Origin of the sequence: Flavonifractor sp. An10, from assembly GCF_002161215.1 — a bacterium.
In the GTDB taxonomy this organism is placed as follows: domain Bacteria; phylum Bacillota; class Clostridia; order Oscillospirales; family Oscillospiraceae; genus Flavonifractor; species Flavonifractor avistercoris.
The window spans coordinates 1-57517 of record NZ_NFMB01000009.1; the positions used below are offsets into that span (position 1 = coordinate 1).

At 65.8% G+C, this 57517-nt stretch carries 51 protein-coding genes (1 of these 51 cut by a window edge); 31 read left to right on the forward strand and 20 right to left on the reverse strand.

Features of this window, described 5'->3' with window-relative positions; translation table 11 throughout:
- Nucleotides 1-599: transglutaminase domain-containing protein (locus tag B5E42_RS15210; RefSeq protein WP_275536409.1), on the forward strand; the 599-nt coding region annotated here is incomplete at its 5' end.
- A 186-nt stretch (nt 600-785) separates the two neighbouring features.
- Here the strand turns inward: B5E42_RS15210 and B5E42_RS15215 are convergent.
- On the reverse strand, nt 786-1280 hold the full coding sequence (locus B5E42_RS15215; protein WP_087241173.1) for a zinc ribbon domain-containing protein: 495 nt from the start codon (nt 1278-1280) through the stop codon (nt 786-788).
- A 64-nt stretch (nt 1281-1344) separates the two neighbouring features.
- Nucleotides 1345-3339, reverse strand: coding sequence for a fructose-1,6-bisphosphatase (locus tag B5E42_RS15220; protein WP_087241175.1), 1995 nt, complete (start codon nt 3337-3339; stop codon nt 1345-1347).
- A gap of 157 nt (nt 3340-3496) precedes the next feature.
- Between B5E42_RS15220 and B5E42_RS15225 the strand changes: the two genes are divergently transcribed.
- Complete coding sequence (locus B5E42_RS15225) at nt 3497-5293, forward strand: DUF4261 domain-containing protein (protein ID WP_343214201.1); 1797 nt, start codon at nt 3497-3499, stop codon at nt 5291-5293.
- Nucleotides 5294-5614: 321 nt separating this feature from the next.
- Here the strand turns inward: B5E42_RS15225 and B5E42_RS15230 are convergent, their stop codons facing one another.
- A complete protein-coding gene (locus tag B5E42_RS15230; RefSeq protein ID WP_087241180.1) occupies nt 5615-6385 on the reverse strand; it encodes a sulfite exporter TauE/SafE family protein in 771 nt (256 codons plus the stop codon).
- Between the two features lie 177 nt (nt 6386-6562).
- Here B5E42_RS15230 and B5E42_RS15235 point away from each other — a divergent pair, with 177 nt between their 5' ends.
- Nucleotides 6563-7417 carry a patatin family protein gene (locus B5E42_RS15235; RefSeq protein ID WP_087241182.1) on the forward strand — a complete coding sequence of 285 codons (855 nt, stop codon included), beginning with the start codon at nt 6563-6565 and terminating at the stop codon, nt 7415-7417.
- Here the strand turns inward: B5E42_RS15235 and B5E42_RS15240 are convergent.
- The gene (locus B5E42_RS15240; protein WP_087241184.1) at nt 7414-7593 is read right to left on the reverse strand and encodes a DUF6774 domain-containing protein; all 180 of its coding nucleotides are present in this window, start codon (nt 7591-7593) and stop codon (nt 7414-7416) included. The two genes, B5E42_RS15235 and B5E42_RS15240, sit on opposite strands and share 4 nt — an antisense overlap.
- A 78-nt stretch (nt 7594-7671) precedes the next feature.
- Between B5E42_RS15240 and B5E42_RS15245 the strand changes: the two genes are divergently transcribed.
- Entirely contained in the window at nt 7672-8805 is a 1134-nt protein-coding gene (locus B5E42_RS15245) for an aldo/keto reductase (protein ID WP_087241186.1), read from the forward strand.
- A 103-nt stretch (nt 8806-8908) separates the two neighbouring features.
- Here the strand turns inward: B5E42_RS15245 and B5E42_RS15250 are convergent, their stop codons facing one another.
- The 6 genes from B5E42_RS15250 to B5E42_RS15275 form a co-directional block, all read right to left on the reverse strand.
- A complete protein-coding gene (locus B5E42_RS15250) occupies nt 8909-9643 on the reverse strand; it encodes a phosphatase (RefSeq protein ID WP_087241188.1) in 735 nt (244 codons plus the stop codon).
- A gap of 99 nt (nt 9644-9742) precedes the next feature.
- Nucleotides 9743-12121, reverse strand: a complete 2379-nt coding sequence (locus B5E42_RS15255; protein WP_204244423.1) for a phosphoketolase family protein — start codon at nt 12119-12121, stop codon at nt 9743-9745.
- A gap of 143 nt (nt 12122-12264) precedes the next feature.
- Nucleotides 12265-13605, reverse strand: coding sequence for an MATE family efflux transporter (locus B5E42_RS15260; RefSeq protein ID WP_087241192.1), 1341 nt, complete (start codon nt 13603-13605; stop codon nt 12265-12267).
- Between the two features lie 110 nt (nt 13606-13715).
- The gene (locus B5E42_RS15265) at nt 13716-15020 is read right to left on the reverse strand and encodes a 2-hydroxyacyl-CoA dehydratase (protein ID WP_087241194.1); all 1305 of its coding nucleotides are present in this window, start codon (nt 15018-15020) and stop codon (nt 13716-13718) included.
- Nucleotides 15021-15070: 50 nt separating this feature from the next.
- Entirely contained in the window at nt 15071-15820 is a 750-nt protein-coding gene (locus tag B5E42_RS15270) for a GNAT family N-acetyltransferase (protein ID WP_141242556.1), read from the reverse strand.
- Nucleotides 15821-15825: 5 nt separating this feature from the next.
- On the reverse strand, nt 15826-18774 hold the full coding sequence (locus B5E42_RS15275; RefSeq protein WP_087241198.1) for an acyl-CoA dehydratase activase: 2949 nt from the start codon (nt 18772-18774) through the stop codon (nt 15826-15828).
- Between the two features lie 311 nt (nt 18775-19085).
- On the opposite strand from B5E42_RS15275, the gene B5E42_RS15280 reads away from it, so the two are divergent.
- The 3 genes from B5E42_RS15280 (at nt 19086) to B5E42_RS15290 (ending at nt 22607) form a co-directional block, all read left to right on the forward strand.
- Nucleotides 19086-19685 (forward strand): DUF1700 domain-containing protein, encoded by a 600-nt coding sequence (locus B5E42_RS15280; RefSeq protein WP_087241200.1) that lies wholly within the window; start codon nt 19086-19088, stop codon nt 19683-19685.
- Nucleotides 19682-20554, forward strand: coding sequence for a DUF4097 family beta strand repeat-containing protein (locus B5E42_RS15285; protein ID WP_087241202.1), 873 nt, complete (start codon nt 19682-19684; stop codon nt 20552-20554). Before B5E42_RS15280 ends, B5E42_RS15285 begins: the two co-directional genes overlap by 4 nt.
- A gap of 163 nt (nt 20555-20717) precedes the next feature.
- Entirely contained in the window at nt 20718-22607 is a 1890-nt protein-coding gene (locus B5E42_RS15290) for an LTA synthase family protein (RefSeq protein WP_087241204.1), read from the forward strand.
- Here the strand turns inward: B5E42_RS15290 and B5E42_RS15295 are convergent.
- From B5E42_RS15295 to feoB, 9 genes are all read right to left on the reverse strand, one after another.
- Nucleotides 22604-22891 (reverse strand): hypothetical protein, encoded by a 288-nt coding sequence (locus B5E42_RS15295; protein WP_087241206.1) that lies wholly within the window; start codon nt 22889-22891, stop codon nt 22604-22606. The two genes, B5E42_RS15290 and B5E42_RS15295, sit on opposite strands and share 4 nt — an antisense overlap.
- A gap of 21 nt (nt 22892-22912) precedes the next feature.
- Nucleotides 22913-23386 (reverse strand): hypothetical protein, encoded by a 474-nt coding sequence (locus tag B5E42_RS15300; protein ID WP_087241209.1) that lies wholly within the window; start codon nt 23384-23386, stop codon nt 22913-22915.
- A gap of 109 nt (nt 23387-23495) precedes the next feature.
- Nucleotides 23496-25205: a M56 family metallopeptidase gene (locus tag B5E42_RS15305; RefSeq protein WP_087241211.1), complete on the reverse strand. Its 1710-nt coding sequence runs from the start codon at nt 25203-25205 to the stop codon at nt 23496-23498.
- Entirely contained in the window at nt 25202-25591 is a 390-nt protein-coding gene (locus B5E42_RS15310; protein ID WP_087241213.1) for a BlaI/MecI/CopY family transcriptional regulator, read from the reverse strand. Before B5E42_RS15310 ends, B5E42_RS15305 begins: the two co-directional genes overlap by 4 nt.
- A gap of 99 nt (nt 25592-25690) precedes the next feature.
- Nucleotides 25691-25915, reverse strand: a complete 225-nt coding sequence (locus B5E42_RS15315; RefSeq protein WP_087241214.1) for a helix-turn-helix transcriptional regulator — start codon at nt 25913-25915, stop codon at nt 25691-25693.
- Nucleotides 25916-25925: 10 nt separating this feature from the next.
- Nucleotides 25926-26483 carry a DUF2975 domain-containing protein gene (locus B5E42_RS15320; RefSeq protein ID WP_087241216.1) on the reverse strand — a complete coding sequence of 186 codons (558 nt, stop codon included), beginning with the start codon at nt 26481-26483 and terminating at the stop codon, nt 25926-25928.
- 125 nt (nt 26484-26608) lie between these two features.
- Nucleotides 26609-27334: an NAD-dependent protein deacylase gene (locus tag B5E42_RS15325; RefSeq protein WP_087241218.1), complete on the reverse strand. Its 726-nt coding sequence runs from the start codon at nt 27332-27334 to the stop codon at nt 26609-26611.
- Between the two features lie 125 nt (nt 27335-27459).
- Nucleotides 27460-27630 carry a FeoB-associated Cys-rich membrane protein gene (locus B5E42_RS18980; protein WP_141242557.1) on the reverse strand — a complete coding sequence of 57 codons (171 nt, stop codon included), beginning with the start codon at nt 27628-27630 and terminating at the stop codon, nt 27460-27462.
- Nucleotides 27630-30086, reverse strand: coding sequence for a ferrous iron transport protein B (gene feoB / locus B5E42_RS15330; RefSeq protein ID WP_087241220.1), 2457 nt, complete (start codon nt 30084-30086; stop codon nt 27630-27632). Before feoB ends, B5E42_RS18980 begins: the two co-directional genes overlap by 1 nt.
- Nucleotides 30087-30301: 215 nt before the next feature.
- Between feoB and B5E42_RS15335 the strand changes: the two genes are divergently transcribed.
- On the forward strand, nt 30302-30736 hold the full coding sequence (locus B5E42_RS15335) for a PD-(D/E)XK nuclease superfamily protein (protein ID WP_087241222.1): 435 nt from the start codon (nt 30302-30304) through the stop codon (nt 30734-30736).
- A gap of 34 nt (nt 30737-30770) precedes the next feature.
- Here the strand turns inward: B5E42_RS15335 and B5E42_RS15340 are convergent, their stop codons facing one another.
- On the reverse strand, nt 30771-31853 hold the full coding sequence (locus B5E42_RS15340; protein ID WP_087241224.1) for a hypothetical protein: 1083 nt from the start codon (nt 31851-31853) through the stop codon (nt 30771-30773).
- Between the two features lie 459 nt (nt 31854-32312).
- Between B5E42_RS15340 and B5E42_RS15345 the strand changes: the two genes are divergently transcribed.
- From B5E42_RS15345 to B5E42_RS15455, 23 genes are all read left to right on the forward strand, one after another.
- Complete coding sequence (locus B5E42_RS15345) at nt 32313-33236, forward strand: magnesium transporter CorA family protein (RefSeq protein ID WP_242967181.1); 924 nt, start codon at nt 32313-32315, stop codon at nt 33234-33236.
- A 132-nt stretch (nt 33237-33368) separates the two neighbouring features.
- A complete protein-coding gene (locus B5E42_RS15350; protein ID WP_087241226.1) occupies nt 33369-34733 on the forward strand; it encodes a citrate/2-methylcitrate synthase in 1365 nt (454 codons plus the stop codon).
- 128 nt (nt 34734-34861) lie between these two features.
- Nucleotides 34862-36802, forward strand: a complete 1941-nt coding sequence (locus tag B5E42_RS15355) for a bifunctional UDP-sugar hydrolase/5'-nucleotidase (protein ID WP_087241228.1) — start codon at nt 34862-34864, stop codon at nt 36800-36802.
- Between the two features lie 29 nt (nt 36803-36831).
- Nucleotides 36832-37578 carry a class I SAM-dependent methyltransferase gene (locus B5E42_RS15360; RefSeq protein ID WP_087241230.1) on the forward strand — a complete coding sequence of 249 codons (747 nt, stop codon included), beginning with the start codon at nt 36832-36834 and terminating at the stop codon, nt 37576-37578.
- A gap of 306 nt (nt 37579-37884) precedes the next feature.
- Nucleotides 37885-38250, forward strand: coding sequence for a response regulator (locus tag B5E42_RS15365; protein ID WP_087241232.1), 366 nt, complete (start codon nt 37885-37887; stop codon nt 38248-38250).
- Complete coding sequence (locus tag B5E42_RS15370) at nt 38247-39305, forward strand: hypothetical protein (RefSeq protein ID WP_087241234.1); 1059 nt, start codon at nt 38247-38249, stop codon at nt 39303-39305. Before B5E42_RS15365 ends, B5E42_RS15370 begins: the two co-directional genes overlap by 4 nt.
- The gene (locus tag B5E42_RS15375; RefSeq protein WP_087241236.1) at nt 39223-39639 is read left to right on the forward strand and encodes a hypothetical protein; all 417 of its coding nucleotides are present in this window, start codon (nt 39223-39225) and stop codon (nt 39637-39639) included. The genes B5E42_RS15370 and B5E42_RS15375 overlap by 83 nt, the downstream gene beginning before the upstream one ends.
- Nucleotides 39623-40048, forward strand: coding sequence for a hypothetical protein (locus B5E42_RS15380; protein WP_087241238.1), 426 nt, complete (start codon nt 39623-39625; stop codon nt 40046-40048). Before B5E42_RS15375 ends, B5E42_RS15380 begins: the two co-directional genes overlap by 17 nt.
- A gap of 121 nt (nt 40049-40169) precedes the next feature.
- On the forward strand, nt 40170-41936 hold the full coding sequence (locus tag B5E42_RS15385) for a phage tail sheath subtilisin-like domain-containing protein (protein WP_087241240.1): 1767 nt from the start codon (nt 40170-40172) through the stop codon (nt 41934-41936).
- A gap of 41 nt (nt 41937-41977) precedes the next feature.
- On the forward strand, nt 41978-42457 hold the full coding sequence (locus B5E42_RS15390) for a phage tail protein (RefSeq protein ID WP_087241242.1): 480 nt from the start codon (nt 41978-41980) through the stop codon (nt 42455-42457).
- A gap of 87 nt (nt 42458-42544) precedes the next feature.
- Nucleotides 42545-42904: a hypothetical protein gene (locus B5E42_RS15395; RefSeq protein WP_087241244.1), complete on the forward strand. Its 360-nt coding sequence runs from the start codon at nt 42545-42547 to the stop codon at nt 42902-42904.
- Between the two features lie 143 nt (nt 42905-43047).
- The gene (locus B5E42_RS15400) at nt 43048-43230 is read left to right on the forward strand and encodes a DUF6760 family protein (protein ID WP_087241246.1); all 183 of its coding nucleotides are present in this window, start codon (nt 43048-43050) and stop codon (nt 43228-43230) included.
- Nucleotides 43231-43249: 19 nt separating this feature from the next.
- Nucleotides 43250-43729 (forward strand): phage tail protein, encoded by a 480-nt coding sequence (locus B5E42_RS15405; RefSeq protein ID WP_087241248.1) that lies wholly within the window; start codon nt 43250-43252, stop codon nt 43727-43729.
- Between the two features lie 32 nt (nt 43730-43761).
- Nucleotides 43762-44178: a phage tail protein gene (locus tag B5E42_RS15410; protein ID WP_087241250.1), complete on the forward strand. Its 417-nt coding sequence runs from the start codon at nt 43762-43764 to the stop codon at nt 44176-44178.
- The gene (locus tag B5E42_RS15415; protein ID WP_141242558.1) at nt 44178-48113 is read left to right on the forward strand and encodes a hypothetical protein; all 3936 of its coding nucleotides are present in this window, start codon (nt 44178-44180) and stop codon (nt 48111-48113) included. The genes B5E42_RS15410 and B5E42_RS15415 overlap by 1 nt, the downstream gene beginning before the upstream one ends.
- A 27-nt stretch (nt 48114-48140) precedes the next feature.
- Nucleotides 48141-48875 (forward strand): LysM peptidoglycan-binding domain-containing protein, encoded by a 735-nt coding sequence (locus B5E42_RS15420; protein ID WP_087241254.1) that lies wholly within the window; start codon nt 48141-48143, stop codon nt 48873-48875.
- Between the two features lie 30 nt (nt 48876-48905).
- Entirely contained in the window at nt 48906-49997 is a 1092-nt protein-coding gene (locus B5E42_RS15425) for a hypothetical protein (protein ID WP_087241256.1), read from the forward strand.
- Nucleotides 49994-50779 carry a phage baseplate assembly protein V gene (locus tag B5E42_RS15430; protein ID WP_087241258.1) on the forward strand — a complete coding sequence of 262 codons (786 nt, stop codon included), beginning with the start codon at nt 49994-49996 and terminating at the stop codon, nt 50777-50779. The genes B5E42_RS15425 and B5E42_RS15430 overlap by 4 nt, the downstream gene beginning before the upstream one ends.
- Before the next feature lie 31 nt (nt 50780-50810).
- Nucleotides 50811-51230 carry a GPW/gp25 family protein gene (locus B5E42_RS15435; RefSeq protein WP_242967183.1) on the forward strand — a complete coding sequence of 140 codons (420 nt, stop codon included), beginning with the start codon at nt 50811-50813 and terminating at the stop codon, nt 51228-51230.
- On the forward strand, nt 51227-54145 hold the full coding sequence (locus B5E42_RS15440; protein ID WP_087241260.1) for a baseplate J/gp47 family protein: 2919 nt from the start codon (nt 51227-51229) through the stop codon (nt 54143-54145). Before B5E42_RS15435 ends, B5E42_RS15440 begins: the two co-directional genes overlap by 4 nt.
- Before the next feature lie 32 nt (nt 54146-54177).
- Entirely contained in the window at nt 54178-56250 is a 2073-nt protein-coding gene (locus tag B5E42_RS15445) for a baseplate J/gp47 family protein (RefSeq protein WP_087241262.1), read from the forward strand.
- Nucleotides 56251-56279: 29 nt separating this feature from the next.
- Complete coding sequence (locus tag B5E42_RS15450; protein WP_087241264.1) at nt 56280-57392, forward strand: phage tail protein; 1113 nt, start codon at nt 56280-56282, stop codon at nt 57390-57392.
- Nucleotides 57379-57517: the 5' end (the start) of a hypothetical protein gene (locus B5E42_RS15455; RefSeq protein WP_087241266.1), read on the forward strand. The gene runs 1640 nt beyond the window's last position; only the first 139 of its 1779 coding nucleotides appear in the window; its start codon is at nt 57379-57381; the stop codon falls past the right edge of the window. Before B5E42_RS15450 ends, B5E42_RS15455 begins: the two co-directional genes overlap by 14 nt.

Below are 57517 nucleotides of genomic sequence, written 5' to 3' on the forward strand. Positions count from 1 at the left end.
CTCCGCCGGCGGAGCCCTGGAGCTATGACGAGGCCCGGCTGCTGGCCGCCTGGGAGCGGGGGGACTGGAGCGGGCTGGCGGAGGAGGATCGGGCCATCCTGGATGTGTGCGCCCAGGTGATCGCCGACATGGTGCCGGCCGACGGCTCTGACTACGACAGGGAGCTGGCCGTCCACGACTGGATGGTGGCCCACGGCAGCTATGATTCCAACACCCTGAGCCAGCTGCCCGACTTCCGGGAGAACCCCAACAACGACAACCCCTACGGCTTCCTGGTGGACGGGAAGGGAATCTGCCTGGGGTACGCCTCCACCTTCCAGTTGTTCATGGATCTGCTGGGCATCCAGTGCATCACGGTGGAGGGCACCGCCCACGGCGGCACCGCCGACCACGCATGGAATCAGGTGTGCCTGGACGGGGACTGGTACTGTGTGGACGTGACCTGGGACGACCCCACCACCTACGGCACGGTGTCGGAGCGGACGGCCCACCGCTACTTCAATGTGACCAGCGGCTTCCTGCGGGACACCGACCACCAGTGGGAGGCGTCCGGCATCCCCGAGGCGGAGGGCACTGCCTATGCCTGGCGGCAGCGCTGACAGAGAGTTGCTGTAAAGGGAAAACGCCTACATAAAGCGAGTTGCTGAACAGGAATTACGCTTTACAGATTATCGCTTGTGTCACTCGAAAAAAGGCCCGGCCCGGAGCGGCGGGCTCCGGGCCGGGCAGGTGAGGGGCGGAAGGTATCGGCGGCCGGAAACGGCTCCACAAGGGCCGCCGACGGCTCAGAGCAGGGATAAGAAGCCGGAAATTACGAATGCGGCAAGCGCCAGAAACAGGTTGCCCAGGATTACGGCCCAGACCGCCTCGCCGAAGGTGAGGCCTTGGGGTGGCGGAGCGGTATGGGGCGCCAGGTCGCAGGGCTGGCTGCCGTCCACCACCTGTACATGGGCGCCTGCCCTTGCCAGAATGCCGGCGAAATCCCGGGCGGACTCCTCGGTCATTCCGCTCCGCAGCAGGACGGGGCCCAGCTCGGTGTTGTCCATGTAGGCCTCGGCCTCTGTCTTGGAGATACCCAGCTCATCAATCAGCACCCGTATGGTTCGCCGCCGGTTTTCCGGGTAATTGCATTTGGAGGTGAGCACCACGGAAAAGCGGTTGGGCTCGTCCGGGGAAAGCAGCTCGGGCCCCTTGGGCGGCAGGGGATAGCCGCAGTGGACGCAGCAGACGGAGCGGTCGGAAATCTCTTTCCCGCACTCGGGACAGGTGATCAGGGCCATAACCGGGCCTCCTTTCGGCGGAAACCGCCGTTTTTTCATTCTGCCAGAAAGGGGGGACAGGCGGTCAATACTCCCGGTGATCCTCGGCGATGGCGCCGCTGCGGTAGGCGTCCAGCAGGGACATGAGGTCGTCAATCTGCTCCTGGAGCTGCCGGCCCACGTCGGTGCCGGCGATTTTCAGCCGGGTCTCCAGCCGCTCGAACACCACGGAGGTGGAGGCGATGTCCTGGCTGCTGCGGATGGCCTCCTCCCGGCCCACGAAGGGCTGATGGGACACCAGGCGGTAGCAGGCGGAGTTGTAGATGAGGGTGTATCCGGCGATGCCGGTGGTCTCCTGATAGGCCTTACAGAAACCGCCGTCGATGACCAGAAGCCTGCCGCCGCCTTTTCTGGGGCTCTCCCCCTTCTTGGACTTGACGGGGACATGGCCGTTGATGATGTGGCAGTGGGGGCCCTCCAGACCGAACTCCCTCAGCAGGGCCTCGCACACCGCCGGGTCATTGTAGAGCTGATAGTAGACGTTCTTGGGCTCGGCCCAGGTGGACTCGTCGGCGATGAAGCGCCGCTCAAAGGTGGCCATCCGATCCCGGCCGAAGATGGGGCTGTTGCGCCCGGCCCACAGGAACCACAGAAAGTCCATGCCCGCTTCCCGCTCCGCCGAGCCGGGGGCGGAGTAGTAGGCCCGGCGGGCGGTGAGATCGGCGTAGTCCAGGAAGGCCTTGCCGGACAGGGTCTTTCCATCCGCCTGGAAGGTGAGGAGGCTGCCGTCCTCCGCCATGGGGATACACCCGTGGAAGAGCAGGTTGCCGTTGAAGATCTTGTACAGGCTGCCCTTGGAGTAGAGGAAGCGCACGTGCCGCTGGAGCTTCTCACTGTGGAGGAAGGAGAGGGTCAGCTGGTGGATCAGGATCTCCTCCTCGGGGGTGAGGGTATAGGGATCGGCGGGATCCACGGTGGGGAAGTCGGTGTCCAGCATGGGATAGACCTTGCCGTCCACCGTGACGGTCTTGTGCTCGTAGTCCACCTTGTCCAGCAGCAGGCGGTCGGCCATGCGGAAGGCGGGGTTGCGGAGGATCTTCTGCCCCTCCAGCTTGAAGAGGATCATGGTGATGGCCTTGTACATCCGGGCGGAGAGCAGCTTGTCCTTTTCCGTGTACTTCTCCGCCTCCTCCCCGGTGAGCTTGACGGCGAAGCGGCTCACATCGCAGTCCCTGTAGACCTCGTTGGCGAAGACCGACAGGGGGCGCAGGGAGATGCCGTAGCCGGTCTCGATGACCTCCAGGTTGTTGTAGCGCAGGGAGTTGGACAGCACCGTGGCCACCAGGGTGCGGGAGCCGGAGGCCGCCCCCATCCACAGCACGTCGTGGTTGCCCCACTGGATGTCCACGCTGTGGTAGTCCAGCAGGGAGTCCAGGATGATGTCCGCCCGGGGGCCCCGGTCGAAGATGTCCCCCACCACGTGGAGGTGATCCACCGCCAGGCGCTTGATGAGCTCGCACAGCTGCACCAAAAAGTCGGAGGCCCGGCCGATGTCAATGATGGTGGAGATGATGTTCTCATAGTAGTCCCGCTTGTCGTTGTCCTCGTAGTGGGTGTGGAGCATCTCGTCCAGGATGTAGGCGTACTCCTTCGGCATGGCCTTGCGCACCTTGGAACGGGTGTACTTGGAGCTGGCCAGCCGGCACAGCTCAATCAGCCGGTGGAAGGTGATGCGGTACCACTCCCGCATGTCGGGTGTGTCCCGCCGGATCTCCTCCAGCTTCTCGCGGGGGTAGTAGATCAGCGTGGCCAGCTGATCCCGCTCCGCCTTGGACACGGTGGCGGCAAAGAGGTCGTCCAGCTTCTCCCGCACCACGCCGGAGGCGGAGTTGAGGATGTGGAGGAAGGCCTCGTACTCCCCGTGAAGGTCGGAGACAAAGTGCTCCGTGCCCTTGGGCAGGTTCAGAATGGCCTGGAGGTTGATGATCTCCGTGCTGGCAGCCTGGACGGTGGGATACTGGCGGGCCAGCATTTTCAGGTAGTGCAGGTTTTCCGGGCGGCAGGCTTGGGTGGGCTTCATGCGGGAACCTCCTTCTATGTATGCAAACGATATATGCAAACGGGTGATTTCAAAAATCATTATCGCACGTTCTGCCGGCACTTGCAAGAGAAGGATGACATTTGCGGACAGGTTTGCTATAATATCCATACACCAATCAGGAGCGGGAGGGATGGATATGACAGCGCGCCATATACTGACCCCGGGGGATGTGGAACAGCTGGAGGCGATGCACGAGGGCGCCTCGGGCTACTTTTACAAGATGCTGGACTACCTGGAGGAGCGCATCCGGGAGGGGGTGCGCCGGGGGGAGTTCACCCAGGAGGAGGCCGGGGCGGATCTGGATGTGGCCCTCTGGTACTCCTACGCCTGCAACAACATCGACGAGTATGAGTACTACTACAGGGCGGCCCGGTGGATGCCCGCCTCAGAGGAGGCGGCCCGGGCCGCAGGGTGCGGCATGTGGTACTACCGCTATTCCTGCGCCCTGCTGTACTGCGGCCGGCTGGAGGAGGCCCTGGACTATGCCCGGAAAGGGGTGGAGACCGAGCCGGAGTATGTCTGGGGCTGGCTCCAGCTGGGCAAGCTGCGCAGCCACTTCGGCGACCGGGAGGGCGCCCTGGAGGCGGTGGAGCGGGGCCTGGCGCTGGAGCCCGGCGACTACGAGTTCACCACCCTGGCCCGGGAGATCCGGGAGGGCCGCAGCCTGGAGGAGATGGAGTTCCACTGGATCGACCCGGAGGCAGACCGGCGGCTCCAGGCGGGGGAGGACGAGAATGCCGACGACAAGCGGCGGGCCATCGCGTGCATCCTGCGCGACGAGGAGAACCTGGCTGCCGTCAAGGACGTGCTCCGCCCCACCGAGTGGGAGGCCGACGCCCCCTACTGCACTTTTACCATGCCCTACGGGGACGGGGCGCTGCTGGGCCGCTACTTCGGCAACGAGGCCTCCCTGTCCAAGGTGCCGGTGAGCTGGGTTGTCTCGCTGGTGAACCGGCTGCCCGCCCTGGAGCGGCGGGGGCTCACCTTCCTTTCGGTGGAGGCGGGCGTGGGCACCGAGGGCATGGCTCTGTCGTGGTTTGCCATTCAGCCGGATCGGAAGCTCCGGCTGTGCTTCCGGGCGGGGGACGACCACCAGCTGGTCAGCTTTGAGCCGGACTTTACGCTGTCCGGAGAGGGGCAGCCCGCCCTGGAACGTCCGGGGGCGGGGGGCACCTTCCTGGCCTTTGTCCTCCTGGAGAAGCCGGAGTGGGACGCAGACCAGTTCAAGCGGGATCTCCGGGACGGCTGGGGCATCCCCTGCATCACCGAGGAGCGGGAGGGCGAGGACGGCGGCAGCACCCTGCTGTTTGACGTGGACGGCATGACGGCGGCGGTGAGCCTCTACCCCTTCCCGGTGCCCCAGGGGGAGGCGGAGCAGAACGCGGAGCACAACTACCTGTGGCGTTCGGCCGCCGAGACGGCCGCCCGCCACCGGGGGCAGCTGCTGGTGTCCGTCCTGGGCCGGGAGAAGGATCCCCGGGCGGCGGGCACCCTCCAGGTCAAGCTGGTGTGCGCCGCCTGCCGGCAGGCGGGGGTGCTGGGCGTCTATGCCAACGGAACCGTGTATCAGCCGGAGTTCTATACCGAGGCCGCGCAGATGGCGGAGGACGGGGAGCTGCCCCTGCTTAACCTGGTGTGGTTCGGCCTGTACCGCACAGACGAGGGAATGGCGGCCTACACCGACGGCCTGCGCAGCTTCGGCAAGGACGAGATCGAGGTGCCCGAGTCGGGGGCCGAGCCCGACGCCCTGCGCAGCTTCCTCATCGATATCACCCTCTATGTCCTGGAGGAGGATGTGACCTTTCAGGATGGCGAGACCATCGGCTTTTCGGAGGGACAGCGGCTGCCCATCACCCGCAGCGCGGGCCTGTGGCTCGACGGCATGACCCTGAAAATCCCCTATCCGGAGGAATCCCCTGCGGAACAGGAATAAGACAAAGAAAAGAAGAGAAGCAGAGCGCGGCCCCGCGGATTTCCGCGGGGCCGCGCTCTGCGTGTCGAAAAAGCGGCAAAGCCGCTTTATCGAGAAGGGTCACATGGCGGAAGGGATTCGTTTTCTTGCGAAAAAGTCATCCCTTCCGCCATGAGAAGTGTCATTTCCGAGGCGCATGTCCCCGGAAATGACGGATTTTGATTTGATTCCTGCGGCTGTGGCCGCAGGAACTCTGCGAGGCTTTTCCTGACAAAGGATTTTTCGACAGCCTGAACGCGGCCCCGCGGATTTCCGCGGGGCCGCGCTCTGCTGTACTGCGGGTTAAAAGAGGATATGGACGGCCAGCATGACGGTGCCCAGGACGGCCAGCACCCCGCCGGTGACCCGGTTCAGGATCCTGGGCTCGGCCCGGTTGGCGAAGACCGCCGAGATCTGGGCGGCCAAAAAGGTGGAGGCGGCGCACACAACCAGGGCAAAGAGATCCAGGGAGCCGCCGATGGCCACGTGGGACACCGCCCCGGTGAGGGCGGTGAAGGTCATGATGAACACGCTGGTGCCCACGGCGGTCTTGAGCTCGTACCCCAGCACGGAGGTGAAGACCAGCAGCATCATCATGCCGCCGCCAGCACCGATAAAGCCGCAGATAAAGCCGATGACGATGCCGCACACCACCGACTCGGTGACGCGGATGGCCCGGCCGCTGTTGGGAAAGAGGCTGTGGGTGCCGGTGACGGGGCAGATGATGAAGCGGAGGCCCAGCACCAGGGTCATGAGCACGGAGAAGGTGCTCATGGTGTCGTTGGGCATCTGGAAGGCCACCAGGCTGCCCACCAGGGTGAGAACCAGCACCACCCCCAGCATCAGGGAGCCGTTTTTGATATCCAGGTTTTTGTGCCTGCCGTAGGTGTAGGCGGACACCGCCGAGGCCAGCACGTCAGAGGCCAGGGAGATGGCAACCGCCTGATAGGAGGGGAAGCCCAGGAAGGTGACCAGCATGGGGGAGATCACGGCGGCCGCGGACAGGCCCGCCAGTCCGGTGCCGATGCCGGCGCCCAGACCGGCCAGAACACAGACAAGGAACTTGACGAGCATGGCTTGGCCCCCCTGGAATACAAACATGGGGCCTTGAAATCCCCGGCTTTCAAGGCCCCAATGGCGGAAAAACAACAATATTATTATAATACGAAATGCACGCTTGTCAAGAATGCCTTTACAGCCCGGCTGGGATTGCCGTATAATAGAGGGCATCAAAGAAGGAAGTGAACGCCCATGAAAACTGGAATGGTTCTGGAGGGCGGCGCGGTGCGCACCATCTACTCCACCGGCGTGTGCGATGCGCTGCTCACCCGGAGTCTCATGACGGACTATGTCATTGGCGTGTCCGCCGGCATCGCCTACGGCGTCAGCTATGTGTCCCGGCAGCCCCGCCGCAACCTGGACATCATGGTCAACTATATCAACGACAAGCGGTATATGGGCATGGGCAACCTGCTCCGCCGGGATAACCGGGCCTACTTCGGCCTGGAGTTCGTCTATTCCACCATTCCCAACCAGCTCGTCCCCTTTGACTACGACACCTTTGCCGCCTATCCAGGGGAGGTGGAGGCGGTGGTGACCAACCTGGACACCGGGGCGGCGGAGTATTTCCCCCTGGATCGGCGGGACGACAAGTTCAAGCTGCTCCAGGCCACCTGTGCCCTGCCCTTTCTGTTCCCCGTGTTCCACATCCAGGGCAGGCCCTGCATGGACGGCGGGGCGGCGGACGCCATCCCCTATGAGCGGGCCTTTGCCAAGGGGTGCGACCGGGTGATCGTGGTGCTCACCCGGGAGCGGGAGTACGTCCGCCGGCCGGAGAAGCTCCAGCCCCTCATCGACCTGGCCTACCGGAAGTACCCAAAGTTCTGCGACACCATGCGCCGCCGGGCGGACGCCTATAACGAGGCGCGGCAGAAGCTCTTCCGGCTGGAGCGGGAGGGGCGGGCCCTGGTGTTCACCCCCACCAGCACCGAGGGCTTTCACCGCACCGAGCGGGACGTGGACAAGATCAAGGCCCTGTGGAAGGACGGCTGGGATCAGGGCCTGGCCCGGCTGGACGAGGCGGAGGCCTTCCTGAAGGGGGACTAGTCCCCCTCCAGGGCGGCGCGCTGGGCGGCGATGAGGGCGATGGCGTCCCCCAGGGTGGTGAAGAAGGCGGCCAGCACGGCGGCCTGCTCGTTGGTGCGGCCCTGGGTGAGCTGGATGGCGGCCAGAGTGGCGGCCGCCGCCAGAGTTTCGCCGGAGGTCCCGGCGCGGGACGGCATACCCATTCCCCCTTTCCCAGCATCCTATGGAAAAACGCGGCCCCGGGTGCCTTGCGGGGCGGAACGGGAGAGAGCTTTATGGAATATCGGGAAAACAAGCGCCTGAATGCCCGGGTGTCCCTGCTGGGCTTCGGCGGAATGCGCTTCCCCACCGACGGGGAGGGGAAGATCCGGGAGGCGGAGGCGGCCGGCATGCTCCGCCGGGCCCTGGAGGGCGGGGTGAACTACTTCGACACCGCCCACTACTACCACGACAGCCAGAGCGAGGGCTTTCTGGGCCGGGCCCTGGAGGGCGTGCCCCGGGACAGCTATTACCTGGCCACCAAGCTGCCGGTATGGAAGGTGGAGTCCGTATCGGACGCCCAGGAGATCTTCGATCTCCAGCTGGAGCGGCTGCGCACCGGCTGTTTTGACTTCTACCTGTTCCACGCACTGGATCGGAAGCGGTGGCAGGCGGTGAAGGAGCAGGGCCTGGTGGAGTGGGCGGAGGAGCTGCAGCGGCAGGGGAAAATCCGCCGGCTGGGCTTCTCCTTCCACGACAGCTATGAGGCCTTTGAGGAGATCCTCACCGCCCGGCAGTGGGACTTCTGCCAGCTCCAGCTCAACTACCTGGACACGGAGGAGCAGGCGGGGCTGAAGGGCTATCACCTGGCGGAGCGCATGGGCGTTCCGGTGGTGGTGATGGAGCCGGTGAAGGGTGGCCTGCTGGCCGCCCCGCCGGAGGAGGTGGAGGAGCTGCTCCGCGCCGCCCGGCCGGAGCGGACTCCCGCCGGCTGGGCCCTTCGGTGGGCTGCCAGCCTGCCGGGGGTGCTCACCGTCCTCAGCGGCATGGGCATCATGGCCCAGGTGGAGGAGAACCTGGCCACCTTTGCCAGGTTCACCCCCCTGGAGCCGGAGGAGACGGAACTGCTGGCCCGGGCGGCGGCGGAGCTCCGCAGGAGGACAAACAACGGCTGCACCGGGTGTGAATACTGCATGCCCTGCCCCGCCGGGGTGGACATCCCGGAGAACTTCAGCCTGTGGAACAGGCTGGCCAGATGCCGGGATGCCTCCCTGCTGTGGCGCTCCTGGAACGAGGTGCTCAAGGACGAGGCCAAGGGAAAGCACTGCGTGGGCTGCGGCAGGTGCGAGGAAGCCTGCCCCCAGCACCTGCCCATCCGGGCGGATCTGGCCCGGGCCCAGGCGGCGCTGGACGCCGTCCCCAGGCCGTGAGGGAAGGGCTCCGGCCTGCCGAAAAGGCTCCGGGAAGAGGGGGCCTCACAGATACAAAAAGGCGGGTTCCGCTCTGCGGAACCCGCCTTTTTGTACCCGCTTTTCAGCTGCCGCGGCCCAGCCGCCGCTCCAGATGGGCCAGGAAGGCGGCGGGATCGCCGTTGAGCACCAGCTCCGCCGGGAATCCCACCTCCTCCAGCAGGGCCTGGGCGTACTGGTGGCCCCCCACGGCGGAGACGAAGTGGGCGTCGCTGCCCACCACCACCGGCACCCCCTCCCGGCGGCAGACCGACAGCATCTCCTTCACGTTGGCGGTGGAGTTGACCCGGGAGCAGGCAGGGGAGAGGGAGGTGTTGTTCACCTCCAGCAACACATCCCGCTCCCCGGCGGAGCGCACCAGGGCCTCATAGTCCAGGGGATAGCGGCCGTCGTCCGGATGGCCCAGGATGCAGATTTTGGGGCAGGTGTCCATGGCGCGCACCATAGCCTGGGTGTTGGCGTCCGCGTCGCCGCCCTGGGGCATGCACCAGATGTGCTGGCTGGCGACGGCCATGTCCAGGTTGTTCAGCAGCTTGGGGGGCAGATCCACGGTGCCGTCGAAGTCCATCACATTGAGTTCCGCGCCCATCAGCACCTTCACGCCGTAAATCTCCCGGTCAATCACCTTGAAGTTGAGAAAATAGTCCCTGTGTGTGGTCAGCTCCATGCCGGGGGCGTGGTCGGTGATGCAGATGAGCTCCAGTTCCCGCTCCGCCGCCGCCCGCACCATCTCCAGCAGGGTGCAGTAGGCGTGCCCGCTGGCAAGGGTGTGGGTGTGGCTGTCCAGCAAAAATTTCATAGGCTCACTCCTTTTTATCCCCTCTATCATACCCGGAAAAGCGCAAAAAGGCAAGGGCCCGACGCAGATGCGCCGGGCCCTTGTACGGCAGGGTATGGGTCAGATTCCCGCCCCGCTGTTCCACTTCCAGTCGCGGATCTCAGGCATGTCCTGTCCGTGGGTAGTGATATACTGCTTGTGCTCCACCAGCTTGTCCTTCATCCGCTGAACCAGGAAGGCCCCCCGGTTGCCAAGCTGGGGCAGCCGCTTTACCGTGTCGATCACCAGATCATAACGGTCGATGGCGTTGAGCACCCGCATGTCGAAGGGGGTGGTAATGGTGCCCTCCTCCCGGTAGCCCCGGACGTGGATGTTCTTGTTGTGACGGCGATAGGTCAGCTCGTGCACCAGGGAGGGATAGCCGTGGAAGGCAAAGATGATGGGCTTGTCCCGGGTGAAGAGCACGTCGTAGTCCTCGTCCGTCAGGCCGTGGGGGTGCTCCGTGTGGGGCTGGAGCTTCATGAGATCCACCACGTTCACCACCCGCAGGCGCACCTCGGGCAGGGCCTGGCGCAGGATGGTGACGGCGGCCAGGGTCTCCAGGGTGGGGGTGTCGCCGCAGCAGGCCAGCACCGCGTCGGGCTCCGCCCCCTGGTCGTTGGAGGCCCACTGCCAGATGCCGATGCCATGGGTGCAGTGCTTGATGGCCTCGTCCATGGTGAGCCACTGGGGCCGGGGGTGCTTGGAGGCGATGATCACGTTGATATAGTTCCGGCTTTTGATGCAGTGGTCGAAGCAGGAGAGCAGGCAGTTGGCGTCGGGGGGCAGATAGAGCCGCACCACGTCCGCCTTCTTGTTGGCCACGTGATCCAGGAAGCCGGGATCCTGGTGGGTGAAGCCGTTGTGATCCTGCTGCCACACGTTGGAGGTGAGCAGGTAATTCAGGGAGGCGATATCCTGCCGCCAGGGCAGCTGCCGGGCCACCTTGAGCCACTTGGCATGCTGGCTCACCATGGAGTCCACGATGCGGATGAAGGCCTCATAGCTGCTGAGGACGCCGTGGCGGCCGGTGAGCAGATAGCCCTCCAGCCAGCCCTGGCACATGTGCTCGGAGAGCATGCCGTCCAGGATGCGCCCGTCGGGGGAGAGCCCTGCGTCGCCCTTCTCCAGCTCCGCGTTCCACCGGCGGCCGGTGACCTCAAAGACCGCCCCCAGCTTGTTGCTCAGAGCCTCGTCGGGGGAGAAGATGCGGAAATTGCGGGCCTTCTGGTTCAGCTTCACCACGTCCCGGATGTACTGCCCCAGCACCGACATGTCCTCCGCGGACACAGAGCCGGGGGCGGGAACCTCCACGGCGTATTTGGGGAAGGCGGGTGTGCGCAGCTCCCGCAGGAGCAGCCCGCCGTTGGCGTGGGGGTTGGCCCCCATGCGCCGCTCTCCCTGGGGGGCGAAGGACCGCAGGGCGGGGGCCGGCGCGCCTTCGGCGTCGAAGAGCTCCTCCGGCCGGTAGCTGCGCAGCCAGGACTCCAGGACGGCCAGCCGCTCCGGATGGGCGTCATCCACCGCCACCGGCAGCTGGTGGGTGCGGAACGTGCCCTCCACCGGCACCCCCTCCACCGACCTGGGGCAGGTCCACCCCTTGGGGGAGCGGAACACGATCATGGGCCAGCGGGGCCTGCTGGTGTCGCCGAACTCCCGGGCGCCCTGCTGGATGCGCTGGATCTCCCGCACTGCCCAGTCCAGGGCGGCGGCCATCTTCTGGTGCATCTGGGCGGGCTCGTCCCCCTCCACAAAGCGGGGAGTCCAGCCGCAGCCCTTGAAGAAGTCCTCCACCTCCTCGCGGGTGATGCGGGCGAAGAGGGAGGGGGAGGAGATCTTGTAGCCGTTGAGGTGGAGGATGGGGAGCACCGCCCCGTCGGAGGCGGGGTTGAGAAATTTGTTGGAGTGCCAGGCGGCGGCCAGGGGGCCGGTCTCCGCCTCCCCGTCCCCCACCACGCAGGCGGCGATCAGCTCCGGGTTGTCCATCACCGCGCCGAAGGCGTGGGCCAGGGAGTAGCCCAGCTCGCCCCCCTCATTGATGGAGCCGGGGGTCTCGGGGGGACAGTGGCTGCCGATGCCGCCGGGGAAGGAGAACTGCCGGAACAGGCGGCGCATGCCCTCCTCATCCTGGCTCACGTTGGGATAGCGCTCGCTGTAGCTGCCCTCCAGATAGGTCTGGGCCACCATGGCGCTCCCCCCGTGGCCGGGGCCGGAGACATAGATCATATTGAGCTCATACCGGGTGATCACCCGGTTGAGGTGGGTGTAGATGAAATTCTGCCCCGGCACGGTGCCCCAGTGGCCCACCGGAGTGGGTTTCAGATGCTCCGGCCGCAGGGGCCCCCGCAGCAGGGGATTGTCCAGCAGATAGAGCTGCCCGGCGGCAAGGTAATTGGACGCGCGCCAGTAGGCGTCCACCCGGCGGAGCTGCTCCGGGGTGAGGGGGCCCTTCTTGGACATGCGGGTGGAAGATTTCACAGGGGGTTTTGCCTGCTCCTTGGGCGTTTTCGCCAAGCTGACGACCTCCTTAACAGGGATATTCGATTCTCATTATACCGGAGCGGCGGGCGCTGTCAAGAGCGGGGACGTAAAATTTCCCGCGCTCACAGGCCGGCCAGCCGCAGCCGGGCGGTGCGCCGGCAGAGGAACAGCGCGGCCAGGCAGGACACCACCTCGGCCACCGGGAAGGACAGCCACACCAGGCCGGGGCTGAGAAAGCCGAAGAGCAGGGCGGCGGGGAAGAGGAGGGCCACCTGCCGCAGCAGGGAGACCACCAGGCTGGCATTGGCCGCCCCCAGGGCCTGGAGGGCGGCGCAGAGGATCACCGACACCCCGGCGCACACAAAGGACAGGGCGATCATCCGCAGGGCGGGGACGCCCTCGGCCAGCACGGCGGCGTCGGCCTCAAAGAGCCGGAGCAGGGGGCCGGGCAGGACGGCCATCACCACGGTGCCCGCCGCCATGATGGCGATGGACGCCGCCAGGGCGAAGCGGATGACCCCGGTGATGCGCTCCCGCTGCTGGGCGCCGTAATTGAAGCTGACGATGGGGATGAGGGCGTTGTTCAGGCCGGCGACCGGCATGAACAGGAAGGACTGGAGCTTGAAGTAGGCCCCCAGGATGAACACGCCGGAGGCGGTGAACAGGGGGAGGATCAGGTTCATGCCCAGGTTCATCACCGTGGCCAGGGCCTGCACCAGGGAGGCGGGTATGCCCACCCGCAGAATGGGGCCGATGATGGCCCTGTCGGGGCGGAAGCCCCGGAAGGACAGGCGTACCAGGCTGTTCCGGCGCACCATGACCAGCCCCACCGTCATGCCCACCAGCTGACCCAGCACGGTGGCGATGGCCGCCCCGGCCACCTCCAGGCGGGGGAAGGGGCCGATGCCGAAGATGAGCAGGGGATCCAGGATCAGGTTGACCACCGCGCCGATGCCCTGGATGATCATGGGCCCCACGGTATTGCCGGTGGCCTGGAGGGTGCGCTCCCCGGCGAACTGCATGCACACGCCCACGGAGGCCCCGATGACGATGGACAGGTACTGGGCGCCGTAGGTGATCACCTGGGGCTGTCCGGGGGCGAACAGCTCCATGAAGGGCCGGGCCAGGGTGATCCCCAGCACCAGGAAGATCACCCAGCACGCCAGGTAGAGGAAATAGCCGTGGGCCACCACCCGGTTGGCCTCCTCCTGCCTGCCCTCCCCCAGCCGGCGGGCCAGCAGGGCGTTGTAGCCCACCCCCACCCCCACGCAGATGGAGATCATCAGGGTCTGGATGGGGTAGACCAGGGAGAGGGCCACGAAGCCGTCGGCGCTGAGCTGGGCCACAAACATGCTGTCCACCATGTTGTACAGCGCCTGGATCAGCATGGACAGCATCATGGGCCAGGCCATATTCAGCAGCAGCCGGCGCACCGGCATGACCGCCATCTTGTTTTCCGCCAAATGAAATCCCTCCAAATGGAATTGATACCGCAAAAACGGGTATCGGGGCGATGGCCCCGATACCCGTCACGTCCCCGCGGCGTGGCAGCCCGCGGGGCTATCTGTTTGTCTCAGGCGCGGACGGCGCCCTCGGCCGCCCGCTTTTCCGCCTCCTGCCGGGCCAGTCCCTTGGCGTTGGCCAGCATCAGCTTGATGCGGTTCTCCTGGTTGATCTTGGTGGCGCCGGGGTCGTAGTCGATGGCCACGATGTTGGAGAAGGGGTAGTCGTCCTTCAGCTTGCGGATCATGCCCTTGCCCACAATGTGGTTGGGCAGGCAGCCGAAGGGCTGGGTGCAGACGATGTTGGGGGTGCCGGAGTGGATGAGCTCCAGCATCTCGGCGGTGAGCAGCCAGCCCTCGCCCATCTTGTTGCCCTCGCCCAGGTAGCCCTGGATCAGCCGGCGGAGATCCTCAAAGGTGCCGGGGGCCCGGAAGCCGCCCTTGGACATGGCGGCGATCATGGCCTTCTGGCACTTCTCCACGTAGCCCTTGAAGATCTGGCACACCTTCTTCTTGATCCACTTGCCGCCGTAGATGTTCACATCCACCTCACGGTTGTAGATCTTGAAGATGATGAAGTCGGTGAGGCCGGGCACCACCGGCTCGGCCCCCTCGGAGAGAAGGAACTGCTCCAGGTTGTTGTTGCCCAGGGGGGAGTATTTGATGTAGATCTCGCCCACAACGCCTACCCGCACCTTGGGCTCCCCGGCCACGGGGATCTCCTTAAAAGCGGCCACGATGCGGTCGAAATTCTCCACCATGCTCTTGAAGGAAAGGCCCTTGCCCTGGTTCATCCCCTCCAGCAGCCAGTTCTCCACCGCCTCAATGGTCTCGTCGGTCTGGCCCTGCTTCACCTCGTAGGGGCGCACCTGGTTGGCGGTCTGGACGATGATGTCGCCGTACATCATGGCGAAGATGGCCTTGCGCAGGGTGTTGAGCCCCAGCTGGAAGCCGGGGTTCTTCTCCAGGCCGGACAGGTTCACCGAGATGACGGGGATGAAGCTGAGCCCCGCCTTCTCCAGGGCCTTGCGCAGCAGGTGGATGTAGTTGGAGGCCCGGCACCCGCCGCCGGTCTGGGTGATCATCAGGGCCACCTTGTGCAGGTCGTACTTGCCGCTCTTGATAGCGTCGATGAGCTGGCCGATCACCAGCAGGGCGGGGTAGCAGGTGTCGTTGTGGACGTACTTGAGGCCCTCGTCCACGATGCCCCGGTGGTTGGTGGTGAGCATCTCCACCTTGAAGCCCTCGGTCTCCAGAATCCGGGCCATGAGCCCGAAGTGAACCGGCAGCATGGTGGGGAAGAGGATGGTGTACTCCTCCTTCATCTCCTTGGTGAAGAGAAGGCGGCCGGTTTTGTCGTATACCAGTTCTGCCATAGAAATTGGATCCTTTCGTTGGAAGTACAGGGAAACGGGCGAAACGCCGCTTACAGGGGCCTGGCCCATACCTCGGCCCAGGCGGGGCGGAAGCCGGCGTTTCGGGCGGTGTTCAGAGAGAAGATATGGCTCTGGGCGGTGCCGTAGAAGGGGACGATCCCCCGGCGGAGCAGCTCGTCCTTCAGCAGGGCGGTGAGCCCGGCGGCCAGACCCCGCCCACGGTGGGGCGGCAGCACGTTGACGCCGATCTGCCACAGCCGCTCCCCGTCCCGGCTGGCCCCCGCCATGCCGACGGGCTGTCCCCCTTCGTCCAGGGCGGCCACGGCCAGCATGTCCGGGAAGTCGGGCTGGAAGGCCAGGGCGTCCGTCCACCGGCCGTCCCCCCGAAACCGCTTCAGCTCCGCCTGTTCATACCAGGCCGCGGGAAATTCCGCGCTGGCCGGGGGGCAGGTCAGATCGGGGGCGAAGAAGGGGTGGGCGTTGGCGACCGTCCAGCCCCAGGGGCGCAGGGCGTCGTCCATCTGCTTCAGGCAGGCGTAGTCCAGGCACCACTCCGGCTCCAGCTTAGTCAGGTGCTCCCGGGCCCAGGGGAGCAGGCACTCGTGGACGGCGAAGGCCGCCGCACCCCGGCGGATGTGCCCCAGGAAGAAGGGGTGCCCCGCCCGGTAGCGCCGCCGGCGGAAATCCTCCCGCCAGGGGGCCGCGGTGACCCTGCCGGGGGTGTCCCACACGTCCGGCTCCAGGCCCAGGTCGGCGGAGAGCTGCCCGTCGATGACGGCGTCCAGTTCCTGTCGTGTCATATCGTTCAACCGTTGGCGGCCTGCTGGGCCTTGCGGGCATCCATGGCGGCCATGAGGGAGCGGACGCGGATCTTCACCGCGCCCAGATTGCTGATGTCGTCGATCTTCAGCTGGGTGTACAGCTTGCCGCCGTGCTCCAGGATGTCCCGCAGCTCGTCGGTGGTGATGGCGTCGGTGCCGCAGCCGAAGCTCACCAGCTGCACCACCTGCATGTCGGGCTGGGTACACACATAGCGGGCGGCGTTGTACATCCGGCTCTGGAACGTCCACTGGTTGAGCACCTTTCGGGGGGCGTAGCCCTCCAGGTAGCTGAGGGCGTCCTCGGTGACCAGCACGAAGCCGAAGGAGGTGATCAGATCGTTGATGCCGTGGTTGATCTCCGGATCGATGTGGTAGGGCCGACCGCAGGCCACGATGATGGGCATGTTGTGGGCCCGGGCATAGTCGATGTACTGCTTCCCGGTCTCCCGCACGTCGTGGACGTAGGCGTCGTAGGCCTCATAGGCCGCCTTGGCCGCCGCCACCGACTCCTTTTTGGGAATGGAGAAGTGCTCCTCCATGAGCTGGGCGATGCGCTTTTCGAAGTCCTTGTGCCGCCACAGGCCCACATAGGGGTTGAGGAACCTGGTCTGCTTGAGCATGGGCACGTTGGCGGCCAGCAGCTCGGGGTAGTAGGCCACCACCGGGCAGTTGTAGTGGTTGTCGCCGATGCCCTCGTCGTTGTTGTAGGACATGCAGGGGTACCAGATGGCGTCCACACCTTCCTCCACCAGGGCCTCCACATGGCCGTGGAGCAGCTTGGCGGGGTAGCACACCGTGTCCGACGGGATGGTGTGCTGGCCTTTCAGGTACAGCTTGCGGGAGGACTCGGGGGAGAGCACCACCTCGAAGTTGAGGCGGGTGAAGAACTCAAACCAGAAGGGCAGGTTCTCGTACATGTTCAGCCCGAAGGGGATGCCCATGCGGCCCCGGACGCCGTTTCCGCTCCCCTTGCCCTGGAGGGCGCGGAGCTTCTTGTACTTGTAGTGCATCAGGTCGGGGTTCTCCACCTTCTCCTTACCCAGGGGGCGGGAGCAGCGGTTGCCCGAGATGAAGCGCCGCCCGCCGTCGAAGGTGTTGACGGTGAGGGAGCAGTGGTTGGTGCACAGGTTGCAGGTGGCGGGCTTGGCGGTGTGGGTGAAGGCCTCCAGGGCCTTGGCGTCCAGGAGGGTGCTCTTGTCCAGGTGGAGATCCCGGGCGTACAGGGCCGCGCCGAAGGCGCCCATGATGCCGGAGATGGTGGGGCGGGTGACCTCCCGGCCCAGCTCCTGCTCAAAGGCCCGGAGCACCGCGTCGTTGTGGAAGGTGCCGCCCTGCACCACGATGTGCTGGCCCAGATCGTCGGCGTTGGCCGCCCGGATGACCTTGTACACCGCGTTTTTCACGATGGAGATGGACAATCCGGCGGAGATGTCCTCCACGCTGGCGCCGTCCTTCTGGGCCTGCTTCACGCTGGAGTTCATGAACACGGTGCAGCGGGAGCCCAGGTTCACCGGGTGCTTGGCCAGCAGGCCCAGCTTGGCGAAGTCGGCGATGCTGTAGCCCAGGGCCTTGGCGAAGGTCTCGATGAAGGAGCCGCAGCCGGAGGAGCAGGCCTCGTTGAGCATGATGGAGTCCACGGCCCCGTTGCGGATCTTGAAGCACTTCATGTCCTGGCCGCCGATGTCGATGATGAAGTCCACGTCGGGGTTGAAGTGGCGGGCGGCGCTGTAGTGGGCCACCGTCTCCACCAGGCCGGCGTCGCAGGAGAAGGCGTTTTTGATCAGATCCTCGCCGTAGCCGGTGACGGCGGCGCCCTTGATGGTAATCCGGCCGCCGCACAGGGAGTAGATCTCCTTCAGCTGCTCCAGCACGATGGCCACCGGGTTGCCCTGGTTGGAGTGGTAGTAGGTGTAGAGCAGCCCGCCGTCGGCGGTGATCAGGGCCATCTTGGTGGTGGTGGAGCCGGCGTCGATGCCCAGCCAGGCGTCGCCGGTGTAGGTGTGAATATCCACCTCGGGGGGGTGCATGGCGTTGTGCCGGGCCAGGAAGGAATCGTACTCCTCCTGGCTGTCAAACAGGGGGGGCATGGTGTCCACCAGGCCCACGCTGTCCACGCTCTGTTCCAGCCGCTCCAGCACCTCGTCGAAGGGGCGCTCGGCGTAGTCGGAGGAGCACAGGGCCGCGCCGATGCCGGCGAAGCAGTCGCCGTCCTCCGGGAAGATGGCGTGGGCCTCGTCCAGCTGGAGGCTCTCCACAAACCGCTGGCGCAGGCCCTTCAGGAAGTGGAGGGGGCCGCCCAGGAACACGATCTTGCCCTTCAGCTCACGGCCCTGGGTCAGGCCGGCCACGGTCTGATCCACCACCGCCTGGAAGATGGAGGCCGCCACGTCCTCCTTGCGGCCGCCCTGGTTGAGGATGGGCTGGATGTCGCTCTTGGCGAACACGCCGCAGCGGGAGGCGATGGGATAGATCTTCTCGTGCTTCAGGCTCAGCTCGTCCAGCTCGTCCACGCTCACGTTCATAAGGGTGGCCATCTGGTCGATGAAGGCGCCGGTGCCGCCGGCGCAGGAGCCGTTCATCCGCTCCTCCAGAGCGCCGCCGAAGAAGATGATCTTGGCGTCCTCGCCGCCCAGCTCAATCACCGCGTCGGTGTCGGGTATGTACTGGTTGACGGCGGCGGCGGTGGCGTACACCTCCTGCACAAAATCAATGTCCGCCGCCTTGGCCACGCCCAGGCCGGCGGAGCCGGTGATCACGATGCGCACCTGCTGCCCAGCCAGCTTGTCACGGATGGAGCGCAGGGTCTCCGCCGCCCGCTCCCGGGCCTTGGAGTAGTGCCGCTCATAGGAGCGGAACAGCAGCTTGTTCTGTTCGTCCAGCACCACCACCTTGACGGTGGTGGAGCCGATGTCAATACCGATACGAAGGCTCATGCAAGTCACCTGATACCTTTAACAAAATTTCGCACCGTACATAATATATCAAAATCTGATTTTTTACAACCCCAAAGTGGCAAAAACCAGGATGTTCCGTAGTCGGAAGGAACTGTCGGCGCAGGCATGCGCGGCCTCCGGACGGACGATAGCCCATAAAATATATATGATTTTAGGTAAAAATGCATAAAACCATGGCCGCGGCGGCGGTGGCAGCGGCCATTTTTATGGAATTTTAATCTTCCTTAAGTTTGCCCTTTCAGAAAAGCGTGGTACAATGGCTCCAGACTCAAGGAGAGGACGGAGCGCGTATGACACGTGACGAGTACCTGGCCCAGCTGCGGGCCCTGCTCACCGGGCGGACGCCCCCGGATGAGCTGGAGCGGATTGTGGCCTATTATACCGAGTACTTTGACGAGGCGGGCCCGGCGGGGGAGGCCCGGGTGGTGCGGGAGCTGGGCACCCCGGCGGAGCTGGTGGGCCGCATCCTGGGGGCCAACCGGGTGCGGGAGACTCCGGCGGAGCGGACGCCCCCGACCCGGGGGAGCGGGCACAGCTCCCTGTGGAAGGTGCTGCTGGCCATCTGCGCCGCCCCCATCGCCATCCCGCTGATCATTGCGGCGGTGATTGTGGTGCTGGCCCTGGCTTTTGTGGTGGTCTGCGTGGTGGCCGGCGTGGCCATCGGCGGCGTGGTGGCCATCGGTGTGGGCATTGTCACCGCCTGGTCGGGCTTCTCGGTGCTGTTCAGCGCGGGCATGGCCACCATGATGTTCTTCTGCGGCATGGGCATGCTGTCCAGCGGCGTGGGCCTGCTGATGATCGCGGGCAGCTTCGCCCTGGGCGGCCTGTGCTTCCGGGCCATGGCAGGGGCCCTGAACCGCTGGCTGATGAGAAGGGAGGCGCGGGTATGAACCTGCCTGCAAAAGTGTGCCTGGGGGCCGGGGCGTTCCTGGCCATGTCCGGCGGCCTGCTGGCCCTGACGGGCTTCGCCCTGGGGGCCCAGACCCATCTGAACATGCCCTTCGGCGGCGGCTCCGCCGTGGCGGCCGAGACGCCTATGGTTCATGTGGAGGTCGCGGCAGACGAAGGGACGGCCACGGAGAGCTGGGTTCAGGTGCCGGCCTTTTCCAGGATTGAGGTGGAGCTCGATATGGGCAACGTATCTGTGATGCCCACGGGGGAGTACGACCTCTCCTTCAGCGGCGAGCACGCCGCCCTGCTGGACTATGAGCTGGACGGGGACACCCTGCGCATCACCGGCACGGCCCTGAGTGCCATGGAATTCTTCACCTCCGGCGACGAGGCCGCCGTGACCATCGGAATCCCCGAAGACGCGTCCCTGGACGCCGTGGACATCCATACCGCCATGGGACAGGTGGAGCTGACGGACTTCACGGCAAACAGCCTCACCGTGTCCACAGACTTGGGGAATGTGTCTCTGGACAGCGTGATGGCGTCAGATGCCGATATCACCCTGTCCATGGGCGATCTGACGGGGTACTCCCTCACCACAACCGACTTCCTCACCGTGAAAAACGACATGGGGGACGTGTATCTGGATGGGGATTTCCAGGGGAATACGGATATCACCCTGTCCATGGGGGATCTGGATCTCACCACCTGGCAGTCCATGGACACCTACAGTCTGGATTTGGACGTCACCATGGGTGATCTGTATCTGGACGGCTCCACCCAGTACGGCTCCGTCCGCCGGGAAGGCGGCCCCAACCAGCTGAAGATTGCCAACAGCATGGGAAGCGCGGACGTGTATTTCGGCTGAGCCGGAATGAGAAGGGGGGGTGCGCATGGACAGACGCAAGGTTTTCCCCTGCTGGCCCTGCCTCCCGGGTGTGCCTTCCAAACCGAATAAAGCACGGGCCCGCCCTTGCGGCGGGCCCGTGTTTTTGCTAAAATAGAAAATCAAACGGACGGAGGTGAGGAGCATGGAGCGGCTGGAGGGCGGCGGAGCGCCGCGGCGCTGGTACCGGCGCGCCGATCCCCGGGGGCGGGCGCTGCTGATGGTGCTGCTGCCCCTGGCGGGGGTGTACCTGTGCCAGCTGGTTACGCTCCAGGACGGGGCGGCGGCCTGGGCGTGGATGGGAAGCCATATCCAGGCGGCGGGGTACATCTATCTGGTGCTCCTGCTGGCCCAGCTGCTGCTGGCCACCCTCACCGACAGCCTGCTGTGCGCCCAGCTGCTCACCACACTGCCCTGCCTGCTCCTGGCCATCGCCAGCCACCTGAAGCAGGCGGTCAACGGCATTCCCCTGCTGGTCAGCGACCTGGCCATGGCGGGCCAGGCCGGCCAGGTGGCCGGCTTCCTCCGCCCCGGCATGAGCCTGGGCGCGGGCACCTGGGGGGCCATTGTAGGAATGGTGCTCCTCTGTCTGGCGGCCTTCGCCTGGTCTCATCCGGCCCGGCCCATGCCGTGGGCCCGGCGGCTGTCCGCCCTGGCCGTGCTGGCGGTGCTGCTGGCGTGGGCCCTGCTCTCCCCGGCGTCCGCCGCCCTGCTGGCCGGGGAGGAGGGGGAGAGCCAGGCCATGCGCAACGACCGGCTGGGCCTGCTGGCCGGGCTGTACAGCGCCGCCCGGGAGAGCACCATGGCCGAGCCCGACGCCTACAGCGAGGACGGCATGAACCGCATCCTGCTCCGGCTCAGGGCGGACGCGGAGGAGACCGGGGAGCCGGAGGAGAAGCCCCATGTGATCCTGCTGGTTTCAGAGAGCTTTTTCGACCCCACCCGCCTGCCGGGGGTGGAGTTTGACGCCGACCCCATTCCCAACTTCCACGCCCTGGCGGAGGAGTTTCCCACCGGAGCCTTCCTGTCCAACACCTATGCCGGCGGCACCGGCAATGTGGAGATGGAGCTCTTCATCGGCATCCCCTCCGCCTTCCTGGGGGCGGGGGAGTCACTCACCAGCATTCAGGATCCCACGGCCTACAGCAGGGTGCCCTCCCTGGCCCGGGTATTCGGGGACGCGGGGTATGAGACCCTCTTCGTCCACTCCTACGGCGACATTCTCTACGACCGGGATATGAACATTCCACGGATGGGCTTTGACCGGCTGGTCTACCAGGACGATTTCACCGTGGACAAGACCTATGCCGGCGGCTATGTCTCCGATGACACCCTGGCCGATGAACTGATCGCCCGGTTTGAGGCCCGGGGGGAGGAGCCGGTGTTCCTCTACGGCCTGAGTATGGAGAACCACCAGCCCTATTTCGCCGGCAAGTTCGACACGCCCGCCCCGGTGTCCGCCACGGCGGAGGGCCTGACGGAGGAGGAGCAGGGGGTGCTGGATGCCCTGCTCCACGGCCTGTGGGATGCGGACGCCTCCCTGGGGAAGCTGGTGGACTACTTCTCCCGGGTGGAGGAGCCGGTGATTCTGGTGTTTGTGGGCGACCACCTGCCCGGCCTGTCCCTGGACGCCGGCGGCACCCTCTACACCAGCCTGGGCTGCTCCTCCACGGCGGACACCAGCCGGTGGGAGCCGGAGGAGCTCAAGCGGATGCACACCACCAACATCCTGGTGTGGAACAATTACGGGGCGGAGCTGGCGCTGCCCGCCGAGACCAGCTGCACCCTGCTGGGCACCCAGCTGCTGGGGTGGGCGGGCGTGCCCAGGCCCCTGTACTTCCAGTGGGTGGCGGACGCCGGGGAGCAGATGCTCCTCTACCGGGAGCGGCTCTTTGTGGCCGCCGACGGCTCCCCCCATCATGAGCCCACGGAGGACTGCGCCTCTCTGGTGGCGGACTGGAAGAATATCGTCTATGACATGCTCTACGGGGAGCAGTATATCACCCAGGCCCTGACGGAGCCGCCGGGGAGTTAGCCTTTGCGTTGCCCCCGGAGCCAGGCCGCCCCGGCGAGGGCCAGGGTGCCCGCCAGCAGGACGGCGGCGCAGAGGGTGAAGGCATCCCAGGTGTCCTCAATGGCGGCAAAGTCCCCCTCCCGGAGCTGGACGCCGCAGTGGAGGATCACCAGGAACAGGGCGGCGGCGCAGCAGCCCAGGCTGAGGAGGCACAGGCCCCTCCGGCGGCCCGCCAGGGCCGCCAGCCCCAGCCCCCAGGCCAGCAGGCCCAGAAGCAGAGGGCCGAAGGAAGTCAGCAGATCCATGAAAAACGCCCCTTTCACTTGTCAGGTGTCCAGCTCCTGGTAATACAGGATGCCGGTTTCGCAGTCGTAGGCCGCGAAGGTGTAGTTATAGGAGTGCCGCGTGAGCATGCCGCCCTCTCCGTCCTCCTGACGATCCAGCAGGTACCACCAGCCGTTTTCCGGCACGGGCCAGCTTACCGTGTCGGCACAGTTGCCGTAGACCACCTCCTCCATGAGTTCATCCATGGGGAAGGGATTCCAGTACCCGCTGGGGTGGCTGGAGACGGCCTCCTCCACCGCCGCCCTGTCCTCCGAATCAAAGGTCAGTTCGATGTGGAGCAGGCCGTCCCCGTGGAAGCCCCCGTGGCTGTCCCCATACGTGACGGACAGCGGCTCCGGCAGGTCGATATCCAGGCTCCGGGCCACATAGTCCGCCTCGCTTTCCCGACCGAAGCCGCCCAGCAGAAGCAGCAGTGCCAGGGCGATGGAAACAATCAGATTTACAGGATATAGCATGACACAATCCCTCCTGTCTGTCTCTGAGAATAGCACAGGAGGGATTGCTTGTCAATTTATTTTTATTGAATTACAATAATTATTTTCTGATAGATAGGCTTGCGATGCGCTAGGAGATGTCAAACTCGGCGGCCAGGAGTTCATCGCCGTTCTCCACGTCCCAGTTGCTGACGCCGGTTAAAATCCGGTAATGACCAATGGGAAGGGTTCCATATAGCCATCGATAGTAGTAGGTCTTCACTGTGGGCTCACCTGCTTGTATGTGATAAGCAGTTAAGAGAAAGGAGTTGTTGTCACTCACCACCGGTATTTTATACCAGATCCCGTCGATCTCCCGCTCCAGTGTGAACTGCTCTCCGTAGTACCAGTCCCCGGGACGGCTTACGGTAAAGCGCACGACGACAGATGAGTCCGCGACCGCCGTCACCTTCAGAGAGGGGGCGGCTGTGTTGGTGGTGATCTGTTCCTCGCTGGACGTCCAGGTGCCCTGGAGGTAGAAGTCCTCCTCGTTCCGAATGCCCTCCAGATATGCGGCGGCATAGTCCATGGCGGCCTGGAGGGGATCGGCCTGGGTCGGATTCCCCTCCGCCGGGTAAAGCGTGCCGGTCTCGTCCTGCCAGCCGATCACCTGCCACACATCATCCTGGCCCTCCGGCTGGGCCAGGATAAAGGTATATCGCCGCTCATAGTCGTCCAGCCAGCCGCCGGGCCACCAGCTCACTTGCCGGATGGAAAACAGAAGGGCGGGATCCTCCTCCCAGGGAAGCGGATCTTGGCTCTTCGCCGTGGGGGAGGGGGTGGAAGTCCCGACCGGGGCCGCCGGAGTCTCTGCCTCCGGGGTGCCGGCGAAGGTGCAGGCCGCCAGCAGGGCGGCCGAACCGACAGCCAGAGCCGCGGCGGGCCACAGGGTGCGGGGCTTTTGGGCGATCAGCCGGATGCGCTCTTTCAGCCCGCCCGCCCCCATGGACATGGTGGTGGCGGTGTGGAGCAGGGGAGAGGGGCCGGAGCGCCGCACCGCCAGGGCCAGCAGTGTGCGGCCGTAGGAAATGCGCTCTTCCTCGCCCAGGGCGGCCAGGGCGCTCTCGTCGCAGGAGAGCTCTCCATCCCGGCGGGACAGGGCGGCGGCCAGCCACACCAGCGGGTCGAACCAGTAGAGGGCCAGGCACAGACAGCGCACCAGGGCCCACAGGTGGTCGCCGTGGCGGTAGTGGGCCCGCTCGTGGGCCAGGGCATGTCGGAGCACGGTGGGCTCCTCCGCACAGGACGGGGGCAGATAGATGGCGGGCCGGAGCAGGCCGAACAGACAGGGGGTCTCCGCCGCCCCGCTGACATACACCGGCACCGGGCCATCCGCTTTGTACAGCTTCCACCGGCTCCGCCGCAGCTGTGCCCCAAACCGCAGGTTTACCGCCAGCATCCAGAGTCCGAACCCGGCTGCGCCGCCCAGCCACACCCAGCGGAGGATGGTCTCCAGCGCGGGGAGGGCGGGTTCCGGGAGGGCAGGCTCCGGCAGGGCGGTCTGCGGGGGATAGAGCGCCTCCATGGGGAGATCCTGCGCCGGAACGGGGGAGGGGGTGTTCTCGTCCGCCGCCGGTGCATCGCCCGCAGACTGCCGCGCCTCCACATAGGCGGGGATGGCCTCCGCCGCCCCCAGCACGCTCACCGGGCTGGTTCCGATGCTCACCGGCACCAGCAGGCGGAGGGCCGCCAGCAGCCACAGGGCATATTGGAGCCGGGAACAGATCCTCCCCTGCAGGGCGAACCGGAGGGCGGTGAGGGCCAGAATCAGCACCGACGAGGTGAGCAGAATTTCCTTCACGTCACCCTCCCCCTCTCCGCCTCCCGCAGAATGGCTTGGAGCTCCTCCAGCTCCTCCGGCTTCAGGGAACCGCCCTTCACCAGGGCGGACATCATCAGCCCCACACTGCCGTGGTAGGCCCGGTGGAGCAGAGACCGGGTCTCCGCCAGGGCGGCGTCCTCCCGTCTCAGGGCAGAATGGTAGACCCGCGCCTTTTCGCCCTCCTCGTAGGTCACCAGACCCTTGGCCTCCATGCGCCGCAGGACGGTGGCCACAGTGCTCTTGGCCCAGCCCGTCTTGTCTCCCAGCGTCCGCACCAGCTCCATCAGGGTAGACGGGGCCGTCCACAGCTCCTCCATCACCCGCCACTCGCTGTCTGACAGGCGGATGGTCTCCCGCTCCTCCACGGCGATAACCTCCTTTGGTCTACTCTTGTAACCCTACCATACCAGATCGGTTTACACTTGTCAACCATTCTGCCAAAAAAGAGCGGCCCAAGGCCGCTCTCAGGATTCCGTTTCTTCTTGTTCCGGCACATACTCCAGCAGATCCCCGGGCTGGCAGTCCAGGGCCCTGCAGATGGCCTCCAGGGTGGTGAAGCGCACCGCCTTGGCGTGGTTGTTTTTCAGGATGGACAGGTTGGCCAGGGTGACGCCCACCTTGGCGGACAGCTCGTTGAGGCTCATCTTTCGCTTGGCCATCATCACATCCAGATTGACGACAATGGGCATACCGCACCCCCTAAATGGTCAGGTCGTTTTCCGCTTTCAGCTCCGCCGCCTGGCGGAACAGGGCGGACACCACCAGGCAGAGCAGGCCGCCCAGCAGAAAGATGGGCACAAACAGGGCGTTGTAGGTGAGCAGGGAGGCGATGGACTGATAGTAGAACAGCCCCCACACCACCCGGACCAGGGCGGCGGCGGAGATGGCGAAGCAGCACACCCCCGCCCGGCGGAGGCTGACGCCGTTTTCCCGCTGGAAGGGGTTGCCCGCCAGAATGGTGCCCAGTACCCGGCGGCCCTGCCACAGGATCACCGCCGTGCACACCCCGCAGAACAGCAGGAAGGCGGCCAGCACATCGGCATAGGCCCCGTTCTGCCCCCACTGCCCCCATCCGCCGAGCAGCAGCATGTGGAGGGTGTCGTCCGCGTCATACTGCCACCACTCCGCAAGGCCCTGGCGGACGCTGATATGCACCAGCCCGGGCACCATGACCAGGACAATCAGATTGCACACAAACGTGATGGTGACCAGGATTTTCAGCACCCCGGCCAGCTTCTGCACGGCGGTTTTCTCCATGGGATGATATTCCCCCTTTTCAGAACTCGTGCCGCATGGGCGCGCCGGGTCGCCGCGCCCCACAGACAGGTATCTTGGGAATATCATAGCGCAGAAAATATCGTTTGTCAATAAAATAGTATCGTTTATACCCGAATAACCCCCAGCACCTGGCCGATGGGCTGGTTGAGCACCAGGTCGGCCTCCCGGTCGTAGGGGGTGGGGCTCTTGTTGATGAGGGTCAGCTTATTGCCCCGGTAATAGCGGATCAGTCCCGCCGCCGGGTACACCGCCAGGGAGGTGCCGCCGATGATCAGCATGTCCGCCCGGGCGATAGCCAGCACCGCGGCCTCCATGGTCTCCTGATCCAGCGCCTCCTCATAGAGCACCACGTCGGGCTTCACCACCCCGCCGCACACCGGGCAGCGGGGCACGCCCGCGGCCTCCATCATGAAGTCCAGGCCGTAGAACTGGCGGCACTTCATGCAGTGGTTCCGGTGGACGGAGCCGTGGAGCTCGTACACGGTCTTGCTCCCCGCCGCCTGGTGGAGACCGTCGATGTTCTGGGTCACCACCGCGTCCAGCTTTCCCGCCGCCTCCAGCTCCGCCAGCTTCAGGTGGGCGGCGTTGGGCTGGGCGTCGGGAAAGAGCATCTTGTTGCGGTAGAAGCGGTAGAACTCCTCCGGATTTTTCTCGAAGAAGGTGTGGCTCAGGATGGTCTCCGGCGGGTACTGGTACTGCTGGTTGTACAGCCCGTCCACGCTGCGGAAGTCGGGGATGCCCGATTCCGTGCTGACGCCGGCCCCGCCGAAAAACACGATGTGGCGGCTCTCGCCGATCCAGTCCTGGAGCTGCCTCTGCTTCTCATCCATGGGAAATCTTTCCCCCCTTCTGGAATTGATAATTGAAAATTGAGAATTGATAATGGCTGATTTCGGAACCGGGTTCGTGAATACGCTTCCGTTTGGGTTATGGAATCATTCTCAATTATCCATTATCAATTGTCAATTGTTTTCCGGTGCCGGCAGCCGGTGTGGGGGCAGCTTCCGCACCCGCCGCAGTCGCAGCCCCGCTTGCCCTTGAGACGCTGGTGAAAGCGGTAGATGAGGTAGCACGCCGCCCACACGATGAGGGCCGCCACGCCGATGTATATCACATATTTTAGCATCAGATCACCTGCAGCACAAGGGAGCCGATTTGGTACACCAGGAAGGAGCCCAGCCAGGCGGCACACAGCTGCCAGCCGATGGAGGCCAGCGTCCACCTGGTGGAGTTCATCTCCTTGTGGATGGTGGACACCGCCGCCACGCAGGGCACGTAGAGCAGGACAAACACCAGGAAGGAGTAGGCGGCCAGGGGGCTCTGGAAGGTGCCGCCCAGGGCGGCGGCGATGGCGGTGCCGCTGGCGGTCATGGAGAAGCCGTAGAACATGCTCATGGAGGACACCACCATCTCCTTGGCGATCAGGCCGGACAGGAGGGCCACCGCCGCCTGCCAGGTGCCGAAGCCCAGGGGGGCGAAGACGGGGGAGAGGAAGGTGCCGATGGTACCCAGAAGGGAGAACTCCTCCTGGGATACCATGCCGAAGGCGCCGCCCTCAAAGCCGAAGGACTGGAGGAACCAGAGCAGCACGCTCATGGCCAGGATCAGGGTGCCCGCCTTCACCAGGAAGCCCTTCACCTTCTCCCACACGTGGAGGGAGATGTTCTTCAGGGTGGGCAGGCGGTAGGGGGGCAGCTCCAGCACGAAGGCGGCGGGCTCCCCCTTGAACACCAGCTTTTTCAGCAAAATGCCCGAGACGATGGCGAAGAGCAGGCCCAGCAGGTAGAGGGAGAACACCACTAGCCCGCCGTATCTGGGGAAGAAGGCGGCGGTGAGCAGGCCGTACACCGGCAGCCGGGCGGAGCAGGACATAAAGGGCACCAGCATGATGGTCATGCGCCGATCCTTCTCATTCTCCATGGTGCGGGCGCCCATGACCGCGGGGACGGTGCAGCCGAAGCCCATGAGCATGGGGATGAAGGCCTTGCCGGACAGGCCGAACCGCCGCAGCAGCCGATCCATGATGAAGGCCGCCCGGGCCATGTAGCCCGAGTCCTCCAGGAAGGAGAGGAACAGGAACAGGATGGCGATCTGGGGCAGGAAGGTGAGCACGCCGCCCACGCCGGCGATCACGCCGTCCACCAGCAGGGCCTCCACCCAGGGGGCGGTGCCCGCGGCGGCCAGAACCGAGCGGACGGCCCCGGCGAAGTAGTCGCTGATGAGCACGTCCACTCCGTCGGAGAGGGCCTGCCCCGGCCCGAAGGTGAGGGCGAACATGGCCAGCATCATTAGCAGGAATACCGGAATGGCCAGGAACTTATGGGTGACGACGGCGTCGATCCGGTCGGACAGGGTGGGCGCGCCCAGGGGGCGGCCCCGGCGCACGCACTGGGACACCACCTCCTGGATGAACTGGTACCGGGCGTCGGCGATCAGGGTCTCCCGGTCGCCCAGGTCGTAGGCCCCCTCGTACTCCCGGCAGATGGCCTCCAGCCTGTCCTCCTCGTCTTTGGACAGGCCCAGGGCCTTTTTCACCAGGGAATCCCCCTCGATGAGCTTGATGGAGGCCCAGTGGGCGGGGATGCCGGCGGCGTAGGCCTTGTCGTGGATCAGCTCGCCCACCTTGTGGTGGATCTGGTGGGTGAAGTCGTCGTACAGATCATCGGGCTCCACGGTGACGCCCACGTGCATCTGCCGGTGGGCCTCCTCCAGCAGCTCCTGGACGTTCTTGCCCGACCGGGCGGTGATGGGGATCACCGGAACGCCCAGGGCGCGGGAGAGCCGCTCCACATCGATCTTGTCCCCGTGCTTCTCCACCTCGTCCATGAAGTTGAGGGCGATCACCATGGGCCGCTCCAGCTCCAGCAGCTGGGCGGTTAAGTACAGGTTGCGCTCGATGTTGGTGGCGTCGATGATGTCGATGATGGCGTCGGGACGCTCCCCCACAATGAAGTCCCGGGCCACGATCTCCTCCATGGAGTAGGGGGAGAGGGAGTAGATGCCCGGCAGATCCACCACCGTCACCGGCTTGCCGTCCACCTCCGCCCGGCCCTCCTTCTTCTCCACCGTCACACCGGGCCAGTTGCCCACGTACTGGTTGGAGCCCGTCAGGGCGTTGAAGAGGGTGGTCTTGCCGCAGTTGGGATTGCCCACCAGGGCCAGCTTCATCTCCCGGGTGTCGTGGCTGGCGTAGTCGGGCACGCCGCCGTGCTCGGCGGCCTCGTGGGCGTGGTCGGCGTCCATCCGGCGGAGGGTCTCCTCGTCGGGGATGTGCTGCACCATGCCGATGCGCTGCTTCCGGGTCTTGGCCCGCCGCTCCCCCTCCTCGCCGGTGGCCACCTGGATCTGGGCGGCGTCCGCCTTGCGCAGGGAGAGCTCGTACCCCCGCAGGTTCAGCTCCAGCGGGTCGCCGAAGGGGGCCACCTTGCGCACCGTCACCTCCGTGCCGGGGGTGAGGCCCATGTCCACCAGCCGGCGCTTCACCGGCCCGTTCTCATTGCCCACCTGGAGAATGATCCCCCGCTGGCCGGGGGCCACGTCCTCCAGGGTTTTCCTCGTCTGTTCCGTCTCTGTCCTCGTCATATGTTCATCCACCTAAAGCAAGTTTTATCAACCTAACTTTTAGTATTATACTATGGTGATAGGACATGCGCAAGAGACGGGCATTGCCGTTTTCGCCAAAAATTTCAGGCGGAACGCGGGGGAAGATGGACAGGGCGGGGCGCCGGATATCCGGGCTTGACCGATGGGCCGGGATCCTCTATCATGGAGGCAGAGGAACCAGGAGGTGGAGGGACATGCCCAACAATGGAAATCGCTTCCGGCACGCCCTGGCGGAGTATATCCGCAGCTGGGGGGACGGGCTGGAGGTGGCGGAGGAGAAGTACATCGGCTGGCGGTTCATCGGCACGCCCCGCAAGCTGGACGTGGTGGTCATGAACCCGGTCAACTGCCGCTCCATGGCTATCGAGGCCAAGCTGCAGGAGACCAGCGGCTCGGCCTTTGAGAAGCTGAGCTACGCCCTGGACGACTGCATCGCGGCGCCCATCCCTTCCATCATCGTCTTTTCCGGCAAGTACATCCGGGACGACATGAAGGCCAAGCTGATCTCCTCCGGCTGCGGCATCGAGGTGGGCTTTCAGGACGGTATGGTGGAGGACAGGCACCTGCTGCTCAAACAGAGAGTCTATATCGAGCTGGGGATGAATTATTTCCACTTCCTACGGCCATAAAAAGGTGCGGGCAGGATAGCTCCTGCCCGCATGTTTACTGCCCGCCCCGGCGGTCGAAGCGGATGTCGAAATACGTTTTGGCGATGTCGGGATGGTCGTGCTCGAACTGGGACATGTAGCGGTAGGCGGAGCTGTGCAGGCCGTTGGCCTCACAGAACTGCCGGAAGCTCTTCTTCTTGAGGAAGTTGGGCTGGTTGCACCACCGGGCCAGGGTGATGAACATCCCCTTGTAGGGGGACTGGTTGTAGTACTCATGGCGCATGATGTAGGGCAGGCACTGGTATTCCATCAGGATGCGGATGCGCTCGAAGATGGAGGCGATCTCCTCCGCCCCCTGGGACTCAAACCCGGAGAGGACATAGAGCTTGGTGGACTTGTCCGAGTACCGCCGCCAGATCTCCAGGCCCTTCCTGACCTGCGGGGTGTCGCTGATGTGGTCGAAGGCGAAGATGTAGTCCCCGTGGTACTTCACCCTGGCCAGGCGGCGGGCCTTCTCCTCCGTCATCAGGCGCACGTCCAGCCCCTGGCGGAACTGGAACCGGCGGCCGGTCTCCTCCAGCTCGTCGATGACCTCCTGCCACCTGGGGAAGCCGAAGAACTGGTCGTCCCACAGGTAGATGTGCTTCCGGGAGGGGTCGAAGAACTCCTTGACGGGCGAGTGGCGGAACACGTGGTCGTACTTCTGGTTGACGCAGAAGGGGCACTTGCGGAAGCAGCCCCGGGTGGTGAAGCCGATGCTGTAGTCCATGTAGTCGCTGTAGGTCTGGGCCTTGATGCCCCGGGCGATCTGCTTGCCCACGTACTCGTCGTACAGGTGGTAGTCGGGCATATGGTGCTCGATCTCGTGGGGGAGATCCTCGGCGTCCATCCAGAAATAGCCGGTGCCGCCGATGTGCAGGTTGGGATAGTCCTTGGGATCAATGGGCACCTTGGTAAAGTCAAACACCCGGGAGAGGTAGACCTCGTCGTATCTGGGAATGGCGAAGTAGTCCTCCAGCAGGGTGACGTTGTTTCCCAGCTCCTTCTGATAGCCGCTGATCTTCATCAGGGCCAGGTTGGGGTGGCGGGTTCCGTTGTCCAGCAGATCCGCGTCGATAATGCCGATTTCTTTGCTCATGGTTTCACCGTCCTTACCGAAGAGTATAGCAAAGCGCCGCCGCGCTGTCAAGATCCGATCTCCGGGGATCATTTTCGAAATGATCCCCGGAGATCCGACGGGAATCGCGGGGACAGGAGGGCGAAAAAATTTCGCGGCGGACGTTTTGCTTGCAATCCGGCGGGGACGGGCTTATAATAGGGAGTGCTGGAGCAGGAGCCGGCTGCGCTCCTGTCAGCTGAATCAAACAGAGAAACAAAAGGAGTGATATGCGCCGTGAGCGGTGACCCTGTGAGTCGAGAATGTCCCATACCCAGCGCGGCGCATTGGCCCTTCGGATGACCGGATCCCTCGGTGCACCCGTACGCCTGTGTCGCCGTTTGGCCTGCCCGGGAAGTCCCGGCGCGGGCGGCAAAGACAAAGCGTGCGGGGATTTTTATGCCCATTTGGGCCTCCCGCGCCAAGAAAGGCGTGATACAGTTGCTCTCTATCCACAAGACCATCAACGGAAAGATGACCCGCCTGGACTCCGTTCAGGACGGCTGCTGGGTCAACCTGACCTATCCCAGCGAGGATGAGCTGAACACCGTGGCGGTGACCCTGGGGGTGGAGCCCTCCTTCCTGCGGGCCGCCCTGGACGAGGAGGAGACCTCCCGCATCGACACCGAGGACGGGCAGACCCTCATCATCATCGACGTGCCCGCCGTGGAGAAGGACGACGCGGTGGAGTACTCCACCCTGCCCCTGGGCATCATCGTCACCCAGAAGCACATCATCACCGTCTGCCTGAAGGAGTCCAGCATCCTCCGGGACTTTCAGGACGGCCTGGTGCGCAACGCCGAGACCCAGAAGCGCACCAGCTTCATCCTCTATATGCTCCTCCAGGTAGCCAAGCGCTTCCTCCAGTACCTGAAGCAGATCGACAAAATCTACAACTTCATGGAGCGGCAGCTCTACAAGTCCCAGCGGAACAAGGAGCTCATCCAGCTGCTGGATCTGGAGAAATCCCTGGTCTACTTCAACACCTCCCTGAAGGCCAATGAGGTGACCCTGGAGAAGATCCTCCGGGGCCGCATCATTACCCTGTACGAGGAGGATCACGACCTGCTGGAGGACGTGCTCATCGAGGTGCGCCAGGCCATTGAGATGGCCAACATCTACTCCTCCATCATCTCGGGCATGATGGACGCCTTCGCGTCGGTGATCTCCAACAACCTGAACGTCACCATGAAGGTGCTCAGTTCCATCACCATCCTGCTGGCCATTCCAAACATCATCTTCGGATTCTACGGCATGAATGTGTCCGGACTGCCTCTGGATCAGTTCTTCTGGTTCCCGCTGGCCCTCACCGGCGGCATCATCCTGCTGGCCGCCATTGTGCTCAAGCGGAAGGATCTGCTCTGAGCCGGCAGAGGAAAGTTTTTCCGCCTTCATGATTTGGTAACATTTCTGTGTTAAACTGATTTTCACATATTGGAAGCGGAAGGGCGGCTGCCGGCCGTCCCGGCATACGTAAGAAGAGAATGGAGGTTTTCTATGGCGAGCAACCCGAACTATTGCGACATCACCCCTGAAATTGAGGCCCTGGCGGCTCAGTCCCTGAAGCACAGCAGCATTGATCCGGACGACTATGTCAAGTATGACGTGAAGCGCGGCCTGCGCGATCTCAACGGCAAGGGCGTCCTGGCTGGCCTGACCGAGATCTCCGACATTGTGGCCAAGAAGATTGTGGACGGCAAGGAGGTTCCCTGCGAGGGCGAGCTGTATTACCGGGGCATCAATGTGGAGCGCCTGGTGGAGGGGGCCCTGAAGGAGGGCCGCTTCGGCTTTGAGGAGACGGCCTATCTGCTCCTGCTGGGCCGCCTGCCCAACGCCGCGGAGCTGGAGAGCTTCCAAAAGCAGCTGGCCTATTACCGCACCCTGCCCAACAACTTTGTGCGGGATATCATCCTGAAGGCGCCCAGCCACGACATCATGAACTCCCTGGCCCGAAGCGTGCTCAACCTGGCCTCCTATGACGACCAGTGCGACGATATCTCCCTGCCCAACGTCATGCGGCAGTGCGTCCAGCTCATCTCCCTGTTCCCCATGCTCAGCGTCTACGGCTACCAGGCCTATACCTATAAGAGCGGCAGCAGCCTGTACATCCACGCCCCCCGGCCGGAGCTGTCCACGGCGGAGAACATCCTCTCCCTGCTGCGGCCTGACTCCTCCTATTCCTTCTGGGAGGCCCACGTGCTGGACATCTGCCTGACCCTCCATGCCGAGCACGGCGGCGGCAACAACTCCACCTTCACCACCCACGTGGTCACCTCCTCCGGCACCGACACCTACTCCTGCATGGCGGCGGCCCTGGCCTCCCTGAAGGGCCCCAAGCACGGCGGCGCCAACATCAAGGTGGTGCGCATGTTCGAGGATATGAAGGAGCACGTGAAGGACTGGAAGGACGAGGACGAGGTGCGCCGCTACCTCCAGGCCCTGCTGGACAAGAAGGCCTTTGACAGGGCGGGGCTGATCTACGGCATGGGCCACGCGGTCTACTCCCTGTCCGACCCCCGCGCCAACCTGTTCAAGAAGTTCGTGGAGAAGCTGTCCCGGGAGAAGGGCCGCACCGAGGAGTACGAGCTCTACTCCATGGTGGCCCGGCTGGGCCCCGAGGTCATCTCCGGCGAGCGGAAGATGTACAAGGGCGTGTCCGCCAACGTGGACTTCTACTCCGGCTTTGTGTACCACATGCTGGATCTGCCCCTGGAGCTGTACACCCCCCTGTTTGCCATGGCCCGCGTGGCGGGCTGGAGCGCCCACCGCATCGAGGAGCTCATCAACATGGGCAAGATCATCCGCCCGGCCTACAAATATGTGGGCACCCACGCGGACTATGTCCCCATGGCGGAGCGCTGATTCAGATACCCCAAGAGACCGGCGGCATGGCCGCCGGCCTCTTTTTTTCGCATTTCGACGGATTTTGCCCCGGGGGGCTTTCTTTTTTTCCGAAAGTATGGCAAACTAGGGGAGAAGGAGGGAAGACCATGCCGCATCCGCGTTGGAACCGCCTGGCCGCACTGGGCCTGGCGCTGATTCTGCTGGCCGGCGCGCTGATATCCCCGGCCTCCGCCGCCGCGCCCACCTACGAGAGCACCATCCTGTTTACCCACGACACCCACGACCACTTCCTCCCCATGCCCGACGCCGGCGGCGGGGAGACCGGCGGCTATACCCGCCTGGCAACCCTGATCAAGCAGGAGCGGGAGGCCCACCCGGACGCCCTGGTGCTGGACGGCGGGGACTTCTCCATGGGCAGCCTGTTCCAGACCATATACGCCGCCGAGGCGCCGGAGCTGCGGGCCCTGGGCGCCATGGGATATGACGTGACCACTCTGGGCAACCACGAGTTTGACTACCGCTCGGAGGGGCTGGCGGACATGCTCAACGCCGCCGTGGACAGCGGGGATCCCCTGCCCGCCATTGTCCAGGCCAACTGCATCCGCCCGGAGAGCGGCAGCCTTACCGAAGCCTGGAACCGCTACGGCATCGGGGACTATATGATCCTGGAGCGGGGCGGGGTCAACTACGGCATCTTCGGCCTCATGGGGGAGGTGGCGGACAGCAACGCCCCCATGTCGGGCGTGGAGTTCGAGCCCATCGCCGATGCGGCGGAGCGCACCGTGGCCGCTTTGGAGGAGGAGCTGTCCGGCCGGAATGAGCCCTATTTCATCATCTGCCTGTCCCACAGCGGCACCGACGGCAGGGGGAAGGGGGAGGACTACCAGCTGGCCCGGCAGGTGGACGGCATCGATCTGATCATCTCCGGCCACACCCACACCACCCTTACCGAGCCCATCCGGGTGGGGGACACCCTGATCGTCTCCTGCGGGGCCTACACCGCCAACCTGGGCTCGATCACAATTTCCTGGAAACCAAACGGCGAAAAGACTGTCAAGGATTACCGCCTGATCCCTGTGGACGAGACGGTGGCGGAGGATCCAGAGATGACGGCGCTGGTGAACACCTTCCGGCCCCTGGTGGAGGAACAGTATCTGGACGACTACGGCGTGGGCTTCGACGAGGTGCTTGCTGTGTCGGATTTCTCCTTTACACCGATTGAACAGCTTGGGGAGGAGCACCGGGAGGACACCCTGGGCAACCTGATTGCCGACTCCTACGTCTATGCGGTGCAGCAGGCGGAGGGGGCGGACTATGTGCCCGTGGACTTCGCGGTGGTGGCCGCCGGGGTGATCCGCGGCTCCTTCCAGGCCGGGGACATTACCACCTCCGACGCCTTCAACGTGTCCTCCCTGGGCTCCGGGGCGGACGGCACGCCGGGCTATCCCCTGATCTCCGTGTGGATCACGGGGAGGGAGCTGAAAGACGCCTTTGAGGTGGACGCCTCCGTGTCCCCCCTCATGTCCGAGGCACAGATCTACGGCGCGGGCATGACCTGGTCGTGGAACCCCCGCCGGATGATCTTCAACAAGGTGTACGACTGCGCCCAGGTGCTGCCCGACGGCTCTGCCGTGCCCATCGAGGACGACAAGCTCTACCGGGTGGTCACCGGCCTGTACACCGGCCAGATGCTGGGCACCGTCAATGCCCAGTCCTACGGGATTCTCACCATCACCCCCAAGGATGCCGACGGCAATGTGATCACCGACTTTGAGGAGCACATCATCCACAACCCCAACGGCTCGGAGGTAAAGGAGTGGTACGCCCTGGCCTCCTATCTCCAGTCCATGGGGACGGTGGACGGGCGGTACGCCGCCCCCGAGGGGCGCAAGACGGCCAACCCCACCTGGAACCCCCTGAACCTGCTGCGCAGCCTGAACCTGTTCGGCGTTCTGGCGCTGGTGCTGGTGGTGCTGGTCATCGCCCTGGCGGTGTTCCTGGTCTGGTGGTTCGGCTTCCGCCGGCGGAGCCGCCGGTACGGCTCCCGCCGCAGGAATCAGAGCGGGTACCGGCCCTACCGGGGCTGATTCGCTGCTCAGAGAGGAATCCATATGCAATGAAGGAAAACAACTACGATAACCCGGCATTTTTTGAACAGTATGTCCGCTTTCCCCGGTCGGTGCAGGGCCTGTCCGCCGCCGGGGAGTGGCACGAGCTGGAGCGCCTGCTGCCCGGCTTCTCCGGCAAGCGGGTGCTGGATCTGGGCTGCGGCTTCGGCTGGCACTGCCGGTATGCCTCCGACCACGGCGCGGCGGCGGTGATCGGGGTGGATCTGTCGGAGAAGATGCTGGAAAAGGCCAGGGCCGACACCCACGACGAGAGCATCCACTATGTCCGTGCCGCCATGGAGGACGTGGACTTCCCGCCCGCCTCCTTTGAGGTGGTGCTCAGCTCCCTGGCCCTCCACTATGTGGAGGAGCTGGAGCCCCTGGTGGGGCGGATCCACGACTGGCTCACCCCCGGCGGGGACTTCGTGTTCTCCTGCGAGCACCCGGTGTTTACCGCCGAGGGCTCCCAGGAGTGGGTCACCGGCCCCGACGGCGCGCCCCTATACTGGCCGGTGGATCACTACTTCACCGAGGGGCGCCGGACGGCCCGTTTCCTGGGCTGTGATGTGATCAAGTACCACCGCACCCTGACCACCTATGTCCGGGCTCTCCTGGACGCGGGCTTTGTGCTGAGGGCCCTGGTGGAGCCCAGGCCCGACCCCGGACTGATGGACGTGCCCGGCATGGCCGACGAGCTGCGCCGGCCCATGATGCTCCTTGCCGCCGCCAGAAAGCCGGAGGGGCCCGGTCACTGATCCGCTGCCCCGCCCGCCGCCCCATAAACACAATCCGGTGCGCCGCTTCCTCAGGAAGCGGCGCACCGGATTTTTGCGTCCTCCGGCCTTGGCGTCCCGGCCGGCAGCCCTTTCGGGGCCGGAGGCAGGGGGTGTTGTGCGGTTTGCACAGAGAGGCGCCGCCGCCCTCCTGCGGTTCAGGAGAGAATGCCGGGCATTTACCGTTTGCCCCCGATTGGGCCCGTTCACGCCGATTTGATTGTGGCGCTGTGGGGGATGTGCTATAAGTAAGGTGTCGCTTCATAGATGGAGCCACGGTGGAGGAACATGAGGATTGCCGTATGTGAAAACAGTCAGGCAGCCGCGGAGAAGCTGCGCGAGTGGATTGTCCAGTACTGCGCGTTATACAGGATCCAGGCCACATTTCACTGCTTTCTCAATGCGGATGCGTTCGAGGCGTGGAAGGAGCCCGTTGACATCGTGTTTCTGGGCTTCGGCGGAAGCACGGGCTTTTATCAGGCCCGCCTGCTCCGGGAGCGGGATCGGCGGTGCAGAATCATCCTGGTGGATGACACGCCGGAGTACGCCGTGCGCTGCGTCCGCCTGCACTGCACCGACTTTATCCTGCGGCCGGTAGACTTCCGGCGGGTCGTCCAGAGTATGCGCCTGGCACTGGGAGGTGGATTCCCATGAACCGGATCTACATACGCCGCCGGACGGAGGCGGAGCCGGCGGGGTCGAAGGATCTCTCCCGAACCCTCCGGCGCCAGATGGCCTGGGCCGCCGGCACGGAGCAGTTTCAGCACCGGGATCCCCTCTATCACGTGACCGAGAGCTTCCAGCAGACCTTCGACGCCATGGGACGCCGCCATGCGGCTCAGCTGGCCGGCGGAGAGACGGAGGAGCACGCCGGGGCGCAGCCCGGACAGCCGCAGGAAGAGGCCGGACAGATGCCGGATCCCACCTCGGCCCGGGGATTTTACGAGCGCAGCAGCCCGGACGACCAGGATATGCTCCGCCGCTTTTCCGAGACGGCCTTCCAGCGGGGAACCCTGTCCGGGGCGGTGCTCCAGGGCACGGGGCAGATGATGCTCTTTTCCTGCCTGAAAAAGACGGTGGGGCAGTCCCAGCCGGACAAGTGGCAGCAGCGCAAGCTCTTCGAGAAGGCATCCCCCGCCCGCAACGTGCCCGGCCACAGCCCGGATAAGGTGGTGTTCAACCGTGGCTTCACCGACAGCGCGGTGGGCCTGGTGGTGGACACCCTCCGGGGGGCCCGCCGCACGGTGGAGGACATGCGGGATCTTGCCCTGGGCAAGAGTGAGATGGGGGAACAGGGGGCGGACACCCTGCGCACCATGTACCCCTTCCTGGATGACAGCAGGGAGCGGGCGCTGCTGGAGCAGTACCGGGGGCAGCTCCGGGACGCGTCAAGCGCGGACGAGAAGGCGGCCCTCCAGACCGCCGCTGCCAGGATGGAGGCCATGGTTGCCAAAAAGGCCCAGATGCGCCAGGAGTTTGCCAACAAGCTCAGCTTCCTCGCGGATCGGGCCACCGAGGCGCTGGAGGCGTTCAGTGAGCCGGGCTTTTCCGGGGCGCTGGATCAGGCTCTGCGGGAGGCGGTGGGGGCGGAGGAGCCCCCGCCCGAGGACGGAGAGGGGGCGGCGGATGGAGCAGCAGTGGAGCCCGGAGAGGGCCCGGCAGGAGACGGAGCACCGGGAGCAGACGGAGCAGATCCGCCGCCAGCCTGAACGGGAACGCATCAGCAGCGCGGGACAGGCCGCCCGGGCGGTGCTGGCGGGCGCCCCTGTGTGGGAGCTGCCGCCGAACCGGCTGGAGGAGCTGGCCGGCTGGCTGGGCAACCAGGGCATGAACGCCCTGCTGGAGGCCGGGGCTCCCGCACCGGCGCGGGCCCGGTTCCTGCCGCCGGACGGGGAGGTGGAGACGGTTCCCTTCCCGGTGCCGGAGATGCCCGCGGAGACCGTGGAGCCGCCTGTGGAACTGACTGTGGAGACCGCCGGCCGGGCCTTTGACCCGGCGGGGCTGACAGCGGAAGGAGGCGGGCCCCATGGCATGGGAATTTGACGCTCCGCCCGACGGGGCGGAGGAGCTGGCGGCCCTGCTGGAGCACAGCGGCGTGGACTATCTCCGGGAGGGGATGCGGTTCCGCTTCCGCTTCACCAGCCGGGGCTGTGCCTGGCAGACGGTGTGCGACTGCCGGGGGGCGCTGGTGCTGGTCTACGGGCTGCACCCGGCCCGGGTGGAGGCGCCGGAGACGGCGCTGGCTCTGTGCTCCCGGCTCAACGCCCAGGTCACGGAGGGGGGCTTCTTCCTCCAGGAGGGGCGGTTTGTGTTCCGCACCAGCGCCCGGCTCACCGAGCGCTTTGAGGCCCGGGAGCGCATTGCCGCCGCTCTGGAATACAACGCCGCGGTGCTCTCCTCTAGTTGGGAGCGGCTGGCGGCCGGGGCCCAGGGCCTCGATCTGACTTTCTGAATCCAACACGCGGCCTGCCGCGGTTTTGGAGAATATCAGCAGCAAGCAAAATTTTCACGATAGAAAGGAGGGGCGCTTCACGTCCGGCCCCCAGCCGATCCATGCGGCGTGAAGCAAAGACATGGCAGAGTATCTATCCCCGGGTGTTTACGTGGAGGAGTATGATTCCGGCGCAACACCCATGCAGGGCGTCAGCACCAGTACCGCGGGCTTTGTGGGCCTGGCGGAGCGGGGCCCGGTGATCGGGCAGCCTCAGCTGGTCACCAGCTTCGCCGACTACAAGCGGATCTACGGGGGCTATCTCAGCGATGCGGCCTACGGCGGCAACCGCTTCCTGCCCTATGCGGTGGAGCAGTTCTTCGCCAACGGAGGCGCCCGCGCCTACATCATGCGGGCGGTGCCCGGCGACGCCAAGGCGGCCACCCTCACCACCGGCGTGCTCAAGCTCACCGCCGCCAACCCCGGCGCCTGGGCGGAGGACATGCGGGTGACCATCGCTCCCGCCTCCAAGGCCAAGACCCAGGTTCTGGCCGTCAGCGGTGCGGATCTCACCCTGAAGAACGCCGACGGCTTCAACCCCGGCGACGTGGTGGAGCTGTTCGACGGCAGAACCGCTGCCCACGCCACCATCAAGAGCGTGCTTGACCGGGTGGTCACCCTGGACGCCCCCTGCACCCTGGACGTGGCCGACACCAAGGTGGGCACCGCCAAGTACATCAAGACCTGTGAGATCACCGTCACCGCCCGGCTGGGGGACAATGTGGAGACCTTCGAGAACCTCTCCCTCAAGCCCGGCGCCCTCAACAACATCTGCGTCAAGACCGCCAAGTCCGACCTGATCACCGTGGAGGTGCTGGAGATCAAGGCCGCCGCCCCGGCCCCCGCCAAGGAGAAGGACAAGGACGGCAAGGAGGCCCCCGCGCCCGCGCCCAAGGCCGCCCCCATCGTGCCCTACGACCTGTGCGGCGGCACCGGCAGCGAGCTGGTGCTTACCCTCCAGGGCGGCAGCAACGGCTCCGTTCTCACCGCCTCCTCCGACACCTTCCTGGGCAAGGACGACGGCCCCGGCCGGCGCACCGGTCTGCAGGCCTTCCTGGAGAACAGCAATGTGTCTATCATGGCCATCCCCGGCATCACCGCCCCCGAGGTGCAGGCGGCTCTCATCGGCTTCTGTGAGAGCAAGAAGAGCTGCTTTGCCATCCTGGATGTGCCCATGGAGCTGAAAAAGACCAACGACGTGGCCAACTTCCGCGACATGTACGATTCCACCTATGCCGCCATGTACCACCCCTGGCTGGAGATGTACGACGCCGGCGCCAAGCGCTCGGCCTATTTCCCGCCCTCCGGCGCCATGGCCGGCATCTATGCCCGCACCGACATCGAGCGGGGCGTCCACAAGGCCCCCGCCAACGAGGTGGTTCGGGGCTGCACCGGCCTGTCCTGCGCCTACAACGAGGGCGAGCAGGACATCCTCAACCCCATCGGCGTCAACCTCATCCGCGCCTTCACCGGCCGGGGCATCCGTGTCTGGGGCGCCCGCACCATCAGCTCCAACGGCCTGTGGAAGTACCTCAACGTCCGCCGCCTGTTCATCTATGTGGAGGAGTCCATCAAGGCCAACACCAACTGGGTGGTCTTTGAGCCCAACTCCACCGCCCTGTGGAGCCGTGTGACCCGCACCATCGAGGCCTTCCTGGCCACCTGCTGGCGGGACGGCGCCCTGGCCGGCTCCACCCCGTCCGAGGCCTTCTTCGTAGAGTGCGGCCCCACCACCATGACCCAGGACGACATCGACAACGGCCGCCTGATCTGCCAGATCGGCATCGCCCCCGTGAAGCCCGCCGAGTTCGTGATCTTCCGCATCACCCAGAAGACCGCCTCCGAGTGATCCCGCGCCACAGACTGATACAGAAAGGACGAAGATAAATCATGGCCATCAATTACCCCTACAGAGTATTTCGGTACCAGGTGGAGATCGATGGGATGCAGCGCGGGGGCTTCTCCGAAGTGTCCGGCATGAGCTCCTCCGTCGACGCCGTGGAGTACCGGGAGGGCGATGATCTGCGCAACACCCCCCGCAAGCTGGCGGGCCTGACCAAGTTCGGCAACGTGACCCTGCGCTGGGGCGTGTCCGACGACTCCGAATTCCTGGATTGGATCTACTCCGTCGCCCCCACCAACACCGCGCCCCCCACCGGCATGGTGCGGCATAACGTGACCATCACCCTCATTGACGACGCCGGCAACCCGGGCCCCTCCTGGCAGCTGATCAACGCCTGGCCCGTGGGCTACACCGTGCCCGATCTGAACGGCATGGGCGGCGAGGTGGCCATCCAGTCCCTGGAGCTGTGCCACGAGGGCCTGGAGCACATCCCCGGCGCCGTGTCCGGCGCGCCGTCTGAGATCTGATTCCGTGGATAGGTTCCTGACAGCCCACAGGCGGTTCCGCCTGTGGGCTGTGGGGAATCATCTGGGCATACCCAATAGGAGGACACCATGCAGACCGAATTTGAATTTGAGCTGCCCAAGGGCTATGTGGATCAGAACGGGGATCTCCACAAGCGGGGCACCATGCGCCTGGCCACGGCGGCGGACGAGATCCTCCCCCTGCGGGATCCCCGGGTTCAGCAGAACTCCGGCTACCTGACCATCATCCTGCTCTCCCGGGTGATCACCAAGCTGGGCACCCTGAGCGCGGTGAACACCCGCGTGATCGAGAATCTGTTCACCATGGATCTGGCCTATCTCCAGGACATGTACCAGCGCATCAATATGTCCGAGATGCCCCACTACCAGCTCACCTGCCCCCACTGCAACCAGCAGTTTGAGGTGCCGCTGGATTTTTTGCTGGGCTAGAGTGGGCTTCTGAGGAGAATGCCGGGTTCCCCGCCCTGCGGCTCCCGCCGCCGGAGACCGGGGGGGAGGGAGAGCACCCCTTCCCATGGCAGGGCATCCCCCGCCGGGAGGAGAGCCCGCTGTCCCTGAAGCACACCCGGGGGGTGTCGCTCTACCCCCAGGAGCGCCTCTACCAGGAGATGGCGTTTCTGGCCTACTATCTGCACTGGTCTAACGAGGCGCTGATGGCCCTGGATCACTGGGAGCGGCGGCGCTGGTGCCGCGAGGTATCCGCCATCAACAAAAAACTCAGCGGCGACAGCCATAAGAGCTTTGAACTGAGATGAAACGGCAGGTGAGAGATCCATGGCCATTTTATATCCGGAGCCCATTCAGGCCTTCCGGTTCCTGGTTCGGGTGGGTGACAGCGAGGAGATCTCCGCCGCCTTCAGCCGGTTTTCCGGCATCCAGATGCAGGTGGAGACCATTCAGGCCCGGGACGGCAGCGATGCCCGCGGCGTGAAGGAGTACACGCCGGTGTTCACCAGCTTCGCCCCCGTGACCCTGAGCAAGGGTGTGGTGGGGGACAACGAGTTTCTGGACTGGATGCTCTCCGCCTCCGCCGATGTGCACACCGGCCCCACCGGGGCCAACCTGCGGCGCACCATCGACGTGATCACCCTCAACGAAAAGGGGAATCCCGGGGTGATCTGGACTCTGCAGGGGGCCATGCCCATCGGGTATGAGCTGGCGCCCCTGGACAGCAGCCGCAGTGAGGTGCTCACCGAGAGCCTCACCTTCGCCATTACCGGCATGAAGCGAACCACCCAGCCGGGGACTGCCTGAGCCCCGGCGCCAGATGGAAGGAGGGACACCCCATGGCCATATCGGGCGCCTATTTTGACGTGGCCCTCATCGGGACGGGGGCAGCCCTCACCGGCGGCTTCCAGTCGGTCTCCGGTCTGGGCATGGAGGTGGAGTACGAGGTCTATACCGAGGGGGGGAGCAACTACCCCCGGTTTTTCTTCAAGAACACCAAGCCCGGCATCCTGGTGCTGGAGCAGGGGGTGGTCACCAGCGTGGACAGCGTCTCCCTGCTGATGGCCATGGTCAACCAGGGCATGTCCATCCCCCTGGCCGGGGCCATCATCCTCAAGGACAGCTTTGGGGTGCCCCAGCGGGAGTGGACGGTGGTGGGAGCCCACCTGCAGAAGTATGAGGGGCCCGCCCTCAACAGCAACCAGGCCAGCGTGGCCGTCAGCCGGATTGAGCTGATCCATAACGGGTGCTACTGATGGAATCCATTGCGGTGACAAAACCGGATATGGGCGTGCTGCCCCGGCATCGGCTGGCGCTGTCTCCCTTCGGCGCCCTGGCCCAGACCTTCGCGGAGGAGCTGCTGGCCCGGGCGGAGCGGGCGGAGGGGCGCTGGCCCTACGTGCCCCTGGAGCTGCTGGAGGAGGCGCCGCCTGATGCTGAGCCGGCACCGGCCCCGGTGTACCAGGTGGATCTCCGCCTGGTGCTGGAGGCCCTGCGCCGGGAGAAGGGGGAGAGCGAGCAGCGCCGGGCTGTGGAGCGCATTGTGGAACGGGTGCTCACGATTCGGGAGAGCCGCCCGGCCCCCCAGCGGAAGGAAAAGGCCGGGGAGGGCAGGGAAAGGCCCTCCCACACCTGGAATCTGAATCAGAATTTTTATCAGCTCATTCGTCAGGATAACCGTTTTCTGAATGGCGTCCGGCATCCGGCAGTCGAAAGCGGGGACGTGGAGACTCCCTGGCAGGCCCTGCCGGGAGATCTGGGACAGCAGGCCCGGGCGCTCTCCCGGCGGCTCCAGCGCCGGCGGGAGGGGGAGACCGTCCTGCCGCCGCTCAGCCGGGGACGGGAAGAGGACGGCGCGGCGTTCCAGTCCCGGCGGCTGGAGCGCATGAGCCCGCCGGAGGAAGTCCGGCTTCTGGAGCAGACGGCGGAGCAGGAGCATCCCGCCGGGCAGGCGGACGGCGCTCTGCAGGAGGCCGCCAGAAAAGCTGTGGAGCGGGCCGCCGATATCCTCCGAACCGCCGCTGTGAAGCCCGCCACTTCGGCGGAGGGCAGCTCCGGGCACCGGGAGGGGCATGTATCCGCCCGGCGGACGGAGCAGCAGATGCCGCTTACCACTGCGCGGGACATCCGGACATCCGGCCCGGCGGCTGCTGCGGAGGAACAGGACACTGCCGCGCGGGATATTCGGACATCCAACGCGGCAACGGCTTCGGCGGAGCAGGACACCGCCGCGGCGCAGAAGATGGTTCCCCCACCGGGGCTGGCCTCCGATGCAATGCGGGCCGGGGAACAGCCCGGCGCACTCCGGACAATGCCCGGGCCCGCTGGGGAGGAACTGGCCTATCGAGTGGAGGAAGAGCGCGGCGGCGAGGAGACCGGAGAGGGACAGACCGCCAGGCCTAACACCCCGTCCCGGCAGACGTCGGGCCGGGAGGCGGAGCAAAGCATCGCCCGCAGGGGCCGGGACAGAGAGGAAACCTCCGAGCCGGTGGTATCTGATGCCCCTGCCCGGCAGGCGGAGCGCCGGACGGCGCTCACCGCCGCGCGGGACATCCGAACATCCGGCACGGCGGCGGCTTCGGAGGAGCAGGACTCCGCCGCGGCGCAGAAGGTGGTTCCCGCGCCGGGGCTGGCCTCCGATGCAATGCGGGCCGGGGAACAGCCCGGCGCACTCCGGACAATGCCCGGGCCCGCTGGGGAGGAACTGGCCTATCGAGTGGAGGAAGAGCGCGGCGGCGGGGACACCGGAGAGGGACAGACCGCCAGGCCCAACACCCCGTCCCGGCAGACGTCGGGCCGGGAGGCGGAGCAAAGCACCGCCCGCAGGGGCCAGGGCAGAGAGGAAACATCCATGCCGGCGGCACCAGAAGCCCCTGCCCGGCAGGCGGAGCGCCGGACGGCGCTCACCGCCGCGCGGGACATCCGGACATCCAGTCCGGCAATGGCTTCGGCGGAGCAGGACACCGCCGCGGCGCAGGAGATGATTTCCGTGCCGGGGCTGGCCTCTGACGCGGTGCGGGCCGGGGAACAGCCCGGCGCACCCCATATAACGCCCGGGCTGGCTGGAGAGGAACTGGCCTATCGAATGGAGATGGAGCGAGCCGGTGAGGCCGCCGGAGAGGGGCAGGCCGCCAGGCCCGGCACTCCGTCCCGGCAGGAACCGGCCTGGAATGACGAGCGGGGGACAACCCGCAGCAGCCGGGGCAGAGAGGAAGCATCCGAGCCGGCGGCACCGGAGGCTTCTGCCCGGCAGAAATCGGGCCGGGAGGCAGAGCAAAGCACCGCCCGCAGCAGCCGGGGCAGAGAGGAAGCATCCGAGCCGGCGGCACCGGAGGCTTCTGCCCGGCAGGCGGAGCGCCGGACGGCATTCACCGCCGCGCGGGATATCCGGACATCCGGCACAGCGGCAGTTTCGGCGGAGCAGGACACCGCCGCGGCGCAGAAGAGGGTTCCCACGCCGGGACTGGCCTCTGATGTAGTGCGGGCCGGGGAACAGTCCGGCGCACCCCGCACAATGTCCGTGCCCGTTGGAGAGGAACTGGCCTATCGAGTGGAGGAAGAGCGCGGCGGCGGGGACACCGGAGAGGGACAGACCGCCAGGCCCAACACCCCGTCCCGGCAGACGTCGGGCCGGGAGGCGGAGCAAAGCACCGCCCGCAGGGGCCGGGGCAGAGAGGAAACCTCCGAGCCGGTGGTATCTGATGCCCCAGCCCGGCAGGCGGAGCGCCGGACGGCGCTTACCGCCGCGCGGGACATCCGGACATCCAGTCCGGCAATGGCTTCGACGGAGCAGGACACCGCCGCGGCGCAGAAGGTGGCTCCCGCGCTGGGGCTGGCCTCCGATGCGATGCGGGCCGGGGAACAGCCCGGCGCGCCCCGGACAATGCCCGGGCTGGCTGGAGAGGAACTGGCCTATCGAATGGAGATGGAGCGAGCCGGTGAGGCCGCCGGAGAGGGGCAGGCTGTCAAGCCCGGAACCCCGTCCCGGCAGAAATCGGGCCGGGAGGCAGAGCAAAGCACCGCCCGCAGGGGCCAGGGCAGAGAGGAAGCATCTGTGCCGGCGGCACCGGAAGCCCCTGCCCGGCAGGCGGAGCGCCGGACGGCGCTCACCGCCGCGCGGGATATCCGAACATCCGGCCCGGCGGCAGTTTCGGCGGAGCAGGACACCGCCGCGGCGCAGAAGAGGGTTCCCACGCCGGGACTGGCCTCTGATGTAGTGCGGGCCGGGGAACAGCCCGGCGCACCCCGCACAATGTCCATGCCCGTTGGAGAGGAACTGGCCTATCGAATGGAGGAAGAGCGGGGCGGTGAGGCCACCGTAATGAGGCAGGCTGTCAGGCCCGGCACTCCGTCCCGGCAGATGTCGGGCCGGGAGGCGGAGCGGGGCACCGCCCACGCAGGGCAGGCCCGGAGCATCCCTGGCACCGCTGCCCGGCTGTCCGGGATCGGGGCCTCCGCTTCCGGAACCTACCGCCTGGCGGAAGTGGGTGCGGCGGCACAGCATCCTCGCTGGGGGGAGACGGTCTCAGGGCGGGATATCCGCATACTTCCGGCGCTCCGTACAGCAGAGAGTACACCCCCGGCAGCCGGGCACTCCGCGCTTGCCGCAGAGGCGGCGCTGCCCGGGGAAGGGGCGGAGCTGGCCCACCGTGCCGGGCTGGAGATGGGTGCGGAGCCCGGCGGGGAGAGCCGTGCTCCATCCGGGCGGCAGCCTGTCCGGGCTCCGGGCGGCGTGTTCCGGGCGCCCTCCGGGGCCTCGGTCGGGCGCGGCGCGGAGCCGGTGGAGCTGACCTACGGCCCGGCGGCGCCGGCAGCGGAGCCCGCCGGGGCGCCCAAGCAGCCTCCGGCGGTACATGCGGCGGAGGAATCGGAATATGTCCAAAGCCTGCCCGACTGGGCCCGGCGCTTTCTGCGGGAGAGCGGCGGACAGGGCGGCCAATCCCACATGGGGACGGCCCGGGATATCTCCGCCCTGCCCAGGCCGACGCAGGGGGAGGAGACCGTCCAGTGGACGGCTCCCGGATACCGGCCCCCGGCCCCCATCACCTACCGGGAGAAAAACCGGGAGGCGGAGACAAGGCAGACCGCCGCGCCCCGCCTCAGTGAGGGGGAGCTCCAGCGGGCCGCAGACAAGATCTATCGGATCATCGAAGACCGCATCCGGCAGGAGCGCCGGCGGCTCGGCCTGTGACACCGCACTGCGGAAGGAGGAGACAGGATGTACATCGGTGTGCCCAATCCCAATATTCTGGTGCCTCTGGAAAAGATGAAGATCGAGCCGGAGGGGAAGTCCTCCTTCGAGGTGCTCTACAACCCGGAGAGCTACATCCAGGGCCGGGAGGTGAAGTACGCCCAGTCCCAGGGGGTGGCCACCAATACGCCGGTGATCCAGTATACCGGCGGCGGGGCGGAGGTTCTGCAGTTCCGCCTGTTTTTCGACAGCATGTCCTCCGGCAGCGAGGTGGGGGGCGGCCTGGTGGACAAGGCCAAGTTTCTGGGCAACAGCCTGCTGCCCTCCCTCACCAAGCTGATTGACGTGCGCACCTATACAAACAAGGTCTACAGCCTGATGGAGATTGATCCGGACAAGCACGTTCCGCCCCTGGTGAAGCTGAAATGGGCCTCTCTCCAGTTTGAGGGACACCTGATCAGCTGTCGGCAGAACTTTGTCCGCTTCAGCGAGCAGGGGGTGCCCCTGCGGGCCTGGCTGGACTGCGTCTTCCAGGAATACATCCCCCCAAAAAAGGCCGGACTGGCCCGGCCGCTGGAGTCGCCGGACACCACCAAATACCGGACGGTACGCCAGGGGGACTCCCTGTGGGCCCTGGCCGCCAGGGAGTACGGCCAGCCGGAGCAGTGGCGGGCCATCGCCGACGCCAACGGCCTGGCCAACCCCCGCCTGCTGCGCTCGGGGGCGCGGCTGGTGCTGCCGGCGCTGAAGCAGGAGCGGTAAGCTGTACCGCAGGAGAGGAGGGTAGCGCCGTTGGACAAGAGTTCCTATACCTTTCAGTCACTGAGCAGCAAATACGGGGATTTCCGCGGCCCTGCCTTCACAGTGAAGGTCAACGGGAAAGAACTCAAGAGCACGGAGGTGCCCCTCTCTGTGGAGGTGGATCTCTGCGCCGACGGCTCGGCGGGCGGATGCCGCTTTCAGCTGGAGGGCCTGTATGACTACGGGAAGTCCAAGTGGCTGGACGATCTGCTCAAGACCATCGAGGTGGGCTGTGAGCTGAGCGTCAAGGGCGGTTATGTCAAGCAGGAGGAGATCTTTTACGGCTACGTGGACGAATGCACCGTAGAGTACAGCGGCTACGCCCCGCCCCGCATCTCCGTGACGGGCATCGACGGGTTCGGCTATCTCATGAGCTGCCAGGAGCCGGTATACGGCGAGAACAAGCAGGCCAAGGCGGTGGTGCAGGAGCTCCTGAACAAGGTGGTCTCCGCCGGCTACGCCAAAAAGGCCACCGTGGGCAGCCTCAGCGGCTACAGCACCCCCCTGGTCAAGGAGAAGGTGGACGACTTCAAATACCTGAAGGTGCTGGCGGAGCGGTACGGCATGAACGTGTTTGCCGTGGACGGGGAGCTGATCTTCGACGATGTGCTCAGCGGGGGCAGCCCCATCCTGAGCCTGACCGTGGGCATGGGCCTGATGAGCTTCAGCCGCCGGGTGGGCCTCCAGGGCCAGGTGGGTGAGGTGGAGATCTGGGGCCGGGATGAGAAGCAGCACTTTATCAAGGGCGGCGCCACCCGGGTCACGGTCTGCGGAGCCGGTGACACGGCGGCCCAGCTTGCCACCAAGTTCAAGAAGACCTCCCTGCGGGAGTACAGCGAGTTTGTGCGCACCGATCAGGAGTGCGTCACCCTGGCCCAGGCCAGGCTCAACGCCCTGGCCATGAACTTTGTGGCGGGCTCCGGCACCTGTGTGGGCATCCCGGAGCTGATCCCCGGCCGCTTCATTGAGATCAAGGGCCTGGATGGGGACAGCGTGGGAACCTATTTCATCAGCAAGGTGCACCACCGGTTCAATCAGGAGGGGTACTCCACCCAGTTTGAAGTAAAGGGGGCCAAGGCGTGAGCATCGCAGAGGAATTTCAGAGCGCCCTGGGCGCGGCTGGCCAGAGCTACGAGCGGCAGATGCAGCGGCCGGGCCTGTCCCTGGCGGTGGTGACCAACATCAACGACGAGGAGAAGCTCAACCGGGTCAAATGCCTCCCCATTGAAAACGAGAACAAGGAGGAGACCGACTGGTGCTATGTCATGGCCCCGCTGGGGGGCAAGCAGTGCGGCCAGTTCTTCTTCCCCAATGTCAACGACCTGGTGGTGCTGGGCTATCTGGGGGGAGACCCCCACCGGCCCATTGTGCTGGGGGCCTACTGGACTACCCAGTTTCCCCCGCCCTATACCATCCAGGACGGCAAGGTCTATAACTTCTCCATCAAGACCCCCAACGGCACGGAACTGCTGTTTTACGACGAGCCCAAAAAGCAGAAGGTGACCCTCACCCTGCCCTCCGGCACGGTGCTTTCCATCGACGATGAAAACCAGGCGGTGGCTCTGAAGGACAAGGGCGGGGACAATGCCCTGACCATGGATCTGAAGGGCGGGAACATCGCCCTGAAGGCCAAGACCAAGCTGACCCTGTCGGCGGGGGACACCACCGTGGAGCTGGACGCCTCCGGCACCCTGACGGAGAAGGCCAAGACCAAAATTTCCATGGAGGCGGCCACCGTGGAGGAGAAGGGCACCGCCCAGGTGTCCGTCCAGGGAAAAGTGGTGGAGGTCAAGGCGGACGCCACCATGACCCTGCAGGCCTCCGGCCCCAACACCATCAAGGGGGCCATGGTCAACATCAACTGACAGGCAAGGAGCAAGGGAAGGAGGGGAGACGGTGAACGGGAAGGAATTTCTGGGCCGGGGGCTCAAGTTCCCGCTTCAGGTGGATCCCAGGACGGGCAAGCTGGCCATGGCGGATCAGGAGGAGGACATCCGGGAGGCCATCGGCATCATCCTGCGCACCGGGCGCGGGGAGCGGGTCATGCGGCCCGACTTCGGCTCCAATACCATGGACTACGCCTTCGCGCCGGTCTCCAGCTCCATGACCAGCTCCATCGCCCACGAGCTGCGGCTGAACCTGCTGGAGCAGGAGCCCCGCATCCGGGACGTGGAGATCACCTGTGACCAGATGGATCAGCAGACCGGCGCGGTGGTCATTCACGTGAGCTATACGGTGCGCTCCACCAACAACCGGTATAATCACGTCTATCCCTTCTATGTGACAGAGGGGTCGGAAGGGGGCGGCGCGGAGTGAGAAAACCCATTTTGGATCCCAGGAGCCGGGCGGATATCATGGCCCAGCTGGCCGCCCACGCCAGATCCTATACCCCTGAGTGGCGCTATGAGGGGGCGGAGGACGACCCGGGGGCCGCCCTGGCGGAGCTGTTCGGCGAGATGTTCTACCAGACGGTGGATCGGATGAACTCTGTCCCCGGCAAGCTGCATACCGAATTTCTCAATCTCACCGGCTTCCGCATGCCGGATCCGGTGCCCGCTGCCGGCCTGCTCCAGTTCACCGCCCATGACACGGTGGAGGAGCCGGTGCCGGTTCCGGCCGGCACCCAGGTGTTCGCCTCTGACGAGGAGGGGGAGAACATCATCTATGAGACGGAGCGGGCCATCCAGTCCACGCCCGCCCGGCTGGAGGACGTGTACTACGTGGACGCCAGGGCGGAGGTGATCCAGCGGCTGGAGCCGGGCCGCCCGCAGCCCCTGTTCACGGATACCGGGGGGGAGAACCTCCAGCGCCACCGCTTCACCCTGGCCCAGAACGACGTGCTCTCCCTCTCCGGCCCCTGTGAGGTGGAGGTGGAGCTGCGCATGGAGGACGGCCGCCCCGCGGCGGAGGCCGCCGGGCACCTGGCCGATCCGGAGTCGGTGCGGTGGAGCTTCCGCGGCGCCGGGGGGGAGATCCCCTTCACCGCTGTCCGGGCGGAGGGGAACGGCTTGGTGCTCACCTATGACGGGGCAGAGGCCTTCCTGCCGGACGAGGAGGGGAGGTTTGCCATTGCCTGTACCGGCGGCCCGGGCTGCGGCAGCCTGATGCTGGACGGAGTGCGGCTGCGCAGCCGGCCTGCGGGCAGGCTTCCTCTGGACGGGGTGTCCAACGGGGACATCCCCCTGGAGCTGGAGGAGGGGGGCTACCCCTTCGGGCGCCGCCCCACCCCCTACAGCCTGTGCTATTTCCGTTCCGACCAGGTGTTCCGGAAACGGGGCGCCCGGGTGAACCTGCGCCTGGACATCGCCCCCATTGTCACCGATCTGGTGGATCAGAGCCCCCAGTATCAGTTCAACCAGCGCATCATCGACAAGCGGGACGCGGTGGCCATTGTGCCGGACGATGTGTACGTGTCCCAGGTTTCGTGGGAGTACTTCAACGGCCTGGGCTGGCACCCGCTGGCGGTGACGGGCAGCCGGAATCCTTTCTCCTGCAGGCAGGAGGGGGAGCTGGAGGTGGTGTTTGACGTACCCGCCGACCTGTCTGAAACCGAGGTGAACGCCGAGAGCGGCTGGTACATCCGGGCCAGGGTGGTTCATGTGGAGAACGAGTTCTCCATGACGCCCCGGTGGGTGGTGCCCTTCCTGAAAGGCGCGGGGTGCGTCTGGGCCTATGACGCGGGAGTGCCGGTGGACGCCTGCGCCGCCGAGAACAACGGGGAGACTGTGGAGCTGACCGACATCTCCCAGGTGGAGCGGCTCCACTTTCCCGCCCTGGTGGGGCTGGAGGAGCACCCGCGGGCCATGTATTTCCGGTTTGACCGCTCCCCCCACGCCATGCCTCTGTCCCTCTTTTTTGACACGGCGGGACGGGTGCAGCTGGAGGATAAGCTGCGCTTTGAGGCGTGGACGGGCCAGCGGTTTGAGCCGGTGCGCACGGTGGATCTGACCCGGAACCTGCTCCACCCGGGTTCCATGCTGCTCTATCTGCCCAGGCCGCTGCCGGTGCGCACCCTGTTCGGCGTCCCGGGCTGCTGGCTCCGCCTGTCCCGCAGCTCCTACCTGGACAACGGCGGCGGCTGGCCCTGGCTCAATGCCATTCATCTCAATGTTTCTGAGGCGGTGCAGCGGGAGCGGGCGGAGGAGGAACGCTTCTCCGCCGGGCCCTATGAGGCCTGCAAGACCCTGGAGCTGCTCCACAGCCCGGTGCTGGGGGCCCAGGTGTGGGTGGATGAGGCGGGCGCCCTGGCGCTGGCCGACGCGGAAAAGCTGGCGGGAGACCTCCCCGGCCGGGTGAACCTGGAGTGGGAGGGGGGCGCCCTGGCCCACTGCTGGGTGGCGTGGGAGCGCCGGGACGAGCTGGCTATGGCCGGGCCGGAGGAGCGCTGCTTCAGCCTGGAGCCCTATGAGGGCGTCATTACCTTCGGCGACGGAATACACGGACGGGTGCCTCCCCAGGGGAGGGAAAACATCCGGGTATCCTACTCCTTTGGCGGAGGCAGCCGGGGAAACCGGCCCGCCGGCGCGGTCACCGAGCTTATCGGCGCACTGCCCCGCATCAGCCGGGTGGAGAACCTGACCGCCATGAGCGGCGGCACCGAGCGCTTTTCCCCGGAGAAGGCGGACGCCATCGGCTCCCGGCGCCTGCGGCACCGGAACCGGGCCGCCGGGGCGCGGGATTTTGAGGAGATTGTCATCCAGAATTTCCCCCAGGCCCGGCATGTCAAGTGCTTCCCCGGCCGGGATGCCGCCGGGGCCCGCGCCCCCGGCCACGTCAGCGTGGTGGTGGAGGGGTGCGACCTGGACAACCAGCGGGTCACCGACGAGCTGTGCGAGCGCATTTACGACGAGCTCTCCCGGCGGTGCGACTGTGTGATGCTGGCGGAGGGCCGCCTGCACGTGGTGGGCTCCACCGTCATCACCGTCAGCAGCAGCATCACGGTGGAGATGGAAAACCCGGATCTGGGGGCCGTCACCCAGCAGGAGATCGCCCGCCGGCTGGAGGAGCTCATCAACCTCCGCTGGCGGGAGCGGGAGATCGGCAGCCAGCTGCGCATCGCCCAGGTGTGGCAGACGGTGCGGGACACCCCCAACGTGCGCCTGGTGCGCAGCATCCTGCTGGAGGGTCGGTACGACCAGTCCGGCGTGCAGCGGGTGGTGGCGCTGGAGGACGACAACGCATTCCCCTACGCCACCGTCAGAAGCGGATATCATTTTATCCAAGCTGAGTAAAACGAACACCACAGGAAGGGAGGGACAGCCCCGTGCTCAAGGCCCGGAATCTGGACGACCAGACCTATGAGGAGATTGTGCAGGCAGCGGAGGGCCGGCTTCCGTGGCTGTGTCCGGCCTGGACAGACCACAACGCCCACGACCCAGGCATCACGGTTCTGGAGCTGATGGCCTGGTACAAAGAGCTCCAGCAGTACCAGATGAATCAGTTCACCGACGGGCTGAAATGGAAGCTGCTCAAGCTGGCGGGGATATCCCCCCGGCCGGCGGCGCCGGCGGCCTGTGCGGTGGAGCTGGAGCCGGACGGCCCCGCTCGGCTCCCCTTTGCCCGGCTGATCACCCGGGAGGGGATCCCCTTTGAGCTGGCCGAGGGCGTGCCCGCCCGGAGGCCGGCGCTGGCCCGGGTCTGCGTGGCCCGGGAGGATGGGACGGCCGACGTGGGGGAGCTGCTGGGCGGACGCCCGATTACCTTCCGCCCCTTCGGCGGGCCGGGGGAGGCCCCCTCCGCGCTGCGGGTCGGATTCTCCCGGCTGGGGGAGGGGGCGCTGCGCCTGTGGTTTGAGGTGGTTCCCCCGGACGGCGTGCCGCGCAACCCCTTTGCCTCTTCCGGCCAGGCCCCCCGTGTGCTCCGCTGGAACTGCGAGGGGGCGGCGGATACGGCGGTGCTGCGGGACGACACCCACGGCCTGAGCGTCAGCGGCTATGTGGTTCTCCGGCCGGAGGGCGGATGGCCCGCCGGGCCGGACGGCCTGCACTGGCTGAGCGTCACCCTGGAGGATCCCGGCTGTGAGGAGAGCGTGCGCCTGTCCGGCCTGTCCGCGGGCCGGTGGCCCGCCCTCCAGCGGGAGACCTGGGCCAGGAGCCACTGGTTCCGGGCGGCGGCCGGGCCGGACTGGACGGCCCTGCTGGCGGATGCCCAGGCGAGGGACGGGGAGCTGGCGGTCTTTGTGCGCACGGCGGAGCGCTGGGAGCAGACGGATCGCTTGCAGGCTGCGGCCACCCAGGACGGGCGCCTGCTCCAGGCGGACACCTCCGCCGCGGCACAGGATGGAGGGGACAACGTGCTGGTGATCAGCCTGGACGCCGGGCACAGCAGCCGCCTTCTCTTTGACGCCCGGGGGCTGCCCGGCGAGACCTTTTTCCTGGATCTGGAGGGCCGCACCGTCCTGACAGAGGACTTCACCCTGCTGTGCGACACCCTGGATCGGGACGGAAGCATCCGCCCCGCCCTGTGGCGGTGCGTGGAGGATCTCCAGGCCTGCGGCCCCAGGGATCATGTGTTTACTTACGACTCTGTCCGGGAGACCATCACCTTCGGCGACGGAGAGCACGGGGCCCTGCTCCACCCGGGGAAGGGGGCGGTGCTGGCGGCCAGCCTGACCCTGTCCTACTGCGGAGGCGGCAACATCCCCGGGGGAGAGAATCTGAGCTTTGAGGAAGACGGCACGGCGGTGCGCAACAGCGCCGCCGGAGGCGGTGCGGAGCGGGAGACGGCGGGGCAGGCGCAGAACCGGCTCCTGCGGACGCTGAACACCACCCGGAAGTGCGTCTCCGCCGATGACTATGAGCGGCTCGCCGCGGAGACCCCCGGCCTGCGGGTGGCGGCGGCCAGGGCCCTGCCCGCCTATGATCCCGACGAGCCCACCGGCGTCAGCCGGATGCCCACAGTGACGGTGGTGGTGGTGCCCGACGGGGCGGGGGCGAGGCCCCTGCCCGACGGCCGCTTCCTGGCGGCGGTACAGCGCCAGCTGGACGCGGTGCGGCCCATCGGCACCCGGGTGAAGGTGGTGCCTCCGGTCTACGTGGAGCTGGAGATAACCGTCTCCCTGCGGGGCGGGGAGGATGGCGTGGAAGCGGCCATCCGGAGCGCTCTGGAGGCCTGGCTGGCCGGCTCCGGCATCGGCGGGATCCTCCGGGCGGGGGATGCGGCCGCCTGTGTCCAGGCCGCCCCCGGCGTCCTCCAGGTGCGGAAGGTGGATCTGCGTACCGCCAGCCCCGGCTGCTACCAGACCGGGGAGGGGGATATCCGGCAGCCCCGGCGGGCCATTCCAAAGCTCCGGGCGCTGCACGTGGAGCGCCTTCCGGTGGAGCGGATCGGACACTGACATGGTGAGAGAAGGAGCGTGAAGGAGGCATGGAGCCAATACAGGCCCAGATGGTATTCTGCTGCGCCGAACAGTGGATGGGCGGCCTGTTCCACCGCATTGAACCGTGGGGGGACGGGCTGCGGCTGGGCGGCACCGGGGCCGTCACCGGCGTGTACTGCCTGCCGGCGGTGGACAGCGGAGAGAACGGCTTTGCCTGGGATCGGGTGCTGGTGGAGGCCGACCTGCCGCCGGACACCGCCCTGCGGATCTACGCCCGCGCCTCCGATACCAGGCAGTGGGGAGACTGGGCAGATCTGGATCAGGGACTTCACAGCCTGGGGGAAGATCCTGTGCCGGCCCTGCGGGAAATCTTCGGCGCCCCGGTGGGGGAGAGCGGCGACTGCCTCCTCCGGCGGACAGGGCGTTATCTGTGGCTCATGGCGGAGCTGACGGCCACCGGGGCCGCCCGCCCGGTGATCCACGCCGTCCGCCTCTGGATGCGGGGGGATCACATGGTGGACTACCTGCCCGCCATCTATCAGGAGGACGAGTTTACCCGCCGCTTCCTCTCCGTTTTCAACAGCGTGTTCAGCGATATGGAGCATGCCATCGATGGCCTGCCCGGCCGGATGGACTACGGATATGCCCGGGGGGAATTGCTGCGGTATCTGGCCTCCTGGGTGTGCGTGGAGGGGGCGGACAGCGATGAGGTGCTGCGTGCGCGCATCCGCACCGCCCTGCCCGATTACGAGCAGCTCTACACCGTGGAGGGGGTGCGGCGGAGCGTGCGCCGCCTCACGGGAAAGGATCCCATTCTCATCGAGCACTTCCAGGTCTCCCCCAACCGGCCGGACTGCGCCGATCCGGAGCTCTACCGGCGGCTGTACGGAGAGGATCCCTACCGCTTTTTCGTTCTCCTGCCCGAGGACACCTTCTCCAGCCAGCGGGAGCGGCAGCAGTTCCAGCGGGATATGGAGGAGGTCATCCCCGCCGGCATGAGCATGCAGATGGTACAGCTCAAGCCCTGCATCCAGCTGGACTGGCACACCTACCTGGGGGTCAACTCCCGGGTGGGGGGCTATGTGCCGGCAGCCATTGACGAGCAGGTGACCATTCACTACGATACCACGATCGGAGGAGCCAACCATGAATCACGCTAACTTTTTTCCCTTTGAGCGCAACCGGTATTTCTACGGCAAGCTGCTCACCGTCCGGGATTTCGAGGTGGAGCAGCGCTATCACTGCTCCAAGCGGGCGCTGCTCAACCGGCTGCTCCACGGAGCGG

Excerpts from the sequence above, each read along its gene's own strand:
- B5E42_RS15215 (WP_087241173.1), bottom strand. The coding sequence starts at position 1,280 with ATGGCCCTGATCACCTGTCCCGAGTGCGGGAAAGAGATTTCCGACCGC.
- B5E42_RS15220 (WP_087241175.1), bottom strand. The coding sequence starts at position 3,339 with ATGAAGCCCACCCAAGCCTGCCGCCCGGAAAACCTGCACTACCTGAAA.
- B5E42_RS15225 (WP_343214201.1), top strand. The coding sequence starts at position 3,497 with ATGACAGCGCGCCATATACTGACCCCGGGGGATGTGGAACAGCTGGAG.
- B5E42_RS15230 (WP_087241180.1), bottom strand. The coding sequence starts at position 6,385 with ATGCTCGTCAAGTTCCTTGTCTGTGTTCTGGCCGGTCTGGGCGCCGGC.
- B5E42_RS15235 (WP_087241182.1), top strand. The coding sequence starts at position 6,563 with ATGAAAACTGGAATGGTTCTGGAGGGCGGCGCGGTGCGCACCATCTAC.
- B5E42_RS15240 (WP_087241184.1), bottom strand. The coding sequence starts at position 7,593 with ATGCCGTCCCGCGCCGGGACCTCCGGCGAAACTCTGGCGGCGGCCGCC.
- B5E42_RS15245 (WP_087241186.1), top strand. The coding sequence starts at position 7,672 with ATGGAATATCGGGAAAACAAGCGCCTGAATGCCCGGGTGTCCCTGCTG.
- B5E42_RS15250 (WP_087241188.1), bottom strand. The coding sequence starts at position 9,643 with ATGAAATTTTTGCTGGACAGCCACACCCACACCCTTGCCAGCGGGCAC.
- B5E42_RS15255 (WP_204244423.1), bottom strand. The coding sequence starts at position 12,121 with ATGTCCAAGAAGGGCCCCCTCACCCCGGAGCAGCTCCGCCGGGTGGAC.
- B5E42_RS15265 (WP_087241194.1), bottom strand. The coding sequence starts at position 15,020 with ATGGCAGAACTGGTATACGACAAAACCGGCCGCCTTCTCTTCACCAAG.
- B5E42_RS15270 (WP_141242556.1), bottom strand. The coding sequence starts at position 15,820 with ATGACACGACAGGAACTGGACGCCGTCATCGACGGGCAGCTCTCCGCC.
- B5E42_RS15275 (WP_087241198.1), bottom strand. The coding sequence starts at position 18,774 with ATGAGCCTTCGTATCGGTATTGACATCGGCTCCACCACCGTCAAGGTG.
- B5E42_RS15280 (WP_087241200.1), top strand. The coding sequence starts at position 19,086 with ATGACACGTGACGAGTACCTGGCCCAGCTGCGGGCCCTGCTCACCGGG.
- B5E42_RS15285 (WP_087241202.1), top strand. The coding sequence starts at position 19,682 with ATGAACCTGCCTGCAAAAGTGTGCCTGGGGGCCGGGGCGTTCCTGGCC.
- B5E42_RS15290 (WP_087241204.1), top strand. The coding sequence starts at position 20,718 with ATGGAGCGGCTGGAGGGCGGCGGAGCGCCGCGGCGCTGGTACCGGCGC.
- B5E42_RS15295 (WP_087241206.1), bottom strand. The coding sequence starts at position 22,891 with ATGGATCTGCTGACTTCCTTCGGCCCTCTGCTTCTGGGCCTGCTGGCC.
- B5E42_RS15300 (WP_087241209.1), bottom strand. The coding sequence starts at position 23,386 with ATGCTATATCCTGTAAATCTGATTGTTTCCATCGCCCTGGCACTGCTG.
- B5E42_RS15315 (WP_087241214.1), bottom strand. The coding sequence starts at position 25,915 with ATGCCCATTGTCGTCAATCTGGATGTGATGATGGCCAAGCGAAAGATG.
- B5E42_RS15320 (WP_087241216.1), bottom strand. The coding sequence starts at position 26,483 with ATGGAGAAAACCGCCGTGCAGAAGCTGGCCGGGGTGCTGAAAATCCTG.
- B5E42_RS15325 (WP_087241218.1), bottom strand. The coding sequence starts at position 27,334 with ATGGATGAGAAGCAGAGGCAGCTCCAGGACTGGATCGGCGAGAGCCGC.
- B5E42_RS18980 (WP_141242557.1), bottom strand. The coding sequence starts at position 27,630 with ATGCTAAAATATGTGATATACATCGGCGTGGCGGCCCTCATCGTGTGG.
- feoB (WP_087241220.1), bottom strand. The coding sequence starts at position 30,086 with ATGACGAGGACAGAGACGGAACAGACGAGGAAAACCCTGGAGGACGTG.
- B5E42_RS15335 (WP_087241222.1), top strand. The coding sequence starts at position 30,302 with ATGCCCAACAATGGAAATCGCTTCCGGCACGCCCTGGCGGAGTATATC.
- B5E42_RS15340 (WP_087241224.1), bottom strand. The coding sequence starts at position 31,853 with ATGAGCAAAGAAATCGGCATTATCGACGCGGATCTGCTGGACAACGGA.
- B5E42_RS15350 (WP_087241226.1), top strand. The coding sequence starts at position 33,369 with ATGGCGAGCAACCCGAACTATTGCGACATCACCCCTGAAATTGAGGCC.
- B5E42_RS15355 (WP_087241228.1), top strand. The coding sequence starts at position 34,862 with ATGCCGCATCCGCGTTGGAACCGCCTGGCCGCACTGGGCCTGGCGCTG.
- B5E42_RS15360 (WP_087241230.1), top strand. The coding sequence starts at position 36,832 with ATGAAGGAAAACAACTACGATAACCCGGCATTTTTTGAACAGTATGTC.
- B5E42_RS15365 (WP_087241232.1), top strand. The coding sequence starts at position 37,885 with ATGAGGATTGCCGTATGTGAAAACAGTCAGGCAGCCGCGGAGAAGCTG.
- B5E42_RS15370 (WP_087241234.1), top strand. The coding sequence starts at position 38,247 with ATGAACCGGATCTACATACGCCGCCGGACGGAGGCGGAGCCGGCGGGG.
- B5E42_RS15375 (WP_087241236.1), top strand. The coding sequence starts at position 39,223 with ATGGAGCAGCAGTGGAGCCCGGAGAGGGCCCGGCAGGAGACGGAGCAC.
- B5E42_RS15380 (WP_087241238.1), top strand. The coding sequence starts at position 39,623 with ATGGCATGGGAATTTGACGCTCCGCCCGACGGGGCGGAGGAGCTGGCG.
- B5E42_RS15385 (WP_087241240.1), top strand. The coding sequence starts at position 40,170 with ATGGCAGAGTATCTATCCCCGGGTGTTTACGTGGAGGAGTATGATTCC.
- B5E42_RS15390 (WP_087241242.1), top strand. The coding sequence starts at position 41,978 with ATGGCCATCAATTACCCCTACAGAGTATTTCGGTACCAGGTGGAGATC.
- B5E42_RS15395 (WP_087241244.1), top strand. The coding sequence starts at position 42,545 with ATGCAGACCGAATTTGAATTTGAGCTGCCCAAGGGCTATGTGGATCAG.
- B5E42_RS15405 (WP_087241248.1), top strand. The coding sequence starts at position 43,250 with ATGGCCATTTTATATCCGGAGCCCATTCAGGCCTTCCGGTTCCTGGTT.
- B5E42_RS15410 (WP_087241250.1), top strand. The coding sequence starts at position 43,762 with ATGGCCATATCGGGCGCCTATTTTGACGTGGCCCTCATCGGGACGGGG.
- B5E42_RS15415 (WP_141242558.1), top strand. The coding sequence starts at position 44,178 with ATGGAATCCATTGCGGTGACAAAACCGGATATGGGCGTGCTGCCCCGG.
- B5E42_RS15420 (WP_087241254.1), top strand. The coding sequence starts at position 48,141 with ATGTACATCGGTGTGCCCAATCCCAATATTCTGGTGCCTCTGGAAAAG.
- B5E42_RS15450 (WP_087241264.1), top strand. The coding sequence starts at position 56,280 with ATGGAGCCAATACAGGCCCAGATGGTATTCTGCTGCGCCGAACAGTGG.